Origin of the sequence: Psychrobacillus sp. NPDC093180 (genome assembly GCF_044754065.1) — a bacterium.
In the GTDB taxonomy this organism is placed as follows: domain Bacteria; phylum Bacillota; class Bacilli; order Bacillales_A; family Planococcaceae; genus Psychrobacillus.
The window spans coordinates 443,072-500,742 of sequence record NZ_JBIVOJ010000002.1 but is presented as its reverse complement, the minus strand read 5'-3'; the positions used below and the strand labels follow the sequence as shown (position 1 = coordinate 500,742).

Sequence of the window (57,671 nt, the reverse complement as noted above, 5' to 3'; positions counted from 1 at the left end):
GATCTTGCGATTTGAACTGTCTATCTTGCGATTCTTGAGGGCTATCTTGCGATTTCGGGAGTCTATTTGCGATTTGAAATCATCTTGCGATTTGAGGGGTGGATCTTGCGATTTGAGATGTCTATCTTGCGATTCTTGAGGGCTATCTTGCGATTTCGGGAGTCTACTTTGCGATTGGAAATCATTTTGCGATTCGAGGGGTGGATCTTGCGATTTGAACTGTCTATCTTGTGATTCTGGGGATGGATCTTGCGATTCTTGAAAGCGATCTTGCGATTTCTGGAATCTATTTTGCGATTTAGAATCATCTTGCGATTCGAGGGGTGGATCTTGCGATTTGAGATGGCTATCTTGCGATTCTTGATGTCTATCTTGCGATTCGAAATATCTATCTTCCGATTCAAGATTTCTATCTTAAGATTTGAACACTCTCTCTAACAATTCTCCAAAAGAAAAGACCACCATATAAAAAGGCGGTCTTCTTGCTTAAAGTAGATTATACAATTTAATATGCTCATATTTATCTTGGAACCAGCGTGTTGCAAACTCATTTTCAAAAAGGAATACATAGTTGTCGTAGCGATCTTTTACAAGCATACTACGTGGACCAGTCATTGATTCTTTCACATCTTCTTCGTTTTCAATCCAACGAGCTACTTTCGATCCAATTGGTTCCATGCGAACTTCTACGTTGTATTCGTTTTTCATACGATGCTCAAATACTTCAAATTGAAGCTGTCCAACTGCTCCTAAAATAACTTCTTCCGTGTGCAGTGTTTTGTAATATTGAATCGCACCTTCTTGTACTAATTGTAAAATACCTTTATGGAAGTGCTTAGATTTCAATACGTTTTTCGCGGTAACTTTAACGAATAACTCTGGTGTAAATTGAGGAAGCGCTTCATATTGAAATGCCTTCTTCCCACCAACTACTGTATCTCCGATTTGATAGTTACCAACATCATAGAGGCCGATAATATCTCCCGCTACAGCTGTTTCTACTGTTTCACGGTCATCCGCTAAAAACTGCGTAGATTGCGTTACTTTAAATGTTTTTCCTGTTCGAGCAAGGGTAATTGTCATACCTCTTTCAAACTTCCCTGAAACAATTCGAACGAATGCAATACGATCTCGGTGAGCCGGGTTCATATTTGCTTGAATTTTGAAAATGAAGCCAGAGAATTCTTCGTTTAAAGGATTCACCTCTTCTTCAGTGTTCGTGTGACGAGGTTGAGGTGTCGGTGCGAATTGTAAGTATGTTTCTAAAAATGTTTGGACCCCGAAATTGGTTAAAGCACTGCCGAAAAATACTGGCGTTAAATCTCCTGCAAGTACTTTTTCTTTATCAAAATCATTTCCTGCCTCATTTAAAAGCATAATGTCTTCCATTGCTTGCGTATAATAGGAAGTTTGTTTCATAGAATGATCGACCGCTAGTTCACCTTCTTCATCTAAAGGTAGGAATCGTTCCTCTTCTTCCGTACGGAATTGTTCGATTCGGTTATTATAGCGATCATAGATTCCTAAAAACTCTTTACCCATACCGATTGGCCAGTTCATCGCGTAAGACTGAATCCCTAGTACTTCTTCCAACTCTTCCATTAGCTCTAGTGGCTCTTTCCCTTGGCGGTCAAGCTTGTTAATGAATGTGAAAATCGGAATTCCACGCATACGACAAACTTTAAATAATTTTAATGTTTGGGCTTCAATCCCTTTTGCAGCATCCACAATCATTACTGCACTATCGACAGCCATTAATGTACGATACGTATCTTCACTGAAATCTTGGTGACCAGGTGTATCTAATATATTAATCCGGCAATCATTAAAATCGAATTGCATAACGGATGATGTAACGGAAATACCACGTTGTTTCTCAATTTCCATCCAGTCTGAGGTTGCAAATTTCCCTGACTTCTTCCCTTTTACTGTTCCTGCATCACGAATTGCTCCACCAAAGTATAAAAGCTTTTCCGTAATAGTTGTTTTACCAGCATCCGGGTGAGAAATAATTGCAAAGGTTCTTCTTTTTAATATTTCATCTTGTGTTTTTATATCCATTCTGTTATATCTCCTTCTTATTCACTTATTTATCATATGGATTTAAGGCAAAAAAAACAAGTAAAAAAGAATCGGTTTTCGCCGATTCTTACAAAATTTTTGAGTTTACATATGCGTATAGAAGCTCTGCTGTATTCTTTAGTGAATCTATATGTGTACGCTCGTATGCATGGGAAGCTTCAATTCCCGGCCCAAATAGCGCATGCTTCACATCAAAACCTGCACGAATTGCAGCTGACGCATCTGAACCATAATAAGGATAGATATCTAGTTTGTAATCAATATTTTCTTGCTGTGCCATACTCACCAATTGTCGCGTCAATTCGTAATGGTACGGACCTGAAGAGTCCTTCGCACATATAGATACAGTATATTCGTCAGATGTTTGACCATCTCCGATTGCCCCCATATCTACTGCAATATATTCTACTGTTTGGTCAGGAATATTTGAGTTCCCACCATACCCTATTTCCTCATTATTCGATATATAAAAATGCGTTGTATGTGGTAATGCTACTTTACTCTCTTTTAATGTTTTAATTAGCTGTAATAATAGTGCTGTACTTGCCTTATCATCTAAATGACGAGATTTAATAAAACCTGTGTCTGTTTCCTCGAAGCGTGGATCGAATGATACAAAATCTCCTACTTCAATGCCAAGTGCTCTTGTTTCTTCTACATTTGTTACTTTTTCATCGATTCGCACTTCAATATTTTGTTCATCTCTTGGCAGAGCACTTGCGTTTTTATATACATGGACGGTTGTTTGATGCATAAGAATCGTTCCACGAATTTTTTTACCACTTGCTGTATGAATCGTGCAATATTCACCTTCGACCGCATTCCAATTAAAACCGCCAACCATTGTTAGTTTTAATCTTCCGCTTGATTTTACTTCCTTCACCATTGCACCTAGTGTATCGGTATGAGCTGTCAAGAGACGATGTTTTGAATCATCTTCTCCTTTAATAGTAGCGATTAACGCTCCTTTATTTGTTCGAATATAAGCAACTTGAAGGTCTTTTAATATATTCTCCATAAACTTCATAATTTCTTGTGTATATCCGGATGGGCTTGGTATTTCCACTAATTGTTTTAATAATGTAACAGTTTCTTCTTTGTTAAAGGTAAACGACATTTCCTATTCCCTCCTAGTCTTCTTTCTATAGTAACAAAAATCTTTTCTATCGTAAAAGTGATGTTTCTCTTATTATTTCAAAAGAGTACGCACCAGTTTCACTTTGTTTTTATAAGGTGGGAACACTACATTTACGGGTAGCTTTGTACTTTTTTTAATAATGGATTTTTGGTGTGTAAATAAAGTGAAACTCGCCTCGCCGTGATACGCTCCAACCCCAGAATTAGCTACACCTCCGAACGGTAAGTATGCACTTCCTGCATGCGAAATCGTATCATTTATACAGCCACCGCCAAATGGAAGTTCCTCCAAAAAGTATTGTTGTGCCCGTTCATGCTCACTAAACATATAGGCAGCAAGTGGTTTTGGCAATTTACGAATTTGACGAATAATTGCTGGCAGATCGTTATAACCTATGATGGGTAATATTGGACCAAATAACTCATCTTCCATTGAGGGACTTGTGAAATCTACTCCTGCAAGTAAAGTGGGTTCTATATATAAATCCGTACAATCTGTACTTCCACCGAAAATAATTTGTTCTTTCTCATTTTCTATAACTGCTTGTAAACGGTTAAAATGATTTGTATTCACAATTCTACCAAGGTCCGGGCTATCTTGGATAGACTTTCCGTAAAACTGAACAATAGATTGTTTTAAAAGCTCGATAAATTTTTCTTTCACTGTTTCTTCTACGACTACATAATCAGGAGCAATACAAGTTTGTCCTGCATTTACGAATTTTCCCCAAACAATTCGCTTCGCTGCTAGTTCTAAATTAGCTGTATGATCAACAATTGCTGGGCTTTTTCCACCTAGCTCAAGGGCAACTGGAGTGAGCCTTTCAGCAGCTGCTTTCATGACTAATTTTCCTACCTTCACACTTCCAGTAAAAAAGATAAAATCAAATGGAGCTTGGATTAGTAGAGAAGTTTCTTCTTTCTCACCTTCCACTACTCGAATATAGGTCGGATCAAAAGCTTTCCCAATTATTTTTTGTATGATTTTTGTTGTATGTGGCGTTGCTTCAGAAGGCTTTATCACTGCACAGTTTCCTCCAGCTATTGCCCCAAGTAATGGCTCCATTACTAATTGGAAAGGATAGTTAAACGGCGCAATAATTAAAATCGTTCCATATGGATCATGTACGATAAAACTTTTAGAAGGCATTAATGCAAGCGGTGTTTTTACTTGTTTTGGCTCCATCCATTCTTCTAAATGTTTTATCATAAATGCAATATTGTCATACACTAAACCAATTTCTGTTGTATAGGCTTCAAACTCACTTTTTCTAAGATCTTGATAAAGTGCGTGTATGACATCTTTTTCATATTTTTTAATCGTCTTTTTTAGTTTCGTTAATTGATCTATTCGAAATTTAGTTGTTTTGGTTATTCCGGTATCAAAAAAAGCTTGATGTTCCTTCATCATTTTATCTAACTGCTGAAAGTCAAAATACATGCAAACATCTCCTAAAAGTATAACTTCCTTTAAAAGAATCATACTACTTGTTACTAAATTGGGAAAGGATATTAAATCTCCATTTATGCATTAAAAACTTCTTTTTTTGTGTCATACATGAGAAACACATAATGTGGAATACTTCTTAATGTAGAGAGTTATATTTTTTTATCGATCCCACTCCGTTAGTCTATAAGTCTTACTTTTTGGTGCATGATATTTGATTCATCTTTCAGATCTTTAGTTTATTTGTGAAACTGGTTAGGGTATATACTTATCAAATGGATAACAGAACACTAAAGGAGGAAATGAACATGACAGAAACAGATACTTGGTGGGAACCTATTTTTACAGGTGCATTTGAGTTAGGTCTTAACAAAGAACGGTTATCAGAATTAGACGAGGAAGCATTCTTATATTTTAAGGAAGACCTAGACGAAACGGAGAGTAATAATTGAATAAACTTTCTACTTAAAAAATCAGCTTTTTCTTCAGTAAAAGAAAAGCTGATTTTTGCATTATTTTTCTCTTCATTTATTTATGCTAAACTTATTTATGGTGATTGAATGAAAAAGATAATTTTACTTATAATTTTTTGTATGCTATTCGGTTGTGAAGTCATCTCTTCCGATGAAAGCACAGAAACTAAGCAAGCATCTCCCGTTGAGGTAATAGATGTTATAGACGGGGATACAATTAAAGTAATGTATAACGGAAAAGTAGAGACAATAAGATACTTACTAATTGACACACCTGAATTACATCATCAAACACTTGGAAAACAGCCATACGGAGAAGAAGCGAAGTCCCGCAACAAACAATTGCTCGATAATGGAGAGGTTACAATTGAATTTGATGCTGGGAATCGATTGGATGATTACAATCGAATGCTTGCTTATATTTATGTGGATGGTGTCAGTGTCCAAGAAATACTTCTAGAAGAAGGGCTAGCACGCGTAGCATATGTCTTTCCTCCAAACACAAAATACATAGATGTTTTTGAAAAAGCAGAAGAAAGAGGAAAAAATGAAAAACTTGGTGTTTGGCAAACGCCGGGCTACGTAACAGATCGAGGATTTAACACTGCTGTCCTAAATAATAACCAAAAGATACCTTCTGAAACAAATGGAAAATGCCTTATAAAAGGAAATATAAATCGCCAGGGTAATAAAATTTACCATATCCCGAGCGGTAAGCATTATGAGGAAACTAAACCAGAAGAATGGTTTTGTACGGAATATGAAGCTATGAAAGCCGGGTTTCGTCCGGCTCAACAATGATATTAATAATTTGCTTTCATCAATAAACTAACTGCCATGCATTGACTATTTCAAATAAACATGCAGTTAGTTTTCCTTAAGTATTGATTCTTTTTTGGTTATGGAAGCATTTTTTCCTAAAATAACAGAAAAGACAACAATGACTGCTACTACAATAGTGAAAAATGTGATGGATTCATCTAGAAATACTGTTGCAAATATAATCATCAAAAATGGTTGTAAATATTGCAGTTGACTCACTCTTGCTATTCCCCCCATAGCCATTCCACTATACCAAGCAACATATGCTAGAAATTGACTAATCACAGCGAGATAAATTAAACTAACCCAAGCTTGAATAGGTGCATGGAGCATTTCGGTTGTAAGGTTTAAACCAACTGGAATAATGAAGAATGGAGCGCCTATCAGAATTGCCCAAGCAATCACTTGCCAGCTACCTAATTCTTTCGACAACCTTCCTCCCTCGGCATAACTTAGTCCAAGTATAATCACTGCTGCGAGTAGTGCTAAATCGGCAAATTGTAATTGACCGAATCCAAGATGAAGCGCGTACATAATAACAGCTAAAGATCCAATGATGCTTGAAATCCAGAATTTGCGAGATGGGATTTCACTCGCTCTTAACATAGCAAACCCTGTTGTCGCTAATGGTAACAGCGCTAATTCAACTGCTCCATGAGAAACGGGTAAGGATTTCATAGCCCAAGAAGTGAGGAGTGGAAATCCTAAAACTGCACCAACAGCTACAATTACCAAACTTTTAAATTGGAGAAGCGAAGGTAGTTTTTCTTTTCGAACAATCAATACGACAGCTACTAAAATAGCAGCAATAACAGTTCTTCCTAAACCAACCACAGTTGTTCCAAAATATTCTACTGCAATACTTGTAGAAGGTAGCGTTAAACTAAAACAAAAAACACCTACTAATCCCATCAACAATCCAATTTTCTCCCTAGTCTCTCCCTGCATAATGTTCTACCCCTATCTTTATTTAGTTTGCTGCACATCTGTACCTTTTAAATTATTATTAAAATACAGCTCTGATATAATCATCATAATAATAGGTTCATCCACTGAAATAAACCGTTAATTAACCTATCTGTCATGGTACAGTTAAAGGAGGATTAGTATATGGGATCAAAATACTTTAGGATAATGGAGGAAATTAAGCAACAGCTTACAGACGGATTGCTCAAAGCAGGTAGTAAGCTTCCTTCTGTTCGTCAGCTATCTGTGGAATTTTCATGTAGCAAAAATACAGTTATCAAAGCATATTCGGAACTAGAAAAAGAACATTTAATTTATTCTGTTCCAAAAAGTGGTTACTTTGTTGTGAATGATTTTCGAATTGAAAAGAATGAAATTAATGTGATTGATTTCTTATCTGCTGGTCCTGATAAAAGCGTGATGCCTTATATTGATTTCCAACATTGTATAAATCAAGCAATTGAACAATATAAAGAAGAACTTTTTACTTACTCTGATCAACAAGGGCTTTACTCATTACGAGTACAGTTGGTAAAATACTTGCAAAGTTTACAAGTGTTCACTCAACCTGAAAGAGTAATTGTTGTTTCTGGCTCGCAGCAGGCCTTGAATTTATTAGTTTCTATCCCCTTTCCAAATGGAAAAAATAATATCCTAATTGAGCAACCTACTTATTTTGGAATGATAGAGTCGCTCAAATTACAACAAGCAAAGACATTTGGTATTGAGTTAACGATGGAAGGAATCGACCTTGAACGTCTAGAATACATTTTTCGAAATAATGATATAAAGTTTTTCTATATCATCCCAAGATTTCACAATCCACTTGGGCATTGTTACTCAAATAGTGAAAAGAAAAAAATCGTGGAACTAGCCGAAAAATACGATGTATATATAGTAGAAGACGATTTTTTAGGAGATCTTGATCCTAATGCTAAATCGGATCCTTTATATTCTTTCAATCCTTCAGGCAGGGTTATTTATATTAAAAGCTTTTCTAAAATCTTCCTTCCGGGCTTAAGGATTGCTGTTGCTGTTCTTCCAACAATTATGGTTAACAATTTTTTACGATATAAATTTAGTTCCGATTTTAATAGTTCGGCACTATCTCAAGGTGCTCTTGAAATTTATTTAAAAAGCGGAATGTTTAATAGCCATCTCCAAAAAATAAAAGAGGTATATCATCATAAAATGCAAATACTTCAGAAAGCATGTAAATTATTGCTACCTGCCAATGTTTATTTTTCTAAACCGCCTTCAGGATTCTACCTATCTATCGGTTTGCCCGAAAATGTGACAGCAAAACAGGTAGTTCATATGCTAAAAGAGCAGCATGTATATGTGGATGACGCTTCTAGAATGTTTTTACTAGAACATGAAAAAGGAAATATCCTTCGATTGAGCATTTCTCAGGTGGGTGAGGATCAAATTTTACATGGGGTGGAGCGATTGGCTCACTGCATTACATTAATTAACAGCAGAAAAAATCATAATGCTCCAAATAACTTTCAACTATTTTAGAAGGAGTAATTTGATAAAGGACACCACATTTACACGCTTCGGTTGTTGAATTCGTAACCTTTATACTTAACCATAAATACAATTCCAAGAATGGGTCCAATCGCTAGCACAGTAAAGACCCATTTCCAACCGACTATACTCTGAATAACAGGAATTAGATTTATAGAAAATATAGTAAGAAGGAAACCAACGCACATTTGGAAAGTAAGGGCCGTACCTATGTAGTCCTCTTCGGCAAATTCTGAAACTGCTACAGAAAACTGAGCTGAATCGGATATAACAGACATCCCCCAAATGATAGAAATTATTAAAGTTAACCAAATCGATTGCCCAAAAGTAAACCCTATCAGGATAGAACATATAGCACTAACAAACATTGAAATAATCGTTAAATTGGCTCTTCCTATTTTATCGGATAGGAACCCACCTATCACACAGCCAATCCCTCCTGCTATTCCTATGGAACTGAAAGAGGACAATGCAATGAACCAATGTGGAACTTCAGGAAAAGCAATTAAAAAACTAGCAGTTAAAAATGCTGGAAGCCAAGTCCACATCGCATACAATTCCCACATATGGCCAAAATAACCGTAGTTTGCAAGCATTACCGGTTTATTCATTACTACTTTTTTTATTAACTTTAATGAGACAAGCAATCTTTTCGATTTTCCAGGTGCGTCTTCTAAAACAAAAAGAACAATGATAGACGATAATAAAGCCAAAACCGAACTACAAACAATAACAATTTTCCAGTTTAACGAAGAAAAAAATAGCACAACAAAATGAGGTAAAGATGACCCGAGTGTAAGTGCTGCTATTAAGATTCCAATAGCAATCCCGCGATTTTTAGGAAACCATTGAGATAATATTTTCACCGCGATCGGGTACACCCCAGCAAGTACTATTCCAGTTGAAATTCTAAGCAGAATACCGAAAAATGCTGAATCGACGAAAATTAGCAAGACATTTACTATTGCGCCTAGAAATGCTGAAATTGCAAAAACTTTACGGGGATTAAAACGGTCAGCAACCCCCAATAATGAACTAACTACTGCTCCTATTACAAATCCAATAGGAACAGTAGCAGAAAGCCAAGCTTCTAAACCGGAGTTAAGATTCCACATCTCAATTAATTGGGGTGCAATTACTGATGCACTAAACCACAAACTTAAAGCACATAAGACCGACAAGCTAATCCATACCAATGCTCTCCAAGAACCTTGATTCATCATATCCTCCTCAATAATTAAAATGGATTAATAACTTTCTTTAAATTTTCGATTTTTGGTTGCAAAGTACAAAAATAAATAGCAGCCTGTTATAACGACGGCACTACCAGTTGCTTGAATCAAAGTCATTTGTTCACCAAGAAATAGAAAAGCTAAAATGGCCGTAAATATTGGATTAAAATTTAGAAAAACTCCTGACGTCGTTGAACCCAATTTTTGAACACAAATATTCCAAAGTAACATACATATCACCGTAGAAACTACCCCTGTATAAAGCATAGCAACTGAGAATGAAGTATTTATATCGGTAACATTAAAATTAGATATGCCAAAAGGCAAGAGAACAATTAATCCAAAAATAGCGGAATACAAAGTAGATAGCAAAGCTGAAACTTTCGTCATGGCCCATTTAGTGCAAACCGTGTATAAACCCCATACACATACAGCAGCTAACATCCATAAATCTCCTATATTAAAATGCAGTGAAATCAAGTAATCTATTTTCCCTTTTGATAGAACAAGAATAACACCACAAAGAGAAAAAATCATGGAAACAAATTGTAGCAAATTAATTTTTTCTTTCAAAAATATAAAAGAACAAACAGCGATAGAAATCATATTGAGTGTAGATATTAATCCTACATTTGTAGCTGTAGTATGCTCTAATGCTAAAAACTGCAAAATATTAAATAGCACTACTCCTGTTAGTCCCATAAAAAATAAAGAAAGTAGGGCATTTCGTGGTGGCAGAATCTTTTTTTCTTTCCACCATACAAGCGGTATAAGACAAACGACTGCAATCATCCATCTCAAAGTCGTCAGAGTGATCGGTGAAGCATGATCAACAAGAGATTTACTAACAACGAAATTTCCCGCCCAAAACAAACAAGTTAATAAAAGTAAGACATAATACTTAATCGGCATTCCTTATTCCCTGCCCCTTCAATTATCACCACTCTTTGTTCTATGTCTTCTAGTGACATTCCAGTGATATAAAATATACAATTTAAATAATTTTAACATTTCTCCCCCAAAACGATACTTCTTTCTGTATAATTAAATAAATTCAAAATTTCATTAAGTATTTAGTTATATTTAAGAAATAATCTTTAGTTATCATTACTATTTCTTGAGTATATTTGAAGAATATAAAGGAGTGGAAAAACAGTGGAATCTTTAAGTAAGATACTTGATGAGGTAGATTTTCATATCTTAGATATTTTGCAAAATGAAGGACAAATAAGTAATGCTGAAATTGCTAAACGAGTTAATCTGTCTCCACCTGCTACTCATGCACGGATAAAAAGACTAGAAAAAGAAGGATATATTGATCGACATGTTGTTATATTAAATCAAGAAAAGCTAGGATATGATTTATTATCCTTTATTTTCATGAGTACGAATATTCATCAACATGAAAAGCTCAAGGCCTTAGAGGAAGCATTAGAATCAATCCCAGAAGTTCTAGAGTGCCACTGCATAACAGGGGAATATGATTATCTTCTAAAAGTTGCAAACAAAGACCGCCGAGAATTGGAGAATTTTATTAGAAAGCTAAATACGTTGGGAATTTCACGCATTCAAACTAGCTTAGCACTAAGGGAAATTAAATATTCTACAGTCTTACCCATACAGGAAAAAAACGGCTTCTAGGTTTATACTTCTTCTGTCTAAATAATCAACTTTTCTTCCTGATGAGTACAAAATCCCAAGTCTTCGCAAAAAGACTTGGGATTTTTAAATTAACCGGGTTTGATGATGGAAAAGTTGCAGTGCATCTTGTAAAGACACAATTTCTTGTTGAATTTTAGAATATCCTTCGATAGTAGGCACATTTTTCGCTGTATCCCTACAATCAAAAATCCCAAATCGCTTGATAGAGCAACTTAGGATTTTTTTGCTTTTTATTATGTTCTCACGTCGTCGATGTTCGATTCAGGAGCTGTCTCTTCTGGAGCTATATCCTCAAATGTCTCGTTTGCTTCTTCTAAATCCCTCGTACGATGAGCTAAGCGAGATGCAGCGCTTGCCGCGATGCTACAGACGATATCGTCTAAGAACGTATGCACACCGTTGCCAATTTTCGTGTCTAGCTTAGAAATGATGCCAATTTTATTTTTATCTAAATGACCAAAAGTAGTTACTGCAATACTGCCGTACGTAAATACTGCTCCTAGTGCAATTGTTTCATCTACGCCAAACAAGCCCTCATCTGCTTCTACAATTTGTTGTAGTGGTGCTGATAACATTTTCTTTTCAGCTAGCTCATCTAATTCGATCCCCACTAAAATGGCATGTTGCATTTCTCTTTTTTTCAAAACACTTTTAATCGATTCTATACAGTGTTCAATGGTCAATCCTTTATTGTATGGCATTTGCATTTCATAAACAATTTTAGCGATTTCCTCAATTGTTACACCTCTTCGTAGCAATGCATCATTTGCAGCTTTTTCCACTACTCGTGAATGTACTCTTGACGTCTGTCTATCCAATTAAACTGCCCCCTTTAGTAATTTTTTCGAAGCATTGATTCATTTTTTGTATGCAAGCACTTGGTTTTACTAAACACAATGTTTCATGTGATGGATGTTTATTATACCTCTGTTCATGTATATGTTACAATTTCTATACAACATGATTACTTGTAGGAGGTTCTATATGAACAGAGGAGTTGTACAGGACTTAACGCTTTTTAGTAATGCATTGCAAGAAGATATGCAATTACTTATTTACTTACCACCCAATTATTCCCCACTATATAAATATTCTATTCTTATCGCAAACGACGGAAAAGATTATTTTCAGTTAGGGCGTATTACACGAGTAGCAGATGAATTATATGAGAAAAAAGAAATTGAAAACTTAATCATTGTTGGTGTTCCCTACAAAAGTGTAAAAGATCGTAGAGAAAAATATCATCCGGATGGTGAAAAGCATCAAGCATATATTCGATTTTTAGCACAGGAACTTATCCCGTACATAGATGCAAACTACCCTACTTATCAAATTGGAATGGGACGTGCATTAATTGGCGATTCTCTTGCTGCTACTGTATCTTTACTCACAGCTCTTCAATACCCGAATACATTCGGAAAGGTTATACTACACTCTCCGTTAGTAAATGAGTATGTATTATCTCAAGTTGAAAGTCATAAAGATGTTCATGCCTTCTCTCTTTATCATGTCTTCGGAAAAGGCGAGACAACAGTTAAAACAGGAGACGGCTTATTAACCGATTTCGTCACCTCCAATCGAAATTTGCATAATTTAATAATAAAAAAAGGATTTCCCACGTTTTATGACGAATTAGATGGAGACCATACTTGGAAGCTTTGGCAGCCAGATATGAAAAGATCACTAAAAAACAATTTCGGCTTATAAATAATTTTTTGTTATACTGATTAAGTGGAATATTAAAACTTCGAGGAGGTAATAAAAAATGAAATACGGTATTGTTGCTTTCCCATCTAAAAAAGTACAGGACTTTGCTAACTCCTATAGAAAGCGTTATGATCCCCATTATGCATTAATCACACCGCATATGACGATTAAAGGAGTATTCGAAGCAAACGAAAACGAAATCAAGAAAATTGCAGAAAATGTAGCACATGTTGCAAAAGAACATAAACCATTTACGCTAAAAACGTCTAAAGTAAGCTCGTTTGCCCCTGTTACAAATGCTATCTACTTTAAGGTTGAACCAACAGAGGATTTAATCTCCTTACACAAAAGCTTAAATGCAATTGGATTTAATGACGATGAAACCTATGCATTTGTGCCACATATTACAATTGCACAAAAAATGAATGCTAGTGAACACGATGATATTTATCCTCAGTTGAAAATGATTGGGGCCGAATTCGAAGAACAAATTGATCGCATTCATTTATTGTACCAACTTGAAGATGGTTCTTGGACCGTTTACGAAACATTTAGATTGTCTGGAGCTGAATAAGTATTGGTTATTGCGAAGAAAGTAGAAACGGAAAAAGAATATCAAGATGCAATCCTCGTTCGACGAAAAGTCTTTGTAGAAGAACAAGATGTGCCCCTTCATCTGGAATTAGATGAATATGATGCGGATGCAGTTCATTTTGTTGCGTATGATGGAGAAACACCTTTTGGTGCAGGTCGTATTCGCTCGACTGAACCATCTATCGGTAAAGTAGAACGTGTTTGTATTTTACCTGAATATAGAGGCAAAAACTTTGGCAATTTAATGATGCAATGTATGGAAGATTATGCTTTTTCGAATGGTTTTCAAAAGCTGAAGTTAAATGCCCAAAGCTATGCTATTCCATTTTATGAAAAAAGACAATACACGATTACTTCTCCTGAATTTTTAGAAGCAGGGATTCCGCATCGTGCGATGGATAAAAGTTTATAGTAGTAACTAATAAAAGTGGAATGCACGATGGATGCATTCCACTTTTTGTTATGAAATTTGTAATTCTACACTTTCTTATGAGATAATGCCTTTTTTAGTCTCTCATTTTGCGATACATCTTCGCTGCATGTCTCATTAACGAATAAAACTGTTTTTCTACCATTTCATTTTCACCTTTTTTTCTTTCATCATTGTCCAAATTGTTTTCCATATCACTTAATGGATTTTGATCAAAAGTGGCAGAGTTTTGCCCCGCATGTTTCATTAGTGCATAATATTGCTTTTTTAACATTGCTTTCTTCTCTTTAGGATTTATAAATGTTTCGGTTTTCTGTTCCTCAAATCTTTGGATAGGTGCTTGTATGGGGGACTCATTTGTTTTAGGAAGTTCGAGTTTTTCTTCTTTTAGTGTTTCGTTTAACTCTGATGGAGGCGCTATAACTTGTGTACGCTTTTTTCTGTTGGTTGCCGGAATCGCAATAGTATTTTGATCGTAATTCATTTGACTCCAAGGAGTTAAAAGTATTCTTTTTTCGTTTATTTTAATTGGAGATTCTTTATTGATGTTTGGTTCTTCATTCTTTTCGTTAACTTGTTTTTCTTGTACGTCTTCCTTAGAAACATCTATTTGTTTTTTCAAAACTGCAAGCAACCTAATAACAAGGTCTTCCATTGTAATATCTTCATTAAATTCACTAGTTGTTGAGTGTATTTCAATATCGTCCTCTTTTGTTTGTCTGAGTTGGTCGTGGAAAACGGCTTGATGAATATTTGCAATATAGGACGTAGCTATATAATGAAGTTCTTCATTATTAGTGACAATAATATAATCCTCTAGGACAATGCTTAATATCCCATAAAATGCTTGATCGCTAAAACAATTAATAGTAACCCATTCGTTTTGTAAGCTCGTTAATATACCTATAAAATCATTACTGCTTAGAGGACTCTCTCTCTTTATTGGAGCGTTTAAATCTTTTGCCTTTTTCGTAAAGGCTTTGATATGGGCAAACGTGAAATAATATATTTTTTCATTTATATCAATAGCCAGATAATCTTGTCTCACATCTAGCAAAACACCTTCCGCAAATTGTTTGTTATCTAGAAATATAGTAATTTCCCTATTAATAAGAGTGCCTAATGCTTTTTCCATATTTTTTTCTCGCAATTTGCGAGGCCTCCTTTACAAAATATTTATTTTTTAATAACACCCAACTGTAGCTGTTATTCACTTTCTTGCATGGTATCATCGTTTTTACTATATGTAATTTGGGTTTGTATCAATTGGTCAAAAGCCCAGTATTAGATCATACATCGCAAGCGCTTATCTCTAGCTCAATAAGACCAATGGAAATGTTCAATAATATGGGGATGTCGCACATAATAGGGAAACTGCGAAGTAGGTAGTTGATGAAGGTGTCCGCTAGATTTTCACTGCAGTCGTACGCTTTCCGCCGGGTGAGCGATGAGCCATTCCCTCCGCTTAGGGCGTCGTTGGAATGTCTCATTTTGCTCAGGCGGAGGAACAAAGGCTAAGAACGCCACATCGTGTGGCAACGCCTTAGAAACCAACATCCTGTTGGCCTCGGCAGGAGTCGACGCCTGCAGTAAAAATCAATAATAACTGCTTGTTTATTCAGGTATCGACTTGCTAAAAGCCAACTATTAAACAGTTTTTCAAATGGGTAAATCCAATAAATGGTGGAGTGCGACAATATCCACTGTGACTGCGATAAACTAGCCCTTGAACACGAGAAAATACCGGCTGAACGCGACAAAGCCGACAAAGTCGATGCTTTTTGTAAAGCCATCCCCAATAATGCGCCATTATACTCTGCGTCTCACTCCAAGTAAACTTGTTTTATGAATAATTGGTTGCTCTTAGGGGAAATTTGATTGCTTTCAGACTGCCTCTAGTTGCTCTCAACAGTCTTTTGTTTACTCTCAGGCTAGGACTGGTTGCTTTCACTGCTTTTTGGTTGCCCTTATCCATTATCTGGAGATACTTATTCTGCAACTACACAATTGGAGGGATTTAGTGCGGTGGCACTCGCCCGCGGAAAGCGAAGCGCCGCCGTGCCAAAATCCTAGTGGTCACCTAATAAAATTTCTTACTTCGCAGTTTCCCTATACTGATCGACAAGCCATAGAGCTTTCTAACCAATAAAAAAAAATGCCAACTTACATATTGGCATTTTCATCAGATATAACGATTAATATTATTTCCTTTACCGCTAATTTCCGCGATTATTGGTGATAAATTGATAGGGTTTGGTTGGATAAAGCTTTTATATAATGGTAGATCAGTTGATTCTTTTGGTTCCTTTAATTGCTTTTCTTCGTTTTCTGCTAGTTCTAGTTCTTGCTCTTGCTTATGTAAATGTTCCTCGAAGCTTGTCTTCATCCTAACGCCGTCCACATTATTAATGTACGCAAAATTATAATTATCCATTAGCATTCGGTTAGCATAAATCTGAGACTGTATCGGTTGATTTGGAATAATATAGCCCATCTTTTCCACCTCCATCTATTTATATTTACTCCATACCCGAAAAAAATATACTTTAAACCACTTAGCCTCAGAAAATTTGAACTTTTATTTTATCCAGTTTATCGGATAAAATATAAGTCATCTTCCTGAGGCTTTTAGTGTTCACTTTTTTGTCGAAAGAGAATTCAGTTTTCAGTTGTTATCTATAAAAGCTTTTCTATATCTTTTAAGCTTAACGAGCTTCCACTTTGTAAAATGGACTTCGTTAATTCATCTTCCATTTGTTGAGATACTGGTTTATTTGCTAGCTTGCCAACTTTGCGTACAATTTTACGAACTTGCTTTTCATCCGTAAAATCTGCATATGAGATGGCATTGGCAAGCGTAAACAAGTCTTCCATAGATACTCCAGTTTTATTTTCAATTGCTTTAAATAATGGATTTTGCACTTCTTTTCCCCCTCACATTATGATTGTTTTGGATTAAGGGAGAAAACTTGCTCCTACAATAATTAATAAGATGAATAAAACAACGATTAAAACGAATGTTGAGCTACGATTTCCACCGTTACCATAGCCTCCGCCATAGCCGGGATATCCTCCACCACAGTAGTCGTACATATCCTTTCCCTCCTCTCCTCTTCAACTTACTATATGCAAAGAGGTGACTTAGAAAAAGGGCGTTTTAACTAGTAGGTCGTATTCCGATTTTGAAAAATAAATGCGCCAATCACTCCGAATATGATAGCTGCACTTATTCCAGAGCTTGTGACCTCGAACATTCCTGTTATTACACCTATCAGTCCATGTTTTTCTGCTTCAATTAGTGCACCATGCGTTAATGAATTCCCAAACGAGCTAATAGGAATGGTTGCACCTGCTCCTGCAAAATCAATTAATGGTTCATATAAACCAATACCGTCTAAAATCGATCCCGCTACTACTAGCGTGCTTAAAGTATGAGCAGGCGTAAGCTTTAAGCCGTCCATCAAAATTTGACCTACAACACAAAAAAGGCCACCAACAACAAATGAAGTAATTAATGAAGAAATCATTTTATCCCCTCTTTTCCATACGGCATTCAATGGCATGCGCAATACAAGGAATTGTTTCACCTTGTTGAAATGTTAAAGGTGATAATAACGCTCCTGTTGCAACAAGCAATACACGTTTATAAACACCATTTTTTAATTGTTTGTATATATGACTAAAAAAAACAGTAGCTGAACAACCAGCCCCACTAGCACCTGCATTGAAAAAAGAATCGTCTCCATAAAATTGTGCTCCTGCATCTTGTAGGATCACTCCACTATCTTCATCTTGAAACATTTCCTTTAAGATAGACAAACCAATTTTCCCTAGATCACCTGTCATAATAACGTCATAATCAGAAATCTTACTATTAGTATTTTTTAAATGTCTTTCTATTGTATCTCTTGCTGCAGGTGCCATCGCTGCTCCCATATGTAGAGGGTTTTGTTGACCTCCATCAACCACTCTTCCAATCGTGGCATGTGTAATAATCGGCGCATTTTTTGCATGATTTTGAAGTAGTGCAAAACCAGCACCAGTTACGGTCCATTGAGCTGTTCCAGGTTTTTGCGCTCCATATTCAAGCGGATATCTAAACTGTCTTTCCACCGCTGGATGATGACTAGACGCCCCCGCTAAAATGGACTTTGCATTACCTGATTCTATTAGAAGGCTACCAAGGATCACTGATTCCATCGAGCTTGCACAAGCCGAAAAAACACCTAAAAAAGGGATAGCTAATTTCCTTGCGGCAAAATTGGTAGGAGACAATTGATTGATCAAATCGCCACCAATAAACATATCGATATTATCCATCTGCTCCCGGCCTTTTTGAACAGTCACTGCACAAGCTTTTTCGATAAAACGTGTATTCGCTTGTTCATATGATTCATCTTTTTCATTCTCTAATGGAAGAATTTCATCAAATGAAGCAGCAAAAGGACTATCTTTTTCCATTGGTCCAACAACCACACCAGTACTTGCTATGCTAGGTTTTTCTTTAAATTGAATTGTCCCAAATGTATTCACCATGAGACCACTCCCATTTTCACTAAAATTGTTTTAATAAGTGCTACACAAAAGGCAGAGAATACACCGAACACAATAACGGAGCCGGCTAACTTAAATATGTTCCCTCCTACCCCTAATACATAGCCTTCTGATTTATGTTCAATTGCAGCAGAAACGACGGCGTTTCCAAAACCAGTTACCGGCACTGCCGAGCCAGCACCTCCAACTTGAGAAATCTTTTTGTATAATCCGGTTCCCGTTAAAATCATTACAATGAAGATCATTGTAGCTACTGTAGGATTTGCAGCCGTTCTTTCTGTGAAAGGGAAAAATCGTATATAAAAAAAAGTAATTAGCTGCCCTATCGTACAAATAGCTCCTCCTATTAAAAATGCTTTTAGTATACTAAAAAACATTACGGGTTTAGGGGTCTGTCTTTCGACTATTTTATCGAATTGTTTTTGGTCCATTATGTCTCTTCCTTTAATAAAGATTTTATTTCATCGACTGATTTAGTTAGTTCGTCATTTTTTAAATTTTGCTTCATTATTTTTTCGATTTCCCATTTTAATTTCAAGTCATTTGATACAAGAAATTCTTTATCCGGAAATTTTTCTTTTAATTCCTTCTCAATGTTTTTTGCTATTTTGTTTTCACTAAATTGATGCATCCTCCGTATATCGATTGAAACAAGTACATCATCTTTGTTCATCACACTTCGATATCCATAAACTGCTTCTTTACTGTTCAATACTTGTTCTAACTCTGGTAAATCATTTTCCGGATATATCACTTGGTTCGTCTCATTCGAACAAGCAGTTAAGAAAAGTAAAAGCAAAAGTGTATATTTTATCTTTATCATTGGCTTTTTGCTCCTTTTAAATTAGTATGACCTCGCAAAAATGAAATATACGAAAGACACTAGAGATATTTGCCCTATTCGAAGTAGGGATCTTACATAAGTTAGAAAGAGATAACAAAGGAGGTGAAACAAAATGGGTTGTGGAAGAAATGAAGACGTAACTGATGTTACGAGACATGATAGAGGGTGCGTTTGTGATGTTGTTCGTGCTATTAAAGACATCCAAGATCAAGCAACAAATGATGATTGTCCGCAATGTCCTACAAACTGTTTCTTAGAACCACTTGGAGGTCTTGTAAGTCCTGCCGCTCGTCATCGAGCAGACACACGAGTTTTCATGTTGTTAACTAAGGATGGCGATCCTTTTAAAGCATTTTTCCGTGACACAGATAACTGCGATAATGATTGTATTTCCGTCTATTTCCGTGTAGAAGATATTTTTGACGGTTGTTGTGCAACATTACGTGTGTTAGAACCACTTGATTCCAATAGACATGAAGTTGATTTATTATCTGAATGTGGTACAAAAATTAATTTGAGAAAACTTTGTAAAGTACGTAACTTTAGATTGACAGGCAGCTGTATTACAGTAGATTTAAATTGTTTCTGTGCTATTGAATGTGTAGCAGATGTATTTTTAAATGTATGTGACTGATCGTTTCATCTCGTAGTGTCTATTCCGTTCGGGCCAATCCCGAACGGTTTTGTTGTAGAATTTTATACATACTTATTTAGTATCGACTCGCTAAAAACAAAATCTCCAACAGTTTTTCGTAAGTATAAATCCAATAAATGGTTAAGAGCAACAGATTATTCTTTGAAAGCAATCAATTCTTAAAACAACCAACTTATTTGAAGTGAGACACCAAAGATTAAGACAAGTTATTAATAAGCAAAGCTGCACATTTGAATCCCAACTGGATGAGTTGCCCTTAGAGCGAATTTTGCAGTAGTAGAGTCCCACTCGTCTGCACGAGGTAGCTTATAGACTTACTACGCAAGACAAATGAAAGTTATCTTGGTAAAGATAGATAAGATTATTTTATATATAAAAAAACTACCCTTTTGAAGGATAGTTTGCTCTTTTTATTTCATTTCTACTCCACGCCATATAATTCTTTCTACTTGTTCAACTGGATACGTCATAAGTTCTCCTGCTCCAACAAAAAAAGTTACTCGCCCGTCTTCTACTTTTTCCACTTCACCTTGAAGCAGCGAACCATCCTCAAAATGGAATACTAATGGACGATATACTTTTCGCTGAAATGGTTTCGCTAAAAATTTTAGCTTTTCAAAAATGGCTACTGTCTTATCGGTCATACTCGTACGTAATTCATAGATAGAAGTGCTTTCATCTTGCACTCGCACTTGTTCTTGGACTTTTTCTATCACTTGCTCTTCCATTTGTATATCCACTTTTTCACGAGGAGGAAGATGGAAAACCGGCGGACCTTTTATATAGATTAAAGGATCATTATAAATGTTCACAGCCACATCCTTTTTCCTTTACTTTATGCATTTAGCTAAAATAATGTGAACTACACCTGTAATGAAGAAATAAAGACCGTCGCAAGGCCAAGATAAATTAAAATACTAATGACATCATTGATTGTAGTAATAAACGGTCCCGATGCAACAGCTGGATCTATTTTCATACGCTGAATCAATAAAGGAATAAACGAACCACAAATTGTCGCTACAAAAATAGAAACAAAGATCGCTGCCCCGACTAATAATCCAATTAAAAGATCATGCTTCCAAAAGAAAACAATACCTACTACAATAATTCCACATAATATTCCTGTAGTTAAACCGGTCCCAGCCTCTCTAGCAAGCAGTTTCAGCTTACTTTGCTTCTCAATATCCCCTGTAGCAATCCCTCTAATAGCAACAGCTAAAGCCTGAGTACCACTATTTCCAGCGGTACCTGATATTAATGGGATAAAAACCGCGAGTAATGCAACTTTTTCTAACGTTTCTGTAAACACACTCATCAGACTTGCAGTCATCATTCCTAAAAATAATAAAATAATAAGCCATGGCAGTCTTTTCTTGGCTGCTTGAAATGGATTTTTATCAAATGTGTCCATATCCGATACACCGGCAAGTTTGGAGTAATCATCCGATGCTTCTTCATCTAATACGTCAATAATATCATCGACTGTAACGATCCCAAGTAGATGTTGTTCAAAATCGACTACCGGTACTGCTAAGAAATCATAGTCTTTAATCATATGTGCTACTTCTTCTTGATCAGCACTAACTAAAACGCTAACGACGCGTTCGTTCATAATATCTTTAATAAGCGTATCTTCATCTGCAATGATTAAATCGCGAAGGGAAATAACCCCAGTTAATTGATGATCCTCACTTACAACAAACATATAATAAATCGTTTCAGCTTTGGGTGCTTCGTTTCTAAGTATGGTCATTGCAGACCGACATGTGGAGGTTTCTGGAATGGCAACATATTCAGTTGTCATAATTGATCCTGCTGTATATTCCTCATAATGGAGAAGGTCTTTAATCTCTTGTGCAGATTCTACATCCATTATACTTAAATAGCTAGCGACTTGATCTTTCCCTAACTCATTCAGTACATCAACTGCATTATCAGCGTACATATAGGAAAGCATGTCTGCTGCATAGGTTTTGTCCATTTCCTTTAAGTAAAAATCATATTGTTCTTCTTCAAATTTTGTCGCTTCAAACAGCTCGGCCATTTCTTGAGGAGATAGGTAATGAAAGATTTTCTTTCGTATTTCTGGATCCACCTTTTCAAAAAATAGCGATTGATCGTATGGATGTAACTGCATAAATTCTTCTCTAAATGCATCCATTAAATCATTACTTAAGAAATCAATTAAATTTGATTCTTCTAATTGTAGTTGATTCATTTCTTCTTTCACACTTTTCCCTCCTTCCAATGTTCCTCTCTCATTGTATGGGCTTAAAAACGAATAAGCAACCTCTTTCACATAAAAAAGGGTGTTGCTCCAACTTGTATTATTCCCCGGGAAATCATTCTGAAACGCTCCTCCTAGAACCGCCAATACAATTAAGCGGCTTTACTACGTAGTATCCCCACACTAAATGGAGAAAACCACTAAATTCCCTGTTAGACAGGATTATTTAGTGGTTTTAAAAGGTATAATATTCTCCATATCTTGTGGAAAAGGAGAAGTTATTTTTAATGATTCGCCTGAAAATGGGTGGATTAATTTTAGCTCTCTAGCGTGCAAAGCTTGTCTTTGTATGAATTTTAAGCTGCCACCATATAAATCGTCTCCTATTAAAGGATGTCCAATTGACATCATATGTACACGAATTTGATGCGTTCTACCAGTATGCAACTGCAATCTAACATGTGTTAGTTCTTCACCTTCCAAGTGAAAGCGATTTAAAACTTGTACAGAGGTTTTAGCATTTTTGCCTTCTGGCGATATGAAACGTTCAATAATACTGCCATCTTTTCGCCCGATCGGAGCATCAATAGTAAAGGCATCTTCTTTTATAAATCCATGTACAATTGCTTCATAGTCTCTGGAAATGGTGCCTGCTTTTTGCATCTCACTCAATAAGTGATGCGCATGGCGATGCTTTGCGACACAGATTACTCCCGAAGTATCTTTATCTAGTCTGGTCACGATATGAACAGTAGAGGAGATCCCACTTTCAGCAAAATAGCCTGCCAAGAAATTCGCAACTGTTCCGCGTGGATGTTCACGTGAAGGGATCGTGCTGAGCCCCGCCTCTTTTGAAAAAATTAATATATGATCATCTTCAAATAGAATGGGGAAATCTCCTTTTTGCGGGATTAAGCCTTCGCTTTTCTTCTCCTCTGGAAATATGATTGTCACGATATCGCCGGTTTCCAAAGTATGCCTAACCGTTTTTTCTTCCCCATTAACAAGTATCTTGCCGCCTTCATATTTAATACTAGTCAACGCTTTTTTCGAAATACCATACTGTTTGATGGCATCTCGAAGTATCACTGGAGCTTCTTTTATTTCAAAAGATAAAGTTATTCGTTGATTAATCATTTTTCAGGTCACTATCAATGAAGGAATCGTGAACTCGTTGCCAAAACGGAAACGATCTGAACCTTGCAAAACGAATTTTTTCGTCCGCCACCCGGTACTTTATCGACTGCACATCTTTGTGTAGTAAATGTAAATGATCGATCGTCACCATAAAATCTGGGCCTTTTACCGGCTTCAATAAACAGGTATGATGTTTAGGTAATACAAGAGAAGAGCCAACTGTCCGGAAAACCCGATTATTAATAGATGCAATTTCTGCAAGTTGCATTGCTTCTAAAGAAGGATGCACGATCGCCCCACCTAGCGCTTTGTTATAGGCTGTACTGCCAGATGGTGTGGACATACATAGCCCGTCTCCTCTAAATCGTTCAAAGGGCTTGCCATTTAACTCAACATCCATCACTAATGTTACATCCGGAGATTTTACAGTCGATTCATTAACAGCAAGATACACGGAGCTATCTTCTTCATGTCGATAGTTAATCGTAACTTCTAGGAGAGGATATTCAATGACTTCGAATTCTTTTTGGGCAATGCTAATGACGAGCTTTTCGATTTCTACTGGTTTCCAGTCTGCATAAAAACCTAAATGCCCCGTATGAATACCGACAAAAGCAACAGTACGCGTTAAATGCTTATATTTGTGGAAAGCATGTAATAACGTTCCATCTCCACCTATCGATAAAACAATATCAGGGTTTTCCTCATCCAATACTAATCCAAAATCAACTAAATACTTTTTAGCCTTTTCCATTAAGCGATTGGATAAGTCATCATTTCGTGATTGAATAAAAAATTTCATCACGCACGTCCCCTTTCTTCTTTTTGGCCTTCATGAATTCTTGGTGTAGATAGCTCTTTATATTCACTAAAATATTTTTGGGCATCTTGTATTTCACCGCGTATTAACGACATTTCTTCATCTAAACGAAAAGCTGCTTCCGCTGCATACTGCAGACGTTTTTTTATCTCCTCTGGAAATATCCCTTTATACTTATAATTTAGCGAATGTTCAATTGACGCCCAAAAATTCATGGCAAGTGTCCGGATTTGTATTTCCGCTAAAATATGGACTTCTCCATGAATTGTTTGAACCGGATAATCAATAATGACATGATACGACCTGTATCCGCTTTGCTTTTTATGAGAAATATAATCTCGTTCCTCTACCACTTTAATATCTTTTCTTGCACGTAGTAGTTCTACCACATGCTCGATATCATCGACAAACTGGCACATCATACGAAGGCCAGCAATATCAGGTATTTCTTTTGCTAACGTCTCGGAAGGTTCGAATGCGATACCTTTAATAAGTGACTTGTCATAAATACTTGCAAGCGGCTTAACACGTCCCGTAACAAATTCTATTGGCGAGTTTGTATTTTCAATTTCATATTGTGTGCGCATTCCTTTTAGCTTTACTTTTAACTCGGAAACTGCTTGCTTGTAAGGCTCTAAAAAACGTTCCCATTGACCCATATACTCACCTACATTTCACTCATGCTTTTAATATTTCTTCAAACGCTTCTTCTACCGCTTTGGAAAATTCGACACCATAGTTATCATTGCCTTCAATATTAAAAATCAGCATTTCCAGTTCTTCCTTAAAATTTTTTAAGGTTAGTTCAATATTTCCGAACTGTAATGTCGGATCATCTTCCGCTTTTAATGTATTAACTAATAATGGCCATACATCTTGTCCAAATTTTACATAATGATACCCATCTTCATCTTCTAATAGGTACACAAATGACAACGAGTCGGAATCGGTAATCATTCGGCCTCCCGCATTTATACTTGGTTTGTCCGGTGTTACCTCTAATGTAAAACGTATATCATTTTCTAGTTGCACGCCACTGTGCACGTTATAAGTAATAGGCAAAATAAATCTTTCCTTTCTGTCCATTCTTTCACTATTTTAACATATTGAAACTCCTTGCAAACCGTCTATAATAGAAATAATAAGAAAGGTAGTGAAATTGTGCACTCTGAACGTGAAATCGAATTTAAGAACCTACTTACAAAAGAAGAATTTCAAGGATTAGTTTCCTTTTTAGGCTTAACATCTACCAACTTCCAAACACAAACAAATTACTATTTTGATACACCAGAAAGCTATTTTAAAGAAAACAAAATGGGATTTAGATTACGCGTATTACCTAACCGCAATGAATTAACTTTAAAAATACCAGTACAGGAACATGTAATGGAAGAAAAAACTGTCGTACTATCCAATGATGAACGTGATGCTATTATTGACGAATCATGCTTCCCTGCTGTCTCATTTTTGGAGCAAATAAAAGATAAAGGACCATTAACATGTATCGGACGTATGCAAACAGATCGAGCACAAATCGCGTACAAAAAAGGTACACTTTTTTTGGATCACTCCTTTTATAGTCGTATAGAAGATTTTGAGGTAGAATATGAATGTGGAGACGTCGAAAATGGGCAGAAGGTTTTTCTACAATTATTAGAAGAAAACCATATTCCCCTCCGAACTACTGATAAAAAAATTGCTCGCCTTATGAAATATAACAATTCGTTGAAAGGTTGATACCTAATGGATATTCAATCCCTTAAAACACTCATGGAAATAAATGCAATGCAGACGCTCGGAAGTGTACAAAGTTCGCTAAACACTTCACCTGCATCCTTATTTTCTGACATGTTAGGACAGGTACTACAAAGCGATGAAAATAATACGGCTTTGGGCAACGGGAACTCCCTCTATTATAATGGCAATTCCCCTGTTTTTAAGCCTTCAAACCTTGCATTTCAAAATGAAAGTTTAATGAATGCTATTGCTAATTATGCACCTTTAGAAACGATGAAATCCTCCGATTTTGATGACATTATAAAGCGTGCAGCGAAATACTATAATGTACCAGAGAAACTAATATCATCTGTCATTAAACAAGAATCTAATTTTAATCCATCAGCTGTAAGTTCAGCTGGTGCATCAGGTTTAATGCAATTGATGCCTGGTACAGCCAAATACTTAGGTGTAGCGAATATTTTAGACCCCGAGCAAAATGTCATGGGCGGTGCAAAGTACTTACGCCAAATGCTCGATCAGTTTAATGGGGACACCGAAGTAGCACTCGCTGCCTATAACGCAGGACCGGGAGCAGTAAAAAAATATGGCGGAATCCCCCCATATAAAGAAACACAAAATTATGTTCAAAAAGTATTAAACTATTACCAAGCATAATATCGCCACGACCTTTTCAGGTCGTTTTTATATGGCAATCTAATTATTTGAGATAATTCTTTGGGATTGATAGAATGATATTAGTGCTAAAACAAAGGAGTAACGAATTATGACACAAAAACCAATACTTCCTTACGATGAGATTGGAGCAGAGAAACTATCCGAGCTTGTCGATACGTTTTACAGTAATGTTGCAAAACATCCATTGCTAAAGCCTATTTTTCCAGATGATTTAACCGAGACCGCTAGAAAACAGAAACAATTTTTAACACAATATCTGGGTGGTCCCAATTTATATACAGAAGAGCATGGACATCCAATGATGAAAATGCGTCATAATCCGTTCCCGATTACACCTGAGAGAGCAACAGCTTGGCTTTCTTGCATGAGAGCTGCAATGGACACTGTTGGTCTAGAAGGTAAAGTGCGTGAAACTTTCTATCGAAGACTGGAGCTTACTGCCAACCACATGGTCAATCAAATGAGTCATGAGGAGGAACAATAGTGACAAGAATACTCATTCCGACTGAACCGATTACATCTCCTTTAGTAAACAAGCCACTTGAAATGTATGTATTTCTAGATCCCCTTTGCTCAGCTTGTTGGGAAATGCAACCGATTATTCGGAAATTGCAAGTTCAATACGGACAATATTTTACGATTAGAACGGTACTAAGTACACAGTTGAATAATTTAAATACTGTCTGCAACACGTCAAAGGAAGAAAAAAAGCAGATCCATTGTGAGTTTCCGGATATAGAGCATTCTGTATTCCCTTCCATTGCAGTAAAAGCTGCAGAGTTTCAAGGGAAAAAGGCTGCTCTTCGTTTTTTCAATAAAATACAAGAATACCTTTTCATTAAAACAAAAAATGTTACTTCCCTTTCTGTTTTGCAAGAAATAGCAAGCAAAGTCAACATTGATGTAGAAGAGTTCACACAAGATTTTAAATCAAGAGAATGTGCACGCTCTTTCCAAAGTGATTTATCCATCACTTCTGAAATGGATGTCACCACATTTCCAAGTATCGTATTTTTTAATGAAAACATAGAAGATGAAGGTATAAAAGTATCAGGCATTTATCCTTATGAAATTTATGTACAAATATTACAAGAAATGCTCTATGAAATACCGGAAGTACAACAACCACCAGCACTCGAAAAGCTTTTTGATCGATTCCATTCCCTAACGACAAATGAAATTGCTAGCTATTATAATATTTCCGAACAACAAGCTGAACGAGAACTGAAAAAGCTACTTTTACTTCAAAAAGTTGAAAGATTAGTATTACCCGATGTTGTCATATGGCGATTAAAAAATAACTAAGAAAAGCTCCTCATCTACAATCGATGAGGAGCTTTTCTTTGCCCGATTTCATATATGTATACACTCTTTCCATGTCTGTTGATTAACCAATTTTCATGGGGCATTGGCATTTAAATTGAATCCTATTTTCCGGTTGTATGTTTTTAGTATGCTTTAGACCCAGAGCATATCACCAATTTCAATTTATCTTGTAGAGAAATTAAAACAATTTCTTTTTCAAATAGAAAAGACCCTTTCCTCAGTTAGGAAAGGGTCTTTTCGTTTTACAAAGGGGATGGGAGAAATGTTCACGTTCAAACAAAGGGGTGTATGTTATCTTGTGATTTATTTCACACTCTTACTTTAACATGCTCCCTAAATAAATACAATATATTAGCTTGCATTTTCACAAATTCGTCATACATTAGACGTCATACCTTTTTAAGTCTTCACCTGACTAGATTTTAGGTGAGCTTTAATGCCCTTGTTGCATGGATAATGCACCTAATAGGGAAACTGAGCGGTAGAAATTTCTATTAGGTGACCGCTATGATTTTCCCTACAGTCGTACACTTTCCGTGGGGGGAGCGATGAGCCATCCCCGCCGCTTTGGGCGTCGTTGGAATGTCTCATTAGCCCAAGGAACAAAGGCTAAGAGCGCCACATCGTGTGGCAACGACTTTGAAACCAACGTCCTGTTGGCCTTCACAGGAATCGACGGCTGCAGTGAAAATCAATAACTGCTTGTTTATTCAGTATCGGCTTGCTAAAAACCAACTATTAAACAGTTTCTGAACTGGGTAAATCCAATAAATGGTGGGGTGCGACAATATCCACTGTGGCTGCGATAAACTAGCCTCTGAATGCGACAAATCCTACAAAGTCGATGCTTTTTGTAAAGCAATGCCCAATAATGCGCTATTATTATCGGCGTCTCACTCCAAGTATACTTGTTTTATTAATAATTGGTTGCTCTCAGGGGTAATTTGGTTGCTTTCAGACTGCCTCTAGTTGCTCTCAACTATCGCTTGGTTGCTCTTAGGCTAGGACTGGTTGCTTTCACTGCTATTTGGTTGCCCTTATCCACTTTCTGGAGATACTTATTCTGCAACTACTTAATTAGAGGGATTTAGTACGGTGGCGCGAGCCAGGCAGTCGCTCCCCCTTGGAAAGCGAAGCGCAGCCGCGCAGAATCCTATAATGCTATTCTAAAAAAGTTATCTACATATCTTAAATATTCCACTGTTTCCTAACCAACAAAAAAGGCCAAACTGGATGAATCTTCAGTTTAGCCTTCTTCCAATTATTTTATTCTGCTAAAAGTAATTGTTCTAGTTCATTTAGCTTTTCTTCAAATACTCGACATGCTTCTTCGATAGGAGCAGCTGTGTTCATATCTACGCCAGCTTTTTTCAACACTTCAATTGGATAATCCGAGCAACCTGCTTTTAAGAATTCATTTATATAACGGTCTACAGCTGGTTGACCTTCTGTTAAAATTTGATTGCTTAATGCGGTAGCAGCACTTAAACCAGTCGCATATTGATACACGTAATAATTGTAATAGAAATGAGGAATTCTCGCCCACTCTAATCCAATTTGCTCGTCAATGACGATATCATCGCCAAAATATTTTTGATTTAGTTTATAATACTCTTCCGTTAGCTTATCCGCTGTTAATGCTTCTCCGTCTTGGTCAAGCTGATGGATAATGTGCTCAAACTCTGCGAACATGGTTTGACGGAATACAGTTCCACGGAATCCATCTAACCAATGATTTAGCAAGTAAATACGTTTTTTAGGATCTTCAATTGTTTTTAATAAATAATCATTCAGTAATGCCTCATTACAAGTAGATGCTACTTCTGCTACGAAAATAGAGTAATCACCATACACATACGGTTGGTTTGCGCGAGTATAGTAACTATGAATACTATGGCCAAATTCATGTGCTAATGTAAACAAATTGTTTACATTATTTTGCCAGTTCATCAAAATGTATGGGTTTGTACCATACGTACCGGAAGAATATGCTCCAGAGCGCTTTCCTTTCGTTTCAACTACATCTACCCAACGATTTTCTAAACCTTGTTTTACGATCGATACATATTCTTCTCCAAGCGGTGCAAAGCTTTTTAACATTGCATCGCAAGCTTCCTCATACGTATATTCCATTTTTAATTCTTTTACAAGTGGTGTATATAAATCCCACATATGGAGCTCATTTAATCCTAGTACTTTTTTTCGTAAGCTAACATATTTATGGAGCAGATGAACGTTTTTATTGACCGTTCCGACTAAATTATCGTAGACGCTTTCAGGAATATGATTTCCCGACATAGCTGCTTCACGAGCAGAAGCGTATTTTCTAATTTTAGCGTTTACATTATCCCCTTTTACATTCCCAGCTAAAGTAGATGCAAATGTATTACGGAACTTGCCATATGTTTCATACATCGCTTTAAATGCGTCCTCTCGTACACGACCATCTTCACTTTCTAAAAAGCGTGAATATCGTCCGTGAGTGAGTTGTACTTCATTGCCATCTTCATCTTTGATCGATGGAAATTCCAAATCAGCATTGTTTAACTTACCGAATGTATCCGACGGTGAACCAGCCACTTCTGAAAACTGTGCAAGTAATGCTTCTTGTTCTTTAGGAAGTACGTGTGGACGTTCTAGATTAATTTCTTCTAAAAGTTGGCGGTATAATTGTAAATCACTGTTTTCAGATAAGTAGGTAGAAAGAGTTGACTCATCTAATGATAAAATTTCCGGCACTAAAAATGATAGTTCCGTAGAAACTTTTACATATAGCGATTTAATACGGCTGTCCATCGCTTGATAAGTGCTATTTGCTGTATCTTGGTCAGAGCGCATATGAGCATAAGTATAGAGCTTACGTAAACGCCCTGTAAGTTCATCACGATAAGTTAGTACCTCTAACAAAGCATTCGCACCATTTGCAATAGTCCCTTGAAATGCTGCTGCTTTCTCAGCTAATTTAGCTACATCTTGGAATTCTTTTTCCCAAGCGTCATTGGAAGGAAAAATGTCTTCTAATTTCCAAGTTAGATGCTCTTCTACTTCCTCACGCGTTAATACTTTGTTGTTTGTTTCTGTTGTCAAGATGAACTCCCCTTCCATTTGTTACGAAATTCGTATCACTAATTATTTTCTCAATTTTCAGGTCACTTTGCAAGGAAATCACTGTATAGAAGCTTATACATTTTTGATCTATTAACCTTCCATTTATAAATGTCAGTGTCTGATTTTATGAGACATTCCTGTAGGATCGACAAATAGGTTTGGACAGCTTTTAAGTGGATAGGAGAAGGCTGTTTAAGACCGATTGGACGATATAGTAGAAATACTTCACAATGTGCTCGATTCGCTTCCTCAATAGGGACTTTAATTTGATTTAAATAGTCAATCCATTGTATTTGCCACTCCACTGCATGTACATGAAATGATTCTGCAAATGCCGTAGGAATTCCTATGAAAATTGGTATTTCTCTGGGAGACATTCTCCATCTATAGCATACTTCTAAAAACGGATTTTGAACTCCTTTTCTATTATAGAAATACAAATTATTTATATGCTTAAAACGTTGCTTTCTATACATGTTGAAATACATGGCGTACTCTTTATCAGATAGCCGTTTGACAACTGCAAATGGCCAAGTTTGCTTCTCCATCGGCAGCTTTTTTACTTTGACGATATACTTATTTGATTGGATATGAACTGGATTGGAAATATAGTGAAAGAACTTTGTTTGGGGACAGTAGGATATAATCATTTTCCCATTGGTGGGGGTTTCCAGGAAAAATTGCTGACGAAATGCGGATAATTGCATGATTCCTATTTCTTGAGGTGGGAACTCTGAAATGGTTGGTGTCCTCAATATCCATAGGGGTTCTATTTGGTGTTGCTTATAGCCTCTGTTACGATCTTCAATGATAGAAGGTAATATGTGGCTACATTGATATTCAACAGCTACCTGGGAATGATTGTAGTGAACTAAAATATCTGGTCTTTGTTTAATATTAGGGATGTATGACTCTAGTTGAGGCTTGCTATTACGCTGTTGGAAAAACGTGTGCAATTGTAATTTGCCATTCAAGTGGTCTTCACTTTCACCTTCTGAAAAAGAATGTATACATTCAGATCTTCGTTTATGTGCAAAATGGGGAATTTTTATGGGGCCGCTTTTCAATATTACTTCTTCCTTACACTGAAGGCACTGAAATGTACTTTTGCCTTTTAAATCGTTTAAAAACTGTCGTGAATAGTTGGCAGATATGATTATTTCACCTTGTTTTGTTTGTGCCGTTAGTATGGTCATCACCTCTACTCACTAATGTACGAATTTTCAGTGAAAAAATCAAGAAAAAAAAAACCTTCGTTTTACGGAAGGTTAAAAATGCCTGTTTAGCTCTTGGAATACGTCATTTACAATGATTTCTTTTCCATATTCTTGAATCATATGAATAGTAGTTTTTGTACTACTTGCAAATTCAGAAATAACGCTTAGTGTATTTAAAACAGTTTCAAATTCTGTTGTTTCCGAATTAAAAATTAAATGTAAGTAATACTTTTCTTCGTAATGATACAAGGATGTTTGGAAATCTACTTTATCCATTTTTTTTGCTAGAACTAGTAAATCATCAAAGTTCTCAAACACGAATGTGTACTCTGAAGATATTTCTTCCCCATCATCCATGTAATGCGAAAACTCATCAAATTCGTGAGTTCCTAAAGAACTAGAGACACCATTTTTGAAAATTTTATTTGACAGGTCATCCATTTCAAAATCATCTGATCGTTCCTCATGTTTTCCTATTTCCGTTCGAGTGACAATCACTTCCAAGCCTTTTTCCATCGCATGAACTTGTATCCATAACGGGCCATCTAATTCTTCAAAATGGTCATCATCATGAACCTCATCCATCATCTCCCAAAAAAGCTGCTCGCTCTTATCTTTGTTAAACCATATTTCATCTCGGCTGAAGCCTCTTTCTTCAATGTCGATGTATGAAATGTATACTTTGAAAGTGTTGTCATTGATACGTTCGATATCCATTTAACACATCTCCTTTCGCTTCCTACCGTCTCAATCATGTAGTGTCTACTACTATTGTATGTTGTTTGTGAAAAAAAGAAAAGGATTCCAACTTTTCTTTTCAAATAATTAATCACAAATGAATTGTAAGAAAATTTATGCTTTAATGCAAGCAAAAAAAAGCTGACTATTTTCAAAAGTTCTTTGAAAATAATCAGCTGATTAACTTTTAGTTCACAAGCCTTTGTGCTTCAAGTAACTGATATGCACGAACTTTTCTAGGTAAAAATCTACGAATTTCGTCTTCGTTATAGCCAACTTGTAGACGTTTTTCATCTAATATTATTGGTCTACGAAGTAGCCCAGGATGTTCTTGAATTAGCTCATATAAACGTTGTAAAGGAAGGCTTTCCACATCTACATTTAGCTTCTGGAATATTTTAGAACGAGTTGAAATAATTTCATCTGTTCCATCCTCTGTCATTCGTAAAATTTCTTTTATTTCGCTTATTGTAAGTGGTTCAGAAAAAATATTACGCTCCATATATGGAATATCATGTTCTTCTAACCATGCTTTTGCTTTTCTACATGAAGTACAACTTGGTGAGGTAAATAACGTAACCATCATTTAAAAACACTTCCTTTCAATTGGTAGTTGTGTTATATGAAGTAGTTTATAATTAATTTAATGTAATTCTTTACTTTTTCAGTATACACCAAATTATAGTCATTTAAAATATGTTTATAAGAAAAATTTACTCTCTAGATGAAGCTGTCACAAATTCGTTGAATATATAAGCTATACTTACATTCTAGAAAGAATTTTTATAGATGCTTTTATTATACCCTTCTTTTTTCTGGTATAAACATTATAATGAAATTTTTTTACATTCTCATTTAGAAGAAGGCTAATGAAAATAACTGTTACACTAACTAATACGTTTTTCATGAAATAAAGTTTCATAAAAATAAAAAAAGATAGGATTTTTTATAATCCTATCTTTTCTTATTTAAGGTGTATAGTCAACGCCAGGAGAATACTTATTTCCTGCATTCCAAAGTAGGAATTCCTTAATACCTGCTTCATTTAATGCTTTTATTTGTTCTTCTACTTCCTCTTTACCATATGTTTGATAATTGCCAGCACCTAGGTACGAAGCAGTAAAATCTTGAAGCCATGGCCTTGATACTGGTGGGTTTTCTAATTCTGCTAATTTTGCATTTTCTACTTTTGCATATTCTTGTACTAAGCGATATGGCTCTAAATCCGGTTTTGCTATACCAAAATAAGGTGTCCAATGACTTGGATAAATCATGGAAGAAATAACGTCTACATTTTCGGATATCTTAGAGAAGTTTTGTCCAATTCCAGGCGCTTCCGGTAATGTAGCAGAGTATCCGAAAATATCTACTGATACTTGTACACCATAAGGTTTTAGCTTTTCTTTTGCATATGCAACAAAATCCGTAACCGCTGTAACTCTTCGTTGAACAGGGTCTTCTTGAGAATTTTCATATTTTCCCATGGAGTACTTTAATACATCTTCTCTATTTTCAAATCCTTCAGGGAATCGCACATAGTCAAATTGGATTTCTTTAAAGCCCATCTTCGCGGCTTCTATAGCAATTTCGACATTATAATCCCATACTTCTTGTAGAAAAGGGTTTACGAATGATTCCCCTCTTCCATTTTTCCAGACAGAAGATCCTTCCACAAACGACCATTCGGGCTTTCTTTCTGCTAGCTCCGTATCTTTAAAAACAACAACACGTGCTATTGGATATATTTCTTTCTCTTCCAAAGTTTCTAGCATAGCCCGTGGATTTTTTATGTATGGCTTACCAATCTCATATTTCGTAAGCGATGATTCTTCATTGGGAATATAGGTTAAGTTACCAAAGTCGTCTTTAATATCGATTACCATCGCATTTAGCTCTGTCTCATCTAATAAATTGACTAAATCCGCAAATCTGGAGCCACCTGCTGAATGTCCCGTTACATATACTCCTCTCACCGCATCAGGATAGTTAAATGTTAGTCCGGAGTCGTATATGAATAGTTTGGATGTTGTAATGACCTTCTCATCAATCGGTTTTAAACTAAACTCTTTTGTGGAAAAATCTTCTGCGAATAGTTTAGATTCCGCAAATACTGTTGTAGGTAATAGTACAGCGGCTGCTACACTCAATGAGGCTAGTATTTTAATAGGCTTCTTCATAAAATTCTCCTTTCTTTCCTTAGTGTTCCTTTATTCTAACAATACTAAACAATGAATGAAAGGGAAATAGTGCTTATAATGTTACGATCACTTCTCCTAGGTTGTGCTTACTTATTATAGATAATACGTCGTAAAAAGCTCTATAAGGGAACCACTATCCATCACCTTTCTATTATTAATTACCTTAACTACATGAGGAATAAACAATTACTATTCCTAGGTTATACACAGAAAACGGAGTAGTCCGTTGACCAACTCCGTTTTTCTTCTATATTTATGTTTCCTTTCACTGGCATTGATATTAATCATTGTAGTGGTTAGCATGCGTGACCTGGTTACGACCTCGGTTTTTTGAGGAATAAAGTGCCCGATCCGCTCGGGATTGAAGGGAACTAACTGTATCTCCTGTTATAAGTATTGCGATTCCAATACTTATGGTGACAGGTTGGTTTATCCAGCAAGCACCCTCTACACGTAGCCGAATTCTTTCAGCTATTTTCTGGGCAATCGTTTGATCGGCATCAGGAAGAATCAATGCAAATTCCTCTCCACCATAACGAGCTGCAACATCTCCTTCTCTTAACTCCTCTTTCAGGATTATTCCTAATCCTTGAAGAACCTTGTCACCTGTTAAATGCCCATAGTTGTCGTTGATCTTTTTGAAATGATCTATATCTAATAGCAATAATGAAAGGGATTGCGATTTTTTTGTAAATAAAGCGATATTAGAGGCTAAATCTTCTTGTAAACTTCGCCTATTCTTAAGGCCAGTCAGTCCGTCGGTAGCAGCTAACTTTTCTAATTGTGCGTTTACTTCTAGCAGTTCTTTTTGCTTAAACTCCAATTCCCTTCTCAGAAGATCTAACTCGGCTATTTGCTCTCTCTTAACACGGTTGCGTGCTTCTGTCTCCTTTTTGACCGCAAGGAGGGATTGCTCATACTCGTAGCGTTTCTTTATTTGAAATAACATACAATCATTGACGATTTCACCATTTCGATTTTTGCGTATTGCATTAAGAAGGAATGGAATATCATCATTGGTTTTCGACTTGAATGTAAGGTACATCTCCTCTACGCGTTCCTGTAGCTTAATAATAGGAAAAAAGTAAAGCTGATAAAATGATTTGCTAGGAACCGTTAGAATGGTGTTAACGTGTTTTCCCTTCAACTCATATAGGTCATCAAAGCCAAGTAAACTAAGCAAAGTTTGATTGATTGTGCGAATGATGCCCTCATCAGAAAGTGATAAGTAACCACATGGAGCATAATTCAATTGTTCATCTATCAAATAATCTACTCCTTACTAAGTGTACTCACATAGCCGACAGTCAAATATTCTCTAATTAAACGAATGGTTTCTTCCGGATGGCTCATATGTGGACAATGCCCAGTAGCCTCCATAAAACGTAACGTATTTTTTGGCAGATGGCGATGCATGTAATTTCCTACTTCAATGGGAGCAATTACATCTTCAGAACATTGAAGAATAAGCGATGGCACCAAAACTTTTTTCAAGTCTTCTCGGTTATCAGAAAAGAAAGTAGCAATTGCAAATTGACGAGCAACCGTTGGATCTGTTGAACAAAAGCTTTCCTCTAATTCTTTCGAAAGCTCTGGACGATCAGGATTTTTCATAATGACCTTTGAAAGGTAATTTGACCAGCCGATATAATTCATCTCCATCATATCGATCAACCCTTCCAGTTCCTCTCTCTCAAATCCACCATTATAATCAGGTTGATCATTCAGATAACGAGGCGATGGACCTATCATGATGAGATGTTCAAATAGATCTGGCTTTTGTATAGAAGCCAACATTCCAATGGTGCTACCAACTGAATGTCCAACAAAAGTTATTTCTTTCAAATCCAGTGCAGCACATATTTCCACTAAATCGTTTGCATATCCATAAAGATCGCTATATTTACTAGTATCGTAAGCATTATAATCAGATTTCCCTGAACCCACATAATCAAAAAGAATGATACGATAGTTTTCTTCAAAAGCAGGAGCCACTAACCTCCACATATTTTGGTCACATCCGAAGCCCGGAGCAAACAACATTGTCCGTGGGCCTTTGCCTGTGATATTTACGTTATTACGTAAAAGAACATCTTGATACATAATGAATCCCCATCTATTCTTATGATTTATATCTATTTAAATTACAATAGTCTACAAAATAATTAGTAACTTTATTATATACTATTCTAGTTATACCAACAATTAAAGACTGTATTGAAGAGATTGCCGTCACTTTATAGAAATACACAAATATTTTAGTTTATCTAAAAAAAAATCGGCCATTCTTGTATGAATGACCGATGATTATATTATTTGGAACTGGAAATAGCTCTTAATGATTCTAACTCTTTTTCAGAGCAATAAACAAAATGTCCAGGCGTTACTTCTCTCATCGCAATTTCTTCTCCATCTTGATAATTATGATTGGCAGGATCATACGATTTACGTACACGAGTGCGCTCATAATCTGGATCTGGAAGTGGAATAGCTGATAGTAGAGACTGCGTATATGGATGCATTGGATTTGCATACAATTCTTCAGCTGTAGCTAGCTCGACAAGTTTACCAAAATACATTACGCCAATACGGTCAGAAATGTATTTTACCATAGACAAGTCATGTGCAATGAATAAATAAGTTAAGCCTTTTTCTTCTTGCAGTTCTTTTAGTAAGTTTACAACTTGTGCTTGAATCGAAACGTCAAGTGCAGAAATAGGCTCGTCCGCAATAATAAATTCAGGATTAACAGCAAGCGCTCTTGCTATTCCAAGACGTTGGCGTTGTCCACCTGAGAATTCATGTGCATAACGATCCGCATGTTCGCGATTTAACCCAACAGTTTCTAAAAGTTCTACTACTTTTTCTTTTCGTTCTTTTGGATTTTTCACAAGTCCATGAATATCCAACCCTTCTGCAATAATATCCAGTACTTTCATACGTGGATTTAGAGATGCATATGGATCTTGGAAAATCATTTGCATTTTGCGGTTGAATTCTTTTAAATCTTTTTTAGATTTTTTGTCATGTACATTTACACCATCGTAAATTACTTGACCATCAGTTGCATCATATAAACGTATGATTGTACGCCCAGTCGTTGATTTACCACAACCTGACTCACCAACTAGACCTAATGTTTCCCCTTTATAAATATCAAAGCTTATATCATCTACCGCACGAACTTCATTTGGCTTACCTTGATTGAAATATTGCTTTAAATTTTTGATTTCGAGTAATTTTTCAGCCATTAGTAAGTACCTCCTTCCGTTCCTTCATAGTAACGACTGCCTGGATATTTTTTCATACGCTCGCGTATTGCTAAAGGTGGATCTACTTGCGGAGCATCTGGGTGTAATAACCAAGTTGCCGCATAATGTGTATCACTCACTTTAAAAAATGGTGGAACTTCCTCCAGGTCGATTTTCATTGCATAATCACTACGAAGAGCGAAAGCGTCACCTTTAGGAGGTGACAATAAATCTGGAGGTGTTCCCGGGATTGCATAAAGTTTCTCTTCTGCCGTATCCAGCGACGGCATAGAACTTAATAATCCCCATGTATATGGATGTTGCGGATTATAGAAAATTTCATCTACTGTTCCGATTTCAACAATTTTCCCACCATACATAACAGCAACTCTGTCTGCGACATTCGCCACTACACCAAGATCATGGGTAATAAAGATGATCGATGTATTAATCTTCTTTTGTAAATCCTTCATTAACTCTAAAATTTGTGCTTGAATCGTTACGTCTAGAGCAGTAGTTGGTTCATCCGCAATTAATACTTGTGGATTACATGCTAATGCAATGGCAATTACGATACGTTGGCGTTGCCCACCAGAAAACTGATGCGGATATTGCTTCATACGAGCTTCTGGTTTAGGCATACCTACTAGACGAAGTAAATCGACTGCTTCTTTATGAGCCACTGATTTACTTACATTACGGTGCTTTAAAATCGGTTCCATAATTTGTTTTCCGATAGGCATCGTAGGATTCAAAGAAGTCATTGGATCTTGGAAAATCATTGAGATATCTTTTCCACGAATCTTTTGCATTTCTCTGTCTGTCAGCTTCGTTAGATCTTTGCCGTTAAATAAAATCTGCCCATTTTTAAATTCAGAGCTATGTTCAGGCAATAAGCGCATAATTGACTTAGTTGTTACGGATTTACCTGAACCAGACTCTCCAACGATTGCAAGCGTTTCTCCTTTTAATAAATCAAAGTTAACGCCACGAATTGCTTTCACTTCTCCTGCAAACGTATGGAAGGAAAGCTCTAGGTCTTTTACTTCTAATACTTTCTCCATTTTCGCTTTCCTCCTTTAGTCTTTCATCTTCGGATCAAATGCATCACGTAAACCATCACCAAGTAAGTTAAATGCAATCATTAACAAACTTAAAATAATCGATGGATACAATAAAATGTGTGGTTGGAAGCGAATTACTTTATACCCATCATTAATAAGTGTACCCAAAGACGCATCTGGTGCCTGAAGTCCTAATCCGATAAAACTTAGAAAGGCTTCAAAGAAAATCGCCGTTGGAATGGTAAACATTGTATTAATAATGATTACTCCTAAGATATTCGGTAATATATGCCTGGATATGATACGTCCATTACCCGCACCCAAAGTTCGTGAAGCAAGCACAAACTCTTGGTTCTTAAATTTCAAAACCTGCCCTCGGACAATACGTGACATACCGATCCAACCAGTGAGCGTAATCGCAATAACTATCGCGGTGACGCCTGGTTCCATAACTAATAACATCAAAATTACGATAACTAATGTAGGAATACCATATAATATTTCTACAATACGTTGCATTATATCGTCGGTACGACCGCCGTAGTAACCAGAAATACCACCATATGCGACACCAATAACCATGTCTATTACCGCTGCTACAAAAGCGATTAATAATGATATTTGCGTTCCTTCCCAAGCTCTTGAGAACATGTCTCGTCCTAATCCGTCCGTTCCAAACCAATAATACGTATCTACTTTTTTCATTTCATATAAATCTACTTCTTTACCTGCTAAAGTACCAACACCATCGAAGATTCCTAGTTTCTCCAGTCCAGGAACTTTTGGAGGTAGGTTGGCATGTGTAATCGTTTGGGTCTCAGCATCATGGGGACTAACCATCGGTCCCACAAATGCCATAATAATGATAAACACTAATATAAATATGCTTGCAATAGCAGCCTTGTTTTTCCGAATTCGTAACCAAGCGTCTTGCCAAAAACTTAAAGACGGCTTCGTAATTCTTTCAGCATGACTACTATCAATTTGAACTCTTTCAAAAGATTCAGCAGGTATTTTTTTAATATCTAAACTCATTATTTACTACCTCCTGATAAACGAATACGAGGGTCAATTATTCCATAAAGGACGTCTACTACGAATATTATGACAATTAACAATACAGAGTAAAATAATGTTGTTCCCATAATAATCGAGAAGTCATTGGACGTAATCGCTTTAACAAATTGTTCCCCGATACCCGGTATTGCAAAGATTTGTTCAATTACAAGCGAGCCTGTAACTAAACCAGCAGCAAGCGGTCCTAAAACAGTGACAAGAGGAATTAATGCATTACGGAAAGCATGCTTGAATGCAATTTCAAATCCGCTAGCCCCTTTAGATTTTGCTAAAGTAATGTAATCTGAACTCAACACTTCAATCATTTCTGTTCGGATGAATCGAGATGCTGTTGCAAGTGGCCCCATTGCTAATGCTATCGAAGGCAATATGCTCGACATCCAACCATCTTTCCATAAACCTACAGGGAAGAGACCCCATTCCACTGCTAACCAATATTGAAGCAATGTTGCAAAAACGAAAGATGGAATAGAAATACCGATGATAGCTATTAACGTACTACCATAATCCCATACAGTATTCTGCCTTAATGCTGCAATCATACCTAACAAAATACCTATAGCTACACCTAAAATCAAACCTTGTGTTCCAATTAAAACAGATGGACCTAAACGGTTCATGATTAATTCTGTTACACTGGCATTTTTAAACTGGAATGAGTTACCTAAGTCACCTTTAGCCAAGTTGAGCATATATTTTGCGTACTGCACAGGAACCGGTTCATCTAATCCATATTTCGCTTCCACCATCGCAAGTTGTGAAGGGGATAGTTTTGGAGCAGAGCTAATCGGGGATCCTGGAAGCGCCTTCATTAAGAAAAATGTTGCTGACGCAATCAAGAAAAGGGTAATAAACATATAAACGATACGTCGGATCATATATTTTGTCATCTTTGCACCTCCTAAATAATATATTTCTATAATTTTAAAACTCTACTAGTATATATAAACAGATAAACTCTATTATTGTCAAAACTAAATTTAAAAAATAAAATATTTGGTGAATTCTGATTCATTTAAAAAGAGAGTATATGGTCCAATACGGATACCATATACTCTCAAACTATGTGATTTTAAACATTCACTAAATTAGTTTTTACCTTCAATATAAGCCCATTTGTAGCTATAGTCTCCACCGAATGGGTGAGCAACAATACCTTTAACATATGGTTTTTGAAGGAACATTAATCCACGCTGGTAAATTGGTCCGATTCCGAAATCTTCTTCAATAAGAAGTTTTTCAGCATCAGCAAGTGCTTGCCAACGAGCTTCTGGATCTAGAGCTAATTCATTAACAGAAGAAGTTACTAGTTTATCGTATTCAGGGTTAGAATAAGACATTTGGTTATTACCGCCGCCTGTTAACCATAAATTCATAAATGTATAAGGATCTTGGTAGTCAGGTCCCCATCCAGCAATTTGCATATCATAATCTTGGTTTGTGTCAAGATCTAGACGTACGTTAAATGGAACTTCTTTTAATTTAACCGTTAAACCTGGTAGGTTTGTTTCTAATTGATTTTTTAGGTATTCACCCATTTTTTTAGCTGATTCAGTATCTCCGTTTAGAAGTTCGATCTCTAATTCAGAAACTCCTAGTTCAGATAATCCTTTTTCAAATGCAGCTTTTGCTTCTTCTGCATTGAATTCAGCCATATCTCCGTTAACATCACGGAAATCATTTGCATCTTCATCGAAAGTAAAGTCTTTTGGTACTAAGTAGTTCGCTGGTACAGAACCATTAGCTAAAACTACATCTACTAAATCTTGTTTATTGAAACCTTTAGACATTGCTTCACGAATATTTACGTTAGCAAGTGGAGTTTTTTCTCCAAGGCGTTCTTGATTGTATTTGAAATAGAATACAGATGTTTCTGATTCGTTAATTAGTTCTGAATCAGCAGCATATTGCATTGCGAATTCACCAGTAAGTGGAGCTTTGTCTTTTTGACCTTCCGAATACAAGTTTACGCCTGTACCTGGTTCTTTAACAACATCATAGTTGATTTCAGTTAATTTTACAGTATCTTTATCCCAGTACTCTTCGTTTTTAAGTAGTTGCCAAGATAATCCTGTCCCGTCCCAATTAGCAAGTGTAAATGGTCCGTTGTATAATAGTGCTTCAGAATTTTTCGCATAGTTTTCACCTTGCGCTGTAACGAATTCTTCTTTTTGTGGTAAGAATGTTCCAAATGACATAAGTGATAAGAAATAAGGTGTTGGTTTTTCAAGTGTTACTTCTAATGTTTTTTCATCAACAGCTTTAACACCTAATTCAGTGTACTCAACAGAACCTTCCATAATTGCAGTAGCGTTTTTAATAACGCCATCCATCATATATGGACCATACTCAGATGCAGTATCTGGGTTCATCGCACGTTTCCATGCATATTCAAAGTCGTTTGCAGTTACTGGAGATCCATCAGACCAGTTAGCATCACGTAATTTGAATGTGTATACTAAACCGTCTTCAGAAACTGTTGGTTCACCATCAGCAATTGCAGGCTCAGCAACATTATCTTGATTTAAACGGTATAAACCTTCGTTTACGTTGTTAAGTAGATCAAATCCAACCGCATCTGTTACTAAAGCAGAATCCATTGTTGGAATCTCAGCAGTCATGATTAAGTTAAGAACTTGTTCCTCGTCAGTTGCTACTTCTTCTGTTGTTGCATCTTTTTCTTTATCTGTTGTGTCTGTAGTTGTTTCAGTGCCTTCTTCTTTATCGCCGCCACAAGCAGCTAAGAAAAGAGCAACAACTAACATTAGGCTTAAAAGCCAAGCAAACTTGCTATTCTTCAAAAGAATAACCCCCTTTTAAATTGTCTGAAAAATTCATTACAATAATTATTATACATTTTCAGAGAAACTTGTACAGGTTTTTCGAGAATATTTTTACAAAATAGTAACAAAATCATTACATAGACCTAACATTTGAGAATCATTGGTAATTAATTTGTTCATTTCTGACATTTTGAATTGTCTAATTTTTGATTATTTTAAGAGAATCTTCTATAATTTATTTGGTCGAGGTGAATTATGAAGAGAAAAGTTATTTATTTTTTAGTAGCACAGCTTATAATTTTTATACTTATGTTCTTCACATACGGTTCTTTTTCGCTCAGTTCTTATATAAATATATCCTTTTATATTGGAGGATCTATTACATTTCTTGGGCTAATGACGTATGTAGTTGCTGGTGGATTTTTCGATCTTTTTGTGACAAGCACGCGAAAAGTGTTTACACCTAAGCACATGAAGAAAACAGCAAATGAAATGCGTATGCCATCCGAAATCTTATCGTTTCCTTATAAGCCGATCGTCTATTTAGGCTTGAGCTGTCTAGTTTGTATGGGCATTGCTTTAGTTGTTTATTATGCTTGATTTTTGCGTTTCTTCTATAATATAATTATCAAAACAAAATAATTGAGCTTTGACGAAGAAAAGTACATTTAATCCGGTATGACAAGAGATTCTGTGGTCGGTGCAAACAGAACATACGGTAAATGGAATGGGCTTCCGAGCAGTTTATGTGAACTTGTAGTAGCATAGACCGTGTCCTTCACGTTATGAAGAAGAGTGGCTAATTATTTTAGCAAGCTGGGTGGTACCACGGATTTTACATCATTCGTCCCTTTTTTAGGGAGGCATGATGTTTTTTTATTTTCTTCAGTGGAAATATCCTTCTGAAGAAAGTAATTGGATTAATAAAAATCAGGAGGAAAAAACATGAAGAAAATTTTTTCAGGCGTGCAGCCAACAGGTATTATTACACTCGGCAATTACATTGGTGCATTTAGACAGTTTACTGCTTTGCAGGACGATTACGAGTGTGTGTTCTGCATCGTAGACCAACATGCGATCACTATTCCACAAGATCCAGAGGAACTACTCAGTCATATTCGTTCCCTTGCAGCTTTGTACATTGCAGTAGGGATTGATCCTAATAAGTCTACATTATTTATCCAATCCGAAGTGCCAGCTCATGCACAAGCCGGATGGATTATGCAATGTATTTCTTATATCGGCGAGTTAGAAAGAATGACACAATTTAAAGACAAATCAACTGGAAAAGAAGCTGTCTCCGCAGCATTATTAACGTACCCACCACTTATGGCTGCAGATATTCTTCTATATCAATCGGATATCGTACCTGTTGGAGACGACCAAAAACAACATGTTGAGTTAACACGTGACTTGGCGGAACGTTTCAATAAAAAGTACGGAGAAGTTCTGACGATTCCGGATATCCAACTTCCGAAAAACGGAGCACGAATTAAATCGTTACAAGATCCATTAAAGAAAATGAGTAAATCTGATCCAAATAAAAAAGCGACGATCCGTTTACTAGACACACCAAAAGAAATTGAAAAGAAAATAAAAAGTTCTGTAACAGATTCGGAAGGAATTGTTGCTTTTGATCTTGAAAATAAGCCTGGCGTTTCGAATCTACTTACTATTGAAGCAGCTTTAACGGACGTTTCAATAGAAGCACTTGTACAAAAATACGAAGGAAAAGGCTATGGTGATTTCAAAGCATCTGTTGCGCAAGTTATCATCGATCATCTAGCTCCGATTCAAGCGAGATACGAAGAATTATTAAACTCTTCCGAGCTCGACGACATATTAGATCTTGGAGCAGAAAAAGCAAATGCATTAGCAAATGCAACCTTGGCTAAAATGGAAGCCGCAATGGGCCTCGGAAGAAGACGATAATCGTTAAAGCTAAAAAGGATCCACAAAGCATAATAAATTCCTTTGACTGAAGCATGTACATCAGCACAGAGTTCAAAGAATAACCAAGCGATAAAAAGTTTAAGAATAATAATAAATGGGAGCAGCTAATAACTGCTATCCCGTAACTGATTAAAAATAATAGAATTCTTATATGTATCACATCCTTCTTAAACCATATGAAAAACCGTTCCTAAACTTTCGTTTAGGAACGGTTTTTTTAAAAATTATTTAATTGGCTCTTCAGCAAGCAATTCAATTTGATTCCAATCAAACTCTGTATCATAGTTTACATCGTAGTGTTTGACACGTTTGTTAATTGTATAAATTGCTGTACGGAATTGAGTAGGAATAACTGGTGCATTTTCTTCCATGTATTCTTGCCACTCACGGAATGCATTTGCACGGTATTCTGGATCAAATGCTTCAGGTGAGTCGATAGCAGCTAGTAAACCATCTAACTCAGGACTTGTGAAACGGCTCATATTAAATGCTGCTTCTTTTCCATAAAGTCCAGCAGGTGATGGGTTGGTACCAGTACCCCATGCAGCCATATAAATATCGATTTCTGGATCGTCTGCTTCTACTTTATCATAAAAAGAATTGAACTCGATTAAACGTCCAGTTGCTAATTCAACTTTCAAGCCAACATCTGCCCAATTTTGTAGCCAAAATGCTGCCATTTCTTCCGCGATTGCATCTCCGGCCATACCAGCCATATTAATCACTAATTTTTCTCCTTTTGGAGTTTCACGGAATCCATCTCCGTCTGTATCTTTATAACCAGCTTCATCTAATATAGCGATAGCTTTATCTGCATCATAAGTATACCCTTTTAAAGTAGGATCATAGAAAGAAGCAAATACTGGTGGAATTAATGAATTTGCTCTAGAACGTAAATTATCATAATAAACTTCATTCACTTGCTCAACATCTAGTGCATATCCCATTGCTTGACGTAGTTTTACATCGGCCATCTTCGCATTTGGATCCATAATCGAAATACCTTGCGCTGTATCATATTTACCTAGTTTAAAGCCTAAATACGAATAGGATAGTTCTGGTTGAGCTAAAATTGTAATATTTTCTAAATCTTTCACTTCTGGATATGTCGTCGCAGGTAATTTACCAGCAGTCATATCATATTCACCTGATTCGATAGCCTTCGCAATTGATGTAGATGGTACTGTTTTTAATAGAACTCCATCAAGTTTTGAAGCACCTTTCCAATAATGTTCATTTCGTACGAATTGTACAGATTCACCTGGTACAATCTTGTCAAATTTGAATATACCCAAAGTAACTGGATTTTTACGTACCGGATCAGATTCCAATAATTTTCCAATTGGAATATCCTTTAAAGTATGGCTAGGTTCTGCATATCCCCATAGACCATCTCCAATCGAGAAGATAGCAGGTGATAATTTTTTGAATGAAATTTCTAATGTTGTTTCATCCACTTTTTTCAAGCCAGAAATCGTGTCAGCTTTTCCATCATGGTACTCAGTTGCACCAACGATATTTTGGAAATCCCCATCATAACGAATACCTTCATAGTCTGGGTGACCAATGATTAGGTATGGATAAATTAAGTCTTCCACTTTAAGTGGTTCCCCATCAGACCATTTAACATCTGATGGAATCTTCACAAGCACTTTATTGTTCTCTTGATCTACTTCTAGCTTTGCGATTCCTTTATCATTGACAAGGAAGTCACCATCAGTTCCAAAAATTACATTTGAAGAATAGTTCATAATCTCTGCATCGTAAGCATCATCATACAATGACCAAGAGAATACCCCTTTGAATGGTGTATCTGTTCCTAGTGCAACTTTTAATGTTCCACCTTCGATAGCTTCTCCTTCGTTATCAACAGTTAAAGGAAATAAACCTTCTGTATCAACTGCTGGATCTTCCGCTTCTTCTTCTTCTTCTTCTTTACCATCGTCAGTTGTAGCGCCTTCTTCAGTCTTTGTTCCTTCGTCTGTACCGCTAGAAGTTTCTTCACCGTCATTGTTACAAGCAGCAAGTACAAGCATAAGCGCTAAAAGCATTGCGAGTATGCCCCAGTATTTTTTACTCATTCTGTTTCCTCCTTTTTATATCTCTTTTATATCAAACGATAAACGTTTAATACCAACGTATTATCCAAGACGCTGTCTAGCATCTGCGGATCGGCGAATTGCTTGACCAACATAGTTAATTGCAAGCATCAATACTAATATTAGTAAAGAAGCCGGCAGCCATACCCACCACTTATCTTGTAGGATTAGTGGATTGTTTGCATAACTTACAAGAGTACCTAGACTTGGTGTAGATTGAGGTAACCCAAATCCTAAATAGGATAATCCTGTTTCTAGCCCCACATTACCGGCAAAATTCAGTGTCATTTCTACAATTAAGATGGAACTTATATTTGGCATCACTTCTTTAAAAATAATGCTTATATCCCTAGTACCCATTGTTTTAGAGGCATTGACATAATCCCGTCTACTCTCTGTAAGTGATTTACTTCGAACAAGACGTGCTGTCCCCATCCATAAAAAGGCACTCATAATAAAAACAAAGGTTGGAACTGTGTATTTCGGTACCACAGTAACAAAAACAATAATTATCATTAACGATGGTATCGTTATAAAGAAATCAATTATTCTCATAAAAACATTATCAATCCAGCCACCAAAATAACCAGTGATTAGACCTATAGCAATTCCAATAATCCCTGTTATCACCGTAACTGATATTGCTATAGTAATAGAATTTCGTGCACCGAGTACTAGTTGCCCTAAAATGGAACGCCCACCTTGGTCAGCACCAAGAATAAATTTTTCTCCCGGCTCTGAAAACTTATCCCGAAGACTAACTTTCATCATTGTTTCCTGATCAATAAACATTGCCCAAATATAAATACCTACAATAACAATTACTAATCCTATAAGAGAAAACATTGCTAATTTATCTTTTTTAAACTCTCGTGCGATTACTTGAAAACCAGTAGGCGGAGAGCTATTTTCTTTTTTAGCATGATTATTTACATTTTCTAATTGTTCATTCATCTTCTTCTCTCTCCTTAACCTTTATTTTCGTCAATCTATCCTAATACGAGGATCTACAATACTCATGATGATATCGGACAATAGACTACCCAATAATGTTAAGAAGCCGAAAAGCATAACTAATGCGGTAATGACACTATAGTCTCGTGATGAAATGGATTGAACAAATAACTGACCCATTCCTGGATAACCGAAAATTGTTTCGATAAAAATGGAACCACCTAGTAAATTAGTTATTGTGAAACCAAAGAAAGCAGCTATTGGCAATAAAGAATTCCTGAAAATATGCCTGCTATAAACCTTACGAACTGGAATACCTTTACTTCTCGCAGTACGTACATAATCCAGCGATTTCGAATCGATAATTTCAGAGCGTAAATACTGAATAACTGTTGTTGTACCTAAAATAGCATAGGTGATGGCTGGAAGAAGCATATGATAAATTTTGCTCCAAATATATCCCATCGAACCTTTTTCATGCGCTATATCCACTGTTCCAGTTGTAGGAAACCAACTTAATTGATATCCAAAAAAGAATAACAAAAGTAATCCTAAAACAAATGTTGGAATGGCATACGTGATAAAACTATACAAAACGACTGTTTTATCTAAAAAAGTATCTTGAAAACGCCCCGCTAGAACTCCCAACGGAATGGCAATTGCATAAAGTAGCACTACACTTAATAACGAGAGCCAAAATGTGTTTAATGCTCGATTTCCTATTAAATCTGCTACAGGTACTTTGTATGTATAGCTTTTTCCAAAGTCACCTTGTGCCGCATTTACTATCCAATTGTAATATTGCACATACCATGGATCATAAAATCCAGCAGCCTGACGCAATTCCTCTAATCTATTTGGATCTGTTTCCGGTGTTATCAATCCGGTAAATGGATCCCCAGGCATAGCCTTTGCCATGATAAAAATAAGCAAACTTAACACAAATAACTGGGGAATCATTACTAAAAATCTTCTTAATATCGTTTTCCACATCTTAGATAACCCCCTTATTACTAGTGATTATCGCTACTTGATGTGTATTAGAAAGGGATGTCAAATCATATACTCTTCCGTTTTCATCATAGTAATTTTTATGATTAGCAGCATAGTTTGCTTCTACTTCGATTCGTTCCTTTTTTCGCTCTTCTCGCCCTACTGGATTCACATCTGGAATCGCTGATAGTAATCGTTTTGTGTAAATATGTTGTGGATTTGTATATATGTCTTGACGATTTCCAGATTCAACAAAGCGCCCTTTGTACATAATTGATATATGATCACACATATGCTTCACTACCCCTAGATCATGTGAGATAAATAAATAGCTCAGTCCAAATTCCTGCTGAATATCTTTCATGAAGTTTAGTACTTGTGCTTGAACGGAAAGATCTAGTGCAGATACAGGTTCATCAGCAATTATGAGTTTTGGATTACAAGCAATTGCACGAGCAATTCCAATACGCTGCTTTTGTCCCCCAGAAAACTCATGTGGATATTTTAATTTTGCATCTTCATTCATTCCTACAATGGCAAGTAGTTCATTAATTCTACGCTTTTCCTCGTCTGGTGAAAGTTTCAAAAAGTTTCGGATCGGCTCCGCAATGATATCTTGCACCCTTTTACGAGGGTTCAAACTAGAATGAGCATCTTGGAAAATCATTTGAATATCTCGATTGTAGGAAGATCCACGCCCTCTGCGGTTATGTGTAACATTTTCTCCTTCGTAAATAATGCTTCCAGAAGTAATTTTCTCTAACCCGATAATCGATTTACCCGTCGTCGATTTACCACATCCAGATTCACCAACTAAGCCATATGCTTTCCCTTTTTCAAATTCTAAGGAGATCCCATCTACCGCTGTTACTTGGTCTACAACTGTATTAAAAAATCCTCCACGAATTGGATAATATACTTTTAGGTCATTTATTTGCATAAAGCTCATCTTGCTATTCCTCCTTCTTCACTTTGGAAGTCAAAGTGCTGCCAGCAAGTACACCTAACTAGGTGACCTGGAGAAACTTCGTGCATTGATGGATTTTCTTCATGCATCTTTTCTGAAATCCATGGAATACGTGCAGAAAATCTACAACCTGTTCTTGGCAAATTCGTTAGAGATGGAACAATCCCTCGAATTACTTGTAGCTTCTCATTCTCACTATTCATTTGTGGAATGGAGTTGAATAGAGAGCGAGTATATGGATGCAATGGATTTGCAAATAACTCCTCTACAGGAGCTTCTTCTATAATTTGGCCGGCATACATAACGGCTACTCGGTCTGCTACTTCTGCTACTACCCCCAAATCATGGGTGATTAATATAATTCCTGATCCCGTCTCTGCTTGTAGGTCTTTTAATAAATCCAAAATTTGTGCTTGAATTGTTACATCTAGTGCTGTTGTTGGTTCATCTGCAATGATTATATTTGGCTTACAGGAAATTGCGATGGCAATAATGACCCGTTGTCGCATACCACCTGATAGTTGATGTGGAAACTGTTTTGCAATACGCGCTGGATTAGAGATTCCTACTTGTGTTAACAGCTCTAAAACACGTTTGTCTCGCTCTTCTTTAGACATCTTTGTATGAAATGCTAATCCTTCCTCAATTTGATCGCCAATGCGCATTAAAGGATTCAATGCAGAAAGGGGATCTTGGAAAATCATTCCGATCTCTTCCCCGCGAACTTCGTTAAACTTTTCTTCATCCAACTTTGCAAGGTTAATCCCTTTGTAAATGATTTCTCCTTCTACTCTCGTCTTGTTATGATCATGAAGTCCAATAATAGATGTAGCTAGTGTTGACTTTCCGCATCCAGATTCACCAACGATGGCAAGGATTTCGTTTTTCTTTAGCGAAATTGATACGCCGTCGACTGCATCAAAATATGTATCCTTTATCCGAAAACCCGTATGTAAGTTATTAATCGATAAAAGTTGCTCTGTGCTGCTCAAAGTAATTCTCCTTTCATGCAATCGATTATTTTCCACTAAACTTGAGAGAAAATTAATTTTTAAATTGTTACACTTTTCAGTTTTGTTACCTTAATTACAAAGTCTATTACAATATCTTTACAATCGCAATATTTATTTTTTGCTAATTCCCTTTATTTACTCTTTTTAGAAAATTGGCAATAGGTTGAAAAACCAGTGTTTTCAATAGTTCTGGCTAGTTTAAACTGAAAATAATATTTTTGAAAATTTGTGAATGATCCATCATTTTTCGACATATTATATCAATAAAATATCATTCAACTCGCTATATCACTACTAAACTAGCACTTTAACTCATCAAAATATTAATATATAAAAAAAGCATTTCCAAATTTTAACTTGGAAATGCTTTTAATATATTTTTATAGTTTTTTAAATAATATACTTGCATTATGTCCACCAAATCCGAGTGAATTACTCATGGCATATTCGATATCTGCTTTTCTTGCAGCATTTGGTACATAATCTAAATCACATTCTGGATCTGGTGTTTCTAAATTTATTGTTGGCGGTAAAATACCTTCTTTTAATGCAAGCACTGTAAAGATTGCTTCTACTCCACCAGCAGCTCCTAATAAATGGCCCGTCATGGACTTAGTAGAACTCATCGCAAGGTTGTACGCATGTTCTGCAAAAACAGATTTCACGGCCATTGTTTCAAACTGGTCATTGTATGGAGTACTAGTTCCATGTGCGTTAATGTAATCGATTTGCTCTGGGTTTATACCTGCATCATCAATTGCTTGTTGCATAGCGCGAGCAGCACCTTCTCCTCCTGGTGCTGGAGCTGTAATATGATGAGCATCTCCTGTAGAGCCATAACCGATAATTTCAGCATAAATTTTCGCTCCACGGGCAACTGCATGTTCATATTCTTCTAAAATAATAATTCCTGCCCCTTCTCCAATAACAAATCCATCACGGTTCGCATCAAATGGTTTAGATGCCGTTTGTGGATCTGTATTCAATGAAAGCGCCGTATTCGAACAGAAACCTGCAACAGACATATGTGTAATAGGCGACTCTGCTCCGCCTGTTATCATTACATCTGCGTCCCCACGTTCAATTACTTTAAAAGCATCTCCAATAGAGTTTGTACCGGAAGCACAAGCAGTAACCGAACAAGAGTTAATTGCTTTTGCTCCAAAATAAATAGATACCTGACCAGCAGCCATATCTGGAATCATCATTGGCACAAAAAACGGACTAACTCGACGAGCACCTTTTTCTAAAAATACGCGGAATTGATTTTCATATGTCTCCATACCACCAATACCAGAACCAATCCATACACCAGTTCGAAGACCTACCTCTTCTGTGATCGTCAAATTAGCATCTTCCACTGCCATGATAGAAGCAGCAAGTGCATAATGAGTGAAACGGTCCATTTTACGTGCTTCTTTTCGTTCAATGTATTTCTCTATATCAAAATCATTTACTTCTGCTGCAACTTTTGCTGAGAACTGACTTGCATCAAGTCTTGTAAGCATACCTACGCCTGACTTACCTTCTTTAATACCAGACCAAGTTGTCTCTATATCGTTACCAAGCGGTGTAACAGCACCTATTCCTGTTACGACAACCCTACGTTTCGTCATGCATATTCATCCTTTCAAGATTCATTTATTATCTTCCCCATTTTAACGTAATGGCACCCCAAGTTAAGCCGCCACCAAAGCCTACCATCACTAGAATATCATCGTCTTTTACTTTCCCATTGTCTAATTCTTCTTTTAAAGAAAGTGGGATAGATGCCGAAGACGTATTTCCATATTTATTAACTGTTTTAGACATTTTTTCTGTTGGTAATCCTAATCTTTCTCTAGAAGCATCCATAATACGAATATTCGCTTGGTGTGGAATTAACATATCGATATCATCTTTGGAAAGTCCCGCTTTTTCAATTACATTGACAGCCGACTCGCCCATTTGTCTTACAGCAAACTTGAATACTTCTCGACCATTCATAGCTAAATGTGCACCATCTTGGTATAAATGTTTGCCGCCACTTCCATCAGCACCTAGTTCGAATGATAAAATTCCACGGCCTTCTGAAACTTTACTAACTATAGCAGCTCCTGCTCCATCACCAAATAACACAGCAGTATTACGATCTTCCCAATCCGTAATTTTAGAAAGCTTTTCTACACCTACGACAAGTACATGTGAATAAGTATCTGACTCAATAAATTGTTTGGCAGTTATTAATCCATACATAAATCCAGCACAAGCTGCCGAAATATCCATTGCTGCAGCATTTGTTGCCCCTAATTGATCTTGTAGCATAGAGGAAACACTTGGAAACGGAGTATCCGGTGTTACAGTTGCTACAAGGATAAGTCCAATTTGTTCAGGTGAAATTCCTGCATCCTTAATCGCTTCTTTCGCTGCTTCAAATGCTAAATGTGATGTATCTTGATCATCGCCTGCTATTCTTCTTTCTTCTATACCAGTTCGTGTTCGAATCCATTCATCTGAGGTATCTACCATTTTTTCAAGGTCTTCATTTGTTAATACTTTTTCAGGTGAGTATGTTCCTAACCCAATAATTCCTGCATTCATGAAAGTTCCCCTTTTCTTATAATCTATTATTAGTACCTGGTATTAATAATAACGAATTTATGTACAATTTTCAACAATAGACTTTCATAATTCAAATATTCTTTTGTAAAAGCCTTTTGTTGTGATATGATAAATATAAGTAAAAATTAGCTTCTGAGGTGAAATTACATGCATTATATTATGACGTTTATTTGGTCTGCTATTTTAATTTCTATGTTAAATTACGTAGTAAGTTCTGTACAAAATGTAGAATTCGTGTTTAAAGATGGACTTATCATGTCCATACCAGTTGCTATTATGGTTTTTATCATTACGGCAATCATTCCAAACGATCCACTTCCAAAAGAACAACACTAAAAAACAGCTCCCGAAAATTGGGAGCTGTTTTGTTTTTTTAACGAACCGCAAGCAAGTAGGTATCATCACGATTTACTTAATAACTAATTCCCCATCTTCTATTGAAGCAACTACTGTTCCACCTGGAAGTACATCTCCTCCGATTAACAGTTTTGCTACCGCCGTTTCCAAATTGCGTTGAATGAACCGTTTTAATGGTCTAGCACCAAACGCCGCGTCTGTTCCTTCTTCTACTATCCACTTAATAACCGAATTTTCAACTTGTAATGTAATCTCTTGTTCCAGTAAACGGTTTTGCAACTGTTTCACATATTTCTCTGCAATTTTTTCAAAATGATGCGTAGTTAAGGAGTGGAACATAATAATGTCGTCCATACGGTTTAATAGCTCCGGTTTAAAATGCTCACGTAGAGCTGTCATTACTAGCGCCTCTTCCTCTTCACCAACAACACCTGTTGTATTAGCTAAATATTGTGAGCCAATATTGGAGGTTAAGATAACAATAGTATTTGTAAAGTTTACGATTCGACCTTGGCTATCTGTGATTCTTCCGTCATCCATTAATTGCAATAAAATATTTGCAACATCTGGATGTGCTTTTTCAATCTCATCCAGGAGGACAACTGAATATGGGTTTCTACGCACTGCTTCGGTTAATTGACCGCCTTCTTCATAGCCAATATATCCAGGAGGTGCTCCGACAAGTCGAGAAACACTATGCTTTTCCATATACTCAGACATATCAATGCGAATAAAATGCTCCTCCGAATCAAATAAATTAGCCGCTAGTGACTTCGCTAGCTCCGTTTTACCCACACCAGTAGGACCTAAAAATAAGAAAGAACCAATTGGTTTATGCGGATCTTTTATGCCTGCTCTTGCACGCCAAACCGCTTCTGTTACTAATTGAACCGCTTTATCTTGACCGACTACTCGCTCACCAAGTGTTTCTTTTAAGCGAAGCAGTTTTTCACGTTCTCCTTCTACTAGTTTTGTTACAGGAATTCCTGTCCATCTTGAAACGATGGATGCTATTTCCTCGCCAGTGACTTCTTCACGTAATAATCGATTACCAGTGTCATCATTGACTTGTTGCTCATATGCATGTAATTCTTTCTCTAATGTCGGAATTTTACCGTGTCGCAGTTCAGCTGCTTTGTTTAAATCATATTTGTTTTCCGCGTCTTCTAGCTCTCTTCGATAACGGTCTAATTCTTCTCGTTTTTGTTGAATGACTTGAATAGACTCTTTTTCTTCTTTCCATTTATTGCGCATTTCACTGGAAGACTGCTCTAGCTCTTTTAAGTCTTCACGTAATATTTCTAGGCGTTTCTGACTTGCTGCATCTTTTTCTTTCATGAGTGCTTGCTCTTCAATTTGTAATTGCATCATTTTTCTTGTCACTTCATCAAGCTCTTGTGGCATTGAATCGATTTCTGTTCGAATCATTGCACACGCTTCGTCTACAAGGTCAATTGCTTTATCTGGTAAAAATCTTTCTGTAATATATCGATTCGAAAGCTCCGCTGCTGCAACAATAGCGCGGTCGTGAATGCGTACACCATGATGCAACTCAAAGCGTTCTTTTAATCCCCGTAGAATAGAAACGGTATCTTCAACAGAAGGTTCACGAACTAATACTTGTTGGAATCGTCTTTCGAGCGCGGGATCCTTCTCGATATACATGCGATATTCATCTAAGGTCGTAGCACCAATACAATGCAGTTCACCACGAGCAAGCATCGGCTTTAGCATATTCCCTGCATCCATTGCTCCATCTGTTTTGCCAGCACCAACAATCGTATGGATTTCATCGATGAATAATATAATTTGTCCTTCGCTCTCTTTTACTTGCTTTAAGACAGCTTGCAAACGCTCTTCGAACTCCCCGCGGTATTTCGCACCAGCAATCAGTGAACTCATATCCAACTCGAAAATTTCTTTTTCTTTTAACCCTTCCGGAACGTCTTTTCGAACGATTCGTTGTGCTAATCCTTCCACAATTGCTGTTTTACCAACACCCGGTTCACCTATTAACACTGGATTATTTTTAGTTTTTCTTGATAATATTCGAATGACATCCCGAATCTCTTGGTCTCGTCCAATTACAGGATCCATTTTTCCTTCTTTTACCGCAGTAACTAAGTTACGTCCGTACGTTTCTAAAGGTGTTTTTTCATCTTGTTGTTTCATTTGCATAACCAAACATCTCCTTACTGAAATTGTTTGACCTTCTTTGACTAATTCAATTATAATATCTTTCATTCAAATTTGTAAAGAAAAGTTATTTAAGCTAAATACTTTTAGGGAATATGCTATTATAAACTTATCGAAGGGAAGGTTGTGATTTTATATGAACGCACCCCAAGGTATTTATTCATTATTTGAGCAATTTGGTTCCATTCATAAAATAGAAAAAAATCGCCCTGTTTTCCTAGAAGGAGAACGTTCGGAGGATGTCTACCTTATCCAATCGGGCTCCGTCAAAATAACGAAAGATACAGAAAGTGGTCAAGTGTTAACGATTCGTATTGCTGGTCCAAATACTTTTATCGGGGAAACCGCCGTTTTTTGCGAAGTTATTTATCATTCCGTTTCAGCCCATACGAATGAACCCACTCACTTATTAGTAATACCCCGTGAGCAGCTTGAGAAACTTTTATCCTCCTCTTCATTGCTAATAATGGAGTGGATGAAGGTTATTCAAACACATAACTTAAAAAACGAAACTCGCTTTAGAGACTTATTGCTGCATGGCAAAAAAGGTGCTCTCTATTCCACACTAATACGTCTTACTAACACATATGGCGTAGAACAAACGGATGGTAGCGTGGTAATCGACTATACCTTAACAAATCAAGAACTAGCAAACTTTTGTGCGACAAGCCGAGAAGTAGTCAATCGTATGTTAAATGATTTAAAAAAGCTCGGCATCATTTCTTTTGTTAAAGGAATTATCACAGTACATGATCTCCAATTTTTACGAACCGAAGTAGAATGCGACAATTGTCCATTGCATATTTGCCGCATTGATTAAATAAGGCACTTTTCATGCTTTTGCATGGAAAGTGCTTTTTGATTTGGCGTTGATTGCTCTTGTTGAGGGATTGGTTGCTTTCGCTGATGGATTGGTTGCTCTCTTTGCAGATTTGATTGCTTTCAATTGAATTTGGTTGCCCTTTGCCAATTACTCCCTCCCGTCCGCCACTTTGTAAGCATCTCAATAAAAGTTTACTTGCTATTTGGAAATTGGTTG

General features: G+C 36.5%; 57 protein-coding genes, 1 pseudogene and 1 other annotated feature. Of the genes and pseudogenes, 16 read left to right on the top strand and 42 right to left on the bottom strand.

Annotated elements, in window-relative coordinates; all coding sequences use genetic code 11:
* Positions 1 to 486: 486 nt before the first annotated feature.
* The 3 genes from ACIP9W_RS05385 to ACIP9W_RS05375 form a co-directional block, all read right to left on the bottom strand.
* Positions 487 to 2,061, bottom strand: coding sequence for a peptide chain release factor 3 (locus ACIP9W_RS05385; RefSeq protein ID WP_400786820.1), 1,575 nt, complete (start codon positions 2,059 to 2,061; stop codon positions 487 to 489).
* Positions 2,062 to 2,149: 88 nt separating this feature from the next.
* A complete protein-coding gene (locus ACIP9W_RS05380; protein WP_400786818.1) occupies positions 2,150 to 3,199 on the bottom strand; it encodes a M42 family metallopeptidase in 1,050 nt (349 codons plus the stop codon).
* A gap of 72 nt (positions 3,200 to 3,271) precedes the next feature.
* Positions 3,272 to 4,660 (bottom strand): aldehyde dehydrogenase, encoded by a 1,389-nt coding sequence (locus ACIP9W_RS05375; protein WP_400786816.1) that lies wholly within the window; start codon positions 4,658 to 4,660, stop codon positions 3,272 to 3,274.
* Between the two features lie 314 nt (positions 4,661 to 4,974).
* Here ACIP9W_RS05375 and ACIP9W_RS05370 point away from each other — a divergent pair, with 314 nt between their 5' ends.
* Together ACIP9W_RS05370 and ACIP9W_RS05365 are read left to right on the top strand one after the other, a co-directional pair.
* The gene (locus ACIP9W_RS05370) at positions 4,975 to 5,118 is read left to right on the top strand and encodes a hypothetical protein (protein ID WP_170206441.1); all 144 of its coding nucleotides are present in this window, start codon (positions 4,975 to 4,977) and stop codon (positions 5,116 to 5,118) included.
* Between the two features lie 108 nt (positions 5,119 to 5,226).
* Positions 5,227 to 5,940, top strand: coding sequence for a thermonuclease family protein (locus ACIP9W_RS05365; RefSeq protein WP_400786814.1), 714 nt, complete (start codon positions 5,227 to 5,229; stop codon positions 5,938 to 5,940).
* A 66-nt stretch (positions 5,941 to 6,006) separates the two neighbouring features.
* On the opposite strand, the gene ACIP9W_RS05360 is transcribed toward ACIP9W_RS05365, so the two are convergent.
* Positions 6,007 to 6,909: a DMT family transporter gene (locus ACIP9W_RS05360; protein ID WP_400786812.1), complete on the bottom strand. Its 903-nt coding sequence runs from the start codon at positions 6,907 to 6,909 to the stop codon at positions 6,007 to 6,009.
* Between the two features lie 162 nt (positions 6,910 to 7,071).
* Here ACIP9W_RS05360 and ACIP9W_RS05355 point away from each other — a divergent pair, with 162 nt between their 5' ends.
* The gene (locus tag ACIP9W_RS05355; protein ID WP_400786810.1) at positions 7,072 to 8,448 is read left to right on the top strand and encodes an aminotransferase-like domain-containing protein; all 1,377 of its coding nucleotides are present in this window, start codon (positions 7,072 to 7,074) and stop codon (positions 8,446 to 8,448) included.
* Between the two features lie 29 nt (positions 8,449 to 8,477).
* Here ACIP9W_RS05355 and ACIP9W_RS05350 read toward each other — a convergent pair whose 3' ends face one another.
* Both ACIP9W_RS05350 and ACIP9W_RS05345 read right to left on the bottom strand, forming a co-directional pair.
* Positions 8,478 to 9,680 (bottom strand): MFS transporter, encoded by a 1,203-nt coding sequence (locus ACIP9W_RS05350; protein ID WP_400786808.1) that lies wholly within the window; start codon positions 9,678 to 9,680, stop codon positions 8,478 to 8,480.
* Positions 9,681 to 9,704: 24 nt separating this feature from the next.
* Positions 9,705 to 10,601 (bottom strand): DMT family transporter, encoded by an 897-nt coding sequence (locus ACIP9W_RS05345; RefSeq protein ID WP_400786805.1) that lies wholly within the window; start codon positions 10,599 to 10,601, stop codon positions 9,705 to 9,707.
* Positions 10,602 to 10,844: 243 nt separating this feature from the next.
* Between ACIP9W_RS05345 and ACIP9W_RS05340 the strand changes: the two genes are divergently transcribed.
* Entirely contained in the window at positions 10,845 to 11,330 is a 486-nt protein-coding gene (locus ACIP9W_RS05340) for an Lrp/AsnC family transcriptional regulator (protein ID WP_400786803.1), read from the top strand.
* A gap of 254 nt (positions 11,331 to 11,584) precedes the next feature.
* Here the strand turns inward: ACIP9W_RS05340 and ACIP9W_RS05335 are convergent, their stop codons facing one another.
* On the bottom strand, positions 11,585 to 12,169 hold the full coding sequence (locus tag ACIP9W_RS05335; RefSeq protein ID WP_400786800.1) for a phosphatidylglycerophosphatase A family protein: 585 nt from the start codon (positions 12,167 to 12,169) through the stop codon (positions 11,585 to 11,587).
* A gap of 166 nt (positions 12,170 to 12,335) precedes the next feature.
* Between ACIP9W_RS05335 and ACIP9W_RS05330 the strand changes: the two genes are divergently transcribed.
* The 3 genes from ACIP9W_RS05330 to ACIP9W_RS05320 are packed head-to-tail and all read left to right on the top strand — an operon-like array spanning position 12,336 to position 14,064.
* The gene (locus tag ACIP9W_RS05330) at positions 12,336 to 13,058 is read left to right on the top strand and encodes an alpha/beta hydrolase (protein ID WP_400786797.1); all 723 of its coding nucleotides are present in this window, start codon (positions 12,336 to 12,338) and stop codon (positions 13,056 to 13,058) included.
* Positions 13,059 to 13,116: 58 nt separating this feature from the next.
* Positions 13,117 to 13,632, top strand: a complete 516-nt coding sequence (locus ACIP9W_RS05325; RefSeq protein ID WP_400786795.1) for a YjcG family protein — start codon at positions 13,117 to 13,119, stop codon at positions 13,630 to 13,632.
* Between the two features lie 3 nt (positions 13,633 to 13,635).
* A complete protein-coding gene (locus tag ACIP9W_RS05320) occupies positions 13,636 to 14,064 on the top strand; it encodes a GNAT family N-acetyltransferase (RefSeq protein ID WP_282245976.1) in 429 nt (142 codons plus the stop codon).
* A 94-nt stretch (positions 14,065 to 14,158) separates the two neighbouring features.
* On the opposite strand, the gene ACIP9W_RS05315 is transcribed toward ACIP9W_RS05320, so the two are convergent.
* From ACIP9W_RS05315 to ACIP9W_RS05280, 8 genes and pseudogenes are all read right to left on the bottom strand, one after another.
* Positions 14,159 to 15,232, bottom strand: a complete 1,074-nt coding sequence (locus ACIP9W_RS05315) for a hypothetical protein (protein ID WP_400786792.1) — start codon at positions 15,230 to 15,232, stop codon at positions 14,159 to 14,161.
* A 1,032-nt stretch (positions 15,233 to 16,264) separates the two neighbouring features.
* On the bottom strand, positions 16,265 to 16,576 hold the full coding sequence (locus ACIP9W_RS05310; protein WP_400786789.1) for a hypothetical protein: 312 nt from the start codon (positions 16,574 to 16,576) through the stop codon (positions 16,265 to 16,267).
* Positions 16,577 to 16,758: 182 nt separating this feature from the next.
* On the bottom strand, positions 16,759 to 17,004 hold the full coding sequence (locus ACIP9W_RS05305) for a stage VI sporulation protein F (protein ID WP_142537535.1): 246 nt from the start codon (positions 17,002 to 17,004) through the stop codon (positions 16,759 to 16,761).
* A gap of 33 nt (positions 17,005 to 17,037) precedes the next feature.
* A pseudogene (locus ACIP9W_RS05300) lies at positions 17,038 to 17,112 on the bottom strand (YjcZ family sporulation protein); the annotation flags it as partial.
* A 131-nt stretch (positions 17,113 to 17,243) separates the two neighbouring features.
* Positions 17,244 to 17,609 (bottom strand): stage V sporulation protein AE, encoded by a 366-nt coding sequence (gene spoVAE, locus ACIP9W_RS05295; protein WP_400786786.1) that lies wholly within the window; start codon positions 17,607 to 17,609, stop codon positions 17,244 to 17,246.
* A gap of 1 nt (position 17,610) precedes the next feature.
* Positions 17,611 to 18,618, bottom strand: coding sequence for a stage V sporulation protein AD (gene spoVAD, locus ACIP9W_RS05290; protein ID WP_400786784.1), 1,008 nt, complete (start codon positions 18,616 to 18,618; stop codon positions 17,611 to 17,613).
* Positions 18,612 to 19,067, bottom strand: a complete 456-nt coding sequence (spoVAC, locus tag ACIP9W_RS05285; RefSeq protein ID WP_282245998.1) for a stage V sporulation protein AC — start codon at positions 19,065 to 19,067, stop codon at positions 18,612 to 18,614. Before spoVAC ends, spoVAD begins: the two co-directional genes overlap by 7 nt.
* Positions 19,067 to 19,459 carry a hypothetical protein gene (locus ACIP9W_RS05280; protein WP_400786782.1) on the bottom strand — a complete coding sequence of 131 codons (393 nt, stop codon included), beginning with the start codon at positions 19,457 to 19,459 and terminating at the stop codon, positions 19,067 to 19,069. Before ACIP9W_RS05280 ends, spoVAC begins: the two co-directional genes overlap by 1 nt.
* Before the next feature lie 133 nt (positions 19,460 to 19,592).
* Here ACIP9W_RS05280 and ACIP9W_RS05275 point away from each other — a divergent pair, with 133 nt between their 5' ends.
* Positions 19,593 to 20,114, top strand: a complete 522-nt coding sequence (locus ACIP9W_RS05275) for a CotY/CotZ family spore coat protein (RefSeq protein ID WP_400786780.1) — start codon at positions 19,593 to 19,595, stop codon at positions 20,112 to 20,114.
* A gap of 431 nt (positions 20,115 to 20,545) precedes the next feature.
* Here ACIP9W_RS05275 and ACIP9W_RS05270 read toward each other — a convergent pair whose 3' ends face one another.
* The 6 genes from ACIP9W_RS05270 to ACIP9W_RS05245 all read right to left on the bottom strand — a co-directional run bounded on the left by ACIP9W_RS05270 (position 20,546) and on the right by ACIP9W_RS05245 (position 25,384).
* Positions 20,546 to 20,947 (bottom strand): hypothetical protein, encoded by a 402-nt coding sequence (locus ACIP9W_RS05270; RefSeq protein WP_282246003.1) that lies wholly within the window; start codon positions 20,945 to 20,947, stop codon positions 20,546 to 20,548.
* A gap of 50 nt (positions 20,948 to 20,997) precedes the next feature.
* On the bottom strand, positions 20,998 to 22,356 hold the full coding sequence (gene mgtE, locus ACIP9W_RS05265) for a magnesium transporter (RefSeq protein WP_400786888.1): 1,359 nt from the start codon (positions 22,354 to 22,356) through the stop codon (positions 20,998 to 21,000).
* A 231-nt stretch (positions 22,357 to 22,587) separates the two neighbouring features.
* On the bottom strand, positions 22,588 to 23,502 hold the full coding sequence (locus tag ACIP9W_RS05260; protein WP_400786777.1) for an RluA family pseudouridine synthase: 915 nt from the start codon (positions 23,500 to 23,502) through the stop codon (positions 22,588 to 22,590).
* Positions 23,495 to 24,304 carry an NAD kinase gene (locus ACIP9W_RS05255; protein WP_282246007.1) on the bottom strand — a complete coding sequence of 270 codons (810 nt, stop codon included), beginning with the start codon at positions 24,302 to 24,304 and terminating at the stop codon, positions 23,495 to 23,497. The genes ACIP9W_RS05260 and ACIP9W_RS05255 overlap by 8 nt, the downstream gene beginning before the upstream one ends.
* A complete protein-coding gene (gene yjbM, locus ACIP9W_RS05250; RefSeq protein ID WP_282246009.1) occupies positions 24,304 to 24,981 on the bottom strand; it encodes a GTP diphosphokinase in 678 nt (225 codons plus the stop codon). Before yjbM ends, ACIP9W_RS05255 begins: the two co-directional genes overlap by 1 nt.
* Before the next feature lie 19 nt (positions 24,982 to 25,000).
* Positions 25,001 to 25,384: a UPF0738 family protein gene (locus ACIP9W_RS05245; RefSeq protein ID WP_400786775.1), complete on the bottom strand. Its 384-nt coding sequence runs from the start codon at positions 25,382 to 25,384 to the stop codon at positions 25,001 to 25,003.
* Positions 25,385 to 25,483: 99 nt separating this feature from the next.
* Between ACIP9W_RS05245 and ACIP9W_RS05240 the strand changes: the two genes are divergently transcribed.
* The 4 genes from ACIP9W_RS05240 (at position 25,484) to ACIP9W_RS05225 (ending at position 28,042) form a co-directional block, all read left to right on the top strand.
* Positions 25,484 to 26,059, top strand: coding sequence for a CYTH domain-containing protein (locus ACIP9W_RS05240; protein ID WP_400786773.1), 576 nt, complete (start codon positions 25,484 to 25,486; stop codon positions 26,057 to 26,059).
* 6 nt (positions 26,060 to 26,065) lie between these two features.
* Positions 26,066 to 26,716, top strand: a complete 651-nt coding sequence (locus tag ACIP9W_RS05235) for a lytic transglycosylase domain-containing protein (protein ID WP_400786771.1) — start codon at positions 26,066 to 26,068, stop codon at positions 26,714 to 26,716.
* A 109-nt stretch (positions 26,717 to 26,825) separates the two neighbouring features.
* The gene (locus ACIP9W_RS05230; protein WP_282246017.1) at positions 26,826 to 27,221 is read left to right on the top strand and encodes a globin domain-containing protein; all 396 of its coding nucleotides are present in this window, start codon (positions 26,826 to 26,828) and stop codon (positions 27,219 to 27,221) included.
* Positions 27,221 to 28,042, top strand: coding sequence for a ClpXP adapter SpxH family protein (locus ACIP9W_RS05225; RefSeq protein WP_282246018.1), 822 nt, complete (start codon positions 27,221 to 27,223; stop codon positions 28,040 to 28,042). Before ACIP9W_RS05230 ends, ACIP9W_RS05225 begins: the two co-directional genes overlap by 1 nt.
* A gap of 1,287 nt (positions 28,043 to 29,329) precedes the next feature.
* Here the strand turns inward: ACIP9W_RS05225 and pepF are convergent.
* The 12 genes from pepF to ACIP9W_RS05165 all read right to left on the bottom strand — a co-directional run bounded on the left by pepF (position 29,330) and on the right by ACIP9W_RS05165 (position 43,517).
* Positions 29,330 to 31,150: an oligoendopeptidase F gene (gene pepF / locus ACIP9W_RS05220; RefSeq protein ID WP_400786768.1), complete on the bottom strand. Its 1,821-nt coding sequence runs from the start codon at positions 31,148 to 31,150 to the stop codon at positions 29,330 to 29,332.
* A 62-nt stretch (positions 31,151 to 31,212) separates the two neighbouring features.
* On the bottom strand, positions 31,213 to 32,367 hold the full coding sequence (locus tag ACIP9W_RS05215) for a competence protein CoiA (protein WP_400786766.1): 1,155 nt from the start codon (positions 32,365 to 32,367) through the stop codon (positions 31,213 to 31,215).
* Positions 32,368 to 32,439: 72 nt separating this feature from the next.
* Positions 32,440 to 33,105: an adaptor protein MecA gene (mecA, locus tag ACIP9W_RS05210; protein WP_400786764.1), complete on the bottom strand. Its 666-nt coding sequence runs from the start codon at positions 33,103 to 33,105 to the stop codon at positions 32,440 to 32,442.
* A gap of 208 nt (positions 33,106 to 33,313) precedes the next feature.
* A complete protein-coding gene (gene spxA / locus ACIP9W_RS05205) occupies positions 33,314 to 33,709 on the bottom strand; it encodes a transcriptional regulator SpxA (RefSeq protein ID WP_282246332.1) in 396 nt (131 codons plus the stop codon).
* A 385-nt stretch (positions 33,710 to 34,094) separates the two neighbouring features.
* Positions 34,095 to 35,303 (bottom strand): putative glycoside hydrolase, encoded by a 1,209-nt coding sequence (locus tag ACIP9W_RS05200; protein WP_400786762.1) that lies wholly within the window; start codon positions 35,301 to 35,303, stop codon positions 34,095 to 34,097.
* Positions 35,304 to 35,604: 301 nt separating this feature from the next.
* Positions 35,605 to 36,591, bottom strand: coding sequence for a GGDEF domain-containing protein (locus tag ACIP9W_RS05195; protein WP_400786760.1), 987 nt, complete (start codon positions 36,589 to 36,591; stop codon positions 35,605 to 35,607).
* A gap of 5 nt (positions 36,592 to 36,596) precedes the next feature.
* A complete protein-coding gene (locus ACIP9W_RS05190; protein ID WP_400786759.1) occupies positions 36,597 to 37,427 on the bottom strand; it encodes an alpha/beta fold hydrolase in 831 nt (276 codons plus the stop codon).
* 209 nt (positions 37,428 to 37,636) lie between these two features.
* Complete coding sequence (locus ACIP9W_RS05185) at positions 37,637 to 38,575, bottom strand: ABC transporter ATP-binding protein (protein ID WP_142537513.1); 939 nt, start codon at positions 38,573 to 38,575, stop codon at positions 37,637 to 37,639.
* The gene (locus ACIP9W_RS05180; protein ID WP_400786757.1) at positions 38,575 to 39,639 is read right to left on the bottom strand and encodes an ABC transporter ATP-binding protein; all 1,065 of its coding nucleotides are present in this window, start codon (positions 39,637 to 39,639) and stop codon (positions 38,575 to 38,577) included. Before ACIP9W_RS05180 ends, ACIP9W_RS05185 begins: the two co-directional genes overlap by 1 nt.
* Positions 39,640 to 39,654: 15 nt before the next feature.
* Complete coding sequence (opp3C, locus tag ACIP9W_RS05175) at positions 39,655 to 40,674, bottom strand: oligopeptide ABC transporter permease (RefSeq protein ID WP_400786755.1); 1,020 nt, start codon at positions 40,672 to 40,674, stop codon at positions 39,655 to 39,657.
* Positions 40,674 to 41,606: an oligopeptide ABC transporter permease gene (gene opp3b / locus ACIP9W_RS05170; protein WP_400786752.1), complete on the bottom strand. Its 933-nt coding sequence runs from the start codon at positions 41,604 to 41,606 to the stop codon at positions 40,674 to 40,676. Before opp3b ends, opp3C begins: the two co-directional genes overlap by 1 nt.
* Before the next feature lie 198 nt (positions 41,607 to 41,804).
* Positions 41,805 to 43,517 carry a peptide ABC transporter substrate-binding protein gene (locus tag ACIP9W_RS05165; RefSeq protein ID WP_400786750.1) on the bottom strand — a complete coding sequence of 571 codons (1,713 nt, stop codon included), beginning with the start codon at positions 43,515 to 43,517 and terminating at the stop codon, positions 41,805 to 41,807.
* Positions 43,518 to 43,754: 237 nt separating this feature from the next.
* Here ACIP9W_RS05165 and ACIP9W_RS05160 point away from each other — a divergent pair, with 237 nt between their 5' ends.
* Both ACIP9W_RS05160 and trpS read left to right on the top strand, forming a co-directional pair.
* Positions 43,755 to 44,099 carry a DUF3899 domain-containing protein gene (locus ACIP9W_RS05160; protein ID WP_400786747.1) on the top strand — a complete coding sequence of 115 codons (345 nt, stop codon included), beginning with the start codon at positions 43,755 to 43,757 and terminating at the stop codon, positions 44,097 to 44,099.
* Between the two features lie 40 nt (positions 44,100 to 44,139).
* Positions 44,140 to 44,354, top strand: a binding site (T-box leader).
* A gap of 90 nt (positions 44,355 to 44,444) precedes the next feature.
* Complete coding sequence (gene trpS / locus ACIP9W_RS05155) at positions 44,445 to 45,431, top strand: tryptophan--tRNA ligase (RefSeq protein ID WP_400786745.1); 987 nt, start codon at positions 44,445 to 44,447, stop codon at positions 45,429 to 45,431.
* Between the two features lie 245 nt (positions 45,432 to 45,676).
* On the opposite strand, the gene ACIP9W_RS05150 is transcribed toward trpS, so the two are convergent.
* The 7 genes from ACIP9W_RS05150 to ACIP9W_RS05120 all read right to left on the bottom strand — a co-directional run bounded on the left by ACIP9W_RS05150 (position 45,677) and on the right by ACIP9W_RS05120 (position 54,058).
* A complete protein-coding gene (locus ACIP9W_RS05150) occupies positions 45,677 to 47,533 on the bottom strand; it encodes an oligopeptide ABC transporter substrate-binding protein (protein ID WP_400786742.1) in 1,857 nt (618 codons plus the stop codon).
* A gap of 60 nt (positions 47,534 to 47,593) precedes the next feature.
* Positions 47,594 to 48,505, bottom strand: coding sequence for an ABC transporter permease (locus tag ACIP9W_RS05145; protein ID WP_400786739.1), 912 nt, complete (start codon positions 48,503 to 48,505; stop codon positions 47,594 to 47,596).
* 30 nt (positions 48,506 to 48,535) lie between these two features.
* Positions 48,536 to 49,498: an oligopeptide ABC transporter permease gene (gene opp4B / locus ACIP9W_RS05140; RefSeq protein WP_400786736.1), complete on the bottom strand. Its 963-nt coding sequence runs from the start codon at positions 49,496 to 49,498 to the stop codon at positions 48,536 to 48,538.
* 1 nt (position 49,499) lies between these two features.
* Complete coding sequence (locus ACIP9W_RS05135) at positions 49,500 to 50,447, bottom strand: ABC transporter ATP-binding protein (protein ID WP_400786733.1); 948 nt, start codon at positions 50,445 to 50,447, stop codon at positions 49,500 to 49,502.
* The gene (locus ACIP9W_RS05130) at positions 50,444 to 51,457 is read right to left on the bottom strand and encodes an ABC transporter ATP-binding protein (protein WP_282246032.1); all 1,014 of its coding nucleotides are present in this window, start codon (positions 51,455 to 51,457) and stop codon (positions 50,444 to 50,446) included. Before ACIP9W_RS05130 ends, ACIP9W_RS05135 begins: the two co-directional genes overlap by 4 nt.
* Positions 51,458 to 51,858: 401 nt before the next feature.
* On the bottom strand, positions 51,859 to 53,094 hold the full coding sequence (fabF, locus tag ACIP9W_RS05125; RefSeq protein WP_400786730.1) for a beta-ketoacyl-ACP synthase II: 1,236 nt from the start codon (positions 53,092 to 53,094) through the stop codon (positions 51,859 to 51,861).
* Positions 53,095 to 53,122: 28 nt separating this feature from the next.
* Positions 53,123 to 54,058, bottom strand: a complete 936-nt coding sequence (locus ACIP9W_RS05120) for a beta-ketoacyl-ACP synthase III (RefSeq protein ID WP_400786727.1) — start codon at positions 54,056 to 54,058, stop codon at positions 53,123 to 53,125.
* Between the two features lie 168 nt (positions 54,059 to 54,226).
* On the opposite strand from ACIP9W_RS05120, the gene ACIP9W_RS05115 reads away from it, so the two are divergent.
* The gene (locus ACIP9W_RS05115) at positions 54,227 to 54,415 is read left to right on the top strand and encodes a YjzD family protein (RefSeq protein ID WP_400786725.1); all 189 of its coding nucleotides are present in this window, start codon (positions 54,227 to 54,229) and stop codon (positions 54,413 to 54,415) included.
* 72 nt (positions 54,416 to 54,487) lie between these two features.
* On the opposite strand, the gene ACIP9W_RS05110 is transcribed toward ACIP9W_RS05115, so the two are convergent.
* Positions 54,488 to 56,614, bottom strand: a complete 2,127-nt coding sequence (locus ACIP9W_RS05110) for an ATP-dependent Clp protease ATP-binding subunit (protein ID WP_400786723.1) — start codon at positions 56,612 to 56,614, stop codon at positions 54,488 to 54,490.
* Between the two features lie 154 nt (positions 56,615 to 56,768).
* Here ACIP9W_RS05110 and ACIP9W_RS05105 point away from each other — a divergent pair, with 154 nt between their 5' ends.
* Positions 56,769 to 57,452, top strand: a complete 684-nt coding sequence (locus ACIP9W_RS05105; RefSeq protein WP_142537497.1) for a Crp/Fnr family transcriptional regulator — start codon at positions 56,769 to 56,771, stop codon at positions 57,450 to 57,452.
* Positions 57,453 to 57,464: 12 nt separating this feature from the next.
* Here ACIP9W_RS05105 and ACIP9W_RS05100 read toward each other — a convergent pair whose 3' ends face one another.
* A complete protein-coding gene (locus ACIP9W_RS05100) occupies positions 57,465 to 57,602 on the bottom strand; it encodes a hypothetical protein (RefSeq protein ID WP_400786721.1) in 138 nt (45 codons plus the stop codon).
* Between the last annotated feature and the right edge of the window lie 69 nt (positions 57,603 to 57,671).

Coding starts and splice junctions, on each gene's coding strand:
- ACIP9W_RS05385 (WP_400786820.1), bottom strand. CDS start 2,061: ATGGATATAAAAACACAAGATGAAATATTAAAAAGAAGAACCTTTGCA.
- ACIP9W_RS05380 (WP_400786818.1), bottom strand. CDS start 3,199: ATGTCGTTTACCTTTAACAAAGAAGAAACTGTTACATTATTAAAACAA.
- ACIP9W_RS05375 (WP_400786816.1), bottom strand. CDS start 4,660: ATGTATTTTGACTTTCAGCAGTTAGATAAAATGATGAAGGAACATCAA.
- ACIP9W_RS05370 (WP_170206441.1), top strand. CDS start 4,975: ATGACAGAAACAGATACTTGGTGGGAACCTATTTTTACAGGTGCATTT.
- ACIP9W_RS05365 (WP_400786814.1), top strand. CDS start 5,227: ATGAAAAAGATAATTTTACTTATAATTTTTTGTATGCTATTCGGTTGT.
- ACIP9W_RS05360 (WP_400786812.1), bottom strand. CDS start 6,909: ATGCAGGGAGAGACTAGGGAGAAAATTGGATTGTTGATGGGATTAGTA.
- ACIP9W_RS05355 (WP_400786810.1), top strand. CDS start 7,072: ATGGGATCAAAATACTTTAGGATAATGGAGGAAATTAAGCAACAGCTT.
- ACIP9W_RS05350 (WP_400786808.1), bottom strand. CDS start 9,680: ATGATGAATCAAGGTTCTTGGAGAGCATTGGTATGGATTAGCTTGTCG.
- ACIP9W_RS05345 (WP_400786805.1), bottom strand. CDS start 10,601: ATGCCGATTAAGTATTATGTCTTACTTTTATTAACTTGTTTGTTTTGG.
- ACIP9W_RS05330 (WP_400786797.1), top strand. CDS start 12,336: ATGAACAGAGGAGTTGTACAGGACTTAACGCTTTTTAGTAATGCATTG.
- ACIP9W_RS05325 (WP_400786795.1), top strand. CDS start 13,117: ATGAAATACGGTATTGTTGCTTTCCCATCTAAAAAAGTACAGGACTTT.
- ACIP9W_RS05310 (WP_400786789.1), bottom strand. CDS start 16,576: ATGGGCTATATTATTCCAAATCAACCGATACAGTCTCAGATTTATGCT.
- spoVAE (WP_400786786.1), bottom strand. CDS start 17,609: ATGATTTCTTCATTAATTACTTCATTTGTTGTTGGTGGCCTTTTTTGT.
- spoVAD (WP_400786784.1), bottom strand. CDS start 18,618: ATGGTGAATACATTTGGGACAATTCAATTTAAAGAAAAACCTAGCATA.
- spoVAC (WP_282245998.1), bottom strand. CDS start 19,067: ATGGACCAAAAACAATTCGATAAAATAGTCGAAAGACAGACCCCTAAA.
- ACIP9W_RS05280 (WP_400786782.1), bottom strand. CDS start 19,459: ATGATAAAGATAAAATATACACTTTTGCTTTTACTTTTCTTAACTGCT.
- ACIP9W_RS05275 (WP_400786780.1), top strand. CDS start 19,593: ATGGGTTGTGGAAGAAATGAAGACGTAACTGATGTTACGAGACATGAT.
- mgtE (WP_400786888.1), bottom strand. CDS start 22,356: ATGAATCAACTACAATTAGAAGAATCAAATTTAATTGATTTCTTAAGT.
- ACIP9W_RS05260 (WP_400786777.1), bottom strand. CDS start 23,502: ATGATTAATCAACGAATAACTTTATCTTTTGAAATAAAAGAAGCTCCA.
- ACIP9W_RS05255 (WP_282246007.1), bottom strand. CDS start 24,304: ATGAAATTTTTTATTCAATCACGAAATGATGACTTATCCAATCGCTTA.
- yjbM (WP_282246009.1), bottom strand. CDS start 24,981: ATGGGTCAATGGGAACGTTTTTTAGAGCCTTACAAGCAAGCAGTTTCC.
- ACIP9W_RS05235 (WP_400786771.1), top strand. CDS start 26,066: ATGGATATTCAATCCCTTAAAACACTCATGGAAATAAATGCAATGCAG.
- ACIP9W_RS05230 (WP_282246017.1), top strand. CDS start 26,826: ATGACACAAAAACCAATACTTCCTTACGATGAGATTGGAGCAGAGAAA.
- ACIP9W_RS05215 (WP_400786766.1), bottom strand. CDS start 32,367: ATGACCATACTAACGGCACAAACAAAACAAGGTGAAATAATCATATCT.
- mecA (WP_400786764.1), bottom strand. CDS start 33,105: ATGGATATCGAACGTATCAATGACAACACTTTCAAAGTATACATTTCA.
- spxA (WP_282246332.1), bottom strand. CDS start 33,709: ATGGTTACGTTATTTACCTCACCAAGTTGTACTTCATGTAGAAAAGCA.
- ACIP9W_RS05200 (WP_400786762.1), bottom strand. CDS start 35,303: ATGAAGAAGCCTATTAAAATACTAGCCTCATTGAGTGTAGCAGCCGCT.
- ACIP9W_RS05190 (WP_400786759.1), bottom strand. CDS start 37,427: ATGTATCAAGATGTTCTTTTACGTAATAACGTAAATATCACAGGCAAA.
- ACIP9W_RS05185 (WP_142537513.1), bottom strand. CDS start 38,575: ATGGCTGAAAAATTACTCGAAATCAAAAATTTAAAGCAATATTTCAAT.
- ACIP9W_RS05180 (WP_400786757.1), bottom strand. CDS start 39,639: ATGGAGAAAGTATTAGAAGTAAAAGACCTAGAGCTTTCCTTCCATACG.
- opp3C (WP_400786755.1), bottom strand. CDS start 40,674: ATGAGTTTAGATATTAAAAAAATACCTGCTGAATCTTTTGAAAGAGTT.
- opp3b (WP_400786752.1), bottom strand. CDS start 41,606: ATGACAAAATATATGATCCGACGTATCGTTTATATGTTTATTACCCTT.
- ACIP9W_RS05160 (WP_400786747.1), top strand. CDS start 43,755: ATGAAGAGAAAAGTTATTTATTTTTTAGTAGCACAGCTTATAATTTTT.
- trpS (WP_400786745.1), top strand. CDS start 44,445: ATGAAGAAAATTTTTTCAGGCGTGCAGCCAACAGGTATTATTACACTC.
- ACIP9W_RS05150 (WP_400786742.1), bottom strand. CDS start 47,533: ATGAGTAAAAAATACTGGGGCATACTCGCAATGCTTTTAGCGCTTATG.
- ACIP9W_RS05145 (WP_400786739.1), bottom strand. CDS start 48,505: ATGAATGAACAATTAGAAAATGTAAATAATCATGCTAAAAAAGAAAAT.
- opp4B (WP_400786736.1), bottom strand. CDS start 49,498: ATGTGGAAAACGATATTAAGAAGATTTTTAGTAATGATTCCCCAGTTA.
- ACIP9W_RS05135 (WP_400786733.1), bottom strand. CDS start 50,447: ATGAGCTTTATGCAAATAAATGACCTAAAAGTATATTATCCAATTCGT.
- fabF (WP_400786730.1), bottom strand. CDS start 53,094: ATGACGAAACGTAGGGTTGTCGTAACAGGAATAGGTGCTGTTACACCG.
- ACIP9W_RS05120 (WP_400786727.1), bottom strand. CDS start 54,058: ATGAATGCAGGAATTATTGGGTTAGGAACATACTCACCTGAAAAAGTA.
- ACIP9W_RS05115 (WP_400786725.1), top strand. CDS start 54,227: ATGCATTATATTATGACGTTTATTTGGTCTGCTATTTTAATTTCTATG.
- ACIP9W_RS05110 (WP_400786723.1), bottom strand. CDS start 56,614: ATGCAAATGAAACAACAAGATGAAAAAACACCTTTAGAAACGTACGGA.
- ACIP9W_RS05105 (WP_142537497.1), top strand. CDS start 56,769: ATGAACGCACCCCAAGGTATTTATTCATTATTTGAGCAATTTGGTTCC.